Genomic DNA, 48,282 nt, shown 5'->3' with positions numbered 1-48,282 from the left:
CGAAGAGGATCTTCTCGCCCGTCTCCGGGTGGGTGCGCCCCGGCCCGGGTCGCGCCCGTGTACCCGTGCACGGGCCCGCCGGCAGAGCGCGCAGCGGGCCGGCCGGCTCACTCGTACATCACGTACTCCGGCTGCGGCCGCAGGGCCAGCACCTCCTTCGGCGTCATCAGGCGGCTGCCCTTCGCGTCCTCCTCGTAGAACAGCTTGAAACCGGTGTGGAGGCCGTCGGGCAGATCCTTGACCAGTTGGTGCCAGGTCCCGCGCTTCAGGCCCGGCGAGCCGATGCCGTCGGCGCTCTTGATGAGCGCCACGCCGGGCTGGGGGCGCAGGGCGGACTGGTCGCCCACGACGGACGTGGCGACCTGGTGGAAGACCAGCGGCTTCTCCGGCAGGTCGTGCTCCCGCACCAGCCCGGACAGATAGCGGGCCACCTTGGTCAGCTCATGGCCGTCGGTGTGCCCGTAGGCATCCCCCGGCACCTCACCGGAGCCCATCTCCCACTCCGGGTCGAGCGCGATCCCCACATCGGGGTGGACGAGCCAGTCGCGCAGCGCCTTGACCTCGCCGAGCACCGAGGCACGGCCCGGCTGGATGTTCAGCAGCAGCAACGCCCGCCGGTCGCGTGCCAGGCGGTGGAAGCGGCGGATGGTGGCCGCGGGCGTCCGGGAGCGGTAGGCGCCGTCCGGGCCGGCCGTGGAGTTGGCCACCGTCGCCAGAAGTTCGAGCACGGGGAGTGGTTCGCGCCCCGCGGCGTACTCGTGCGCCACCTTCTCCGCCTGGGCGGCCCGCTGCTCCGGGTCACCGGTCCCCAGCCGGCCGAGCGCCGCCGCCCCGGGCAGGCCACAGAACCCGACCAGCCGGTAGCGCGGGAACAACTCCCGTCCACCACGGGGAAGTTCGGCGCGGCGCCGCTTCGTCGGGCGGGCCGACGGGGGCGCCGTCGCGGAACCGGACGGGCCCGGGGTGGCGCCGGCGGACGGGGAGGCCGGCGAGCCGCCGGGGGGCGACGCCTTGGGCGCGGAGTCCGCACGGGAAGACTGCCCGCACGCCGTGAGCAGCCCCAGCCCCGCCGCTGCCGTGGCCGCGAGCAGGTGACGCCGGCTGGCATCCGGCGCTGGAGAGGGCATTGCGGGGCGGCGGCCGGCCACCCCTGCCCCGCGTATCCCGGCGTCCTCTCGCCCTGACACCTCGTCCGCCACACTGCCTCCGTCCCCCGGCACCCGGTCGAAGACCCGGCACCGGCTGTCCTTCGGACCGGTCCTGTCCGTCGGTCCTGTCCGTCGGTCCTGTCCGTCCGGCTCTGTGGGACCGGTCCCTTCCGACCGGTCCTGTCCGTGCAGTGCGCATCTCCAGACCACTCGCGGCAAAACCCGTAGGGGAAACGATCAAGCCACGTCAGACCGGCCGTCCCGTCCATTCACCTGCACTTCACCGCGTCGCGGCGCCGGCGCTACGGAGGGACGGCTCGGCGGCCCGGGCCCTGGCAGCCGGGCACCGCCGGCCCCGCCGGAGCCCGCTGTCCCGGCGGGAGGCGGTGGAGCCTGCCGGAGGCGTTGGACCTGCGGGCCCGCCGCGGACCCCGCCGGACGCCGCCGTGGCGGTCCGGGCCGCGTAGCGTGAGGACGTGATCAGGCCCCAACGCCTCGAAGCCCTGGACCACTCCCCCGAAACCGTGCGCCGCCTCACCCCCGTCCGCCGCCTCTGGTACGCCGCATACGGCTCCAACATGCACGCCGAGCGGCTGGCCTGCTATCTGGCCGGTGGGCGACCCCCTGGCGGGCTGCGCACCCACCCGGGCTGCCGGGACCCCCGCCCGCCCGCGCGCACGACACCGGTCATGCTGCCCGGCCTGCTGTACTTCGCCACGGAATCGCGGGTGTGGACCGGCGGCAGGGCCTTCTACGACCCCGGGCCTGGCACCGGGCCCGAGCCCGAACCCGGCCCGGGCCCGGACGCGGACCTGGACTCGGACCTGGACCTGGATCGCGCACCTGGCGGAGGCGCAGCCGGCCGGCGGTCCGGTGGACCAACCGGCCGGGGACACGGTGACGGTGACGCAGCCGGCCGATTGCGCCCCGGGCGCACCGAACTCCCCGCCCAGAGCTATTTCCTGACGCTGCCTCAGTTCTCCGATATCGCCGCTCAGGAGATGTACCGGGAGCCCGGCCGGGATCTCGACCTGACGGAAGTCCTGACCCGCGGCCGGGCGCGGACGGGTCCCGGCCGGTACGAAACCCTGGTGTGTGCCGGACTGCTGGACGGTTACCCGGTGCTGACCTTCACCTCCCCTTGGAGCAGCCAGGACATCGCCCTGAACCCGCCCTCGGCGGCCTACCTGCGGCACATCGCGGCCGGCATCGTCGCCTCCCACGGATGGAGCGCGCACCGGACCGCCGAGTACCTTGCCGGCTGTCCGGGAGCCGAGGGGCACTGGACGGCCGCGGAGATCGCGGTACTGCTCGGCGACCCGCGGTGATGACGGTGCCCGCCCTCCCGGCGCGCCGGCGCAGCGCACACGGCGCAGCCGGGTGGCGACCTGGTGCTCAGTGGCGCCGGTCTCGCCGCGGCATTCATGGCGCACGATCTGATCGACGAGTACCACGTCTACGTCCATCCGGTCCTCATCGGCCGGGGCAAGCCCCTCTTCCGGACCGCGGACGCCATGGCCCCGACCTTTCTGCGGCTCGCCGGGACCCGGTCCTTCGGCAACGACGGCGGCCGGCCGGGGCGTATCCTCCTCCACTACCGGCGCGCCGAGGACCCGGCCACGGGATGACCGCCCGTGACCGCGCCGGTCCACCGGTTCACCGGCCCGACCCGCCAGGCGAGCGCACCGTCACGGCACGCGCCACACCCGCACCATCCCCCCGCACCGTCACGCCAGGCCCAGCAGACCGGGCAGCTCGGCGAAGGAAGCGAGCACATGGTCAGGCGTGCCGCCGGCCGCACGGTGCGTCTCCGGCAGGTACTTGCCGGTCTTGACCAGCACACCGGTGATCCCGCAGCGCTGAGCCGCCAGCACATCGGACTCGATGTCGTCGCCCACCATCAGCGCCTCCGCGGCCGGGGCACCGACGTGCGCCAAGGCGGTGGCGAAGAAGGCCTCGGCCGGTTTGCCGGTGACCGTTGCCTCGACCCCCGCCGCCCGTTCCAGCCCCGCCAGGAAGGCTCCGGTGTCCAGATCGAGCCCGTCCGCCGTACGCCAGTACAGATTGCGGTGCATGGCGACCAGCCGGGCACCGCGCTGCAGCTGCCGGAAGGCGCTGTTGAGAGCCGGGTAGCTGAACTCCTCACCCGCGCCGCCGAACACGATCACCTCCGGTGCCTCCCGGCCCTCGACACCGTCCTCCTCCCCCACGAGCGTCACACCGGCCAGATCCGCCCGGACCTCACCACTGCTGATCAGCCGGCAGCGTGCGTGCGGATGATGGGCGCGCAGGTAGGCCGCCGTGGCGGCGGGCGCGGTCAGGATGTCGTCGGCACCGACGGGGAATCCCTCTTCGGCCAGCCGCCCGGCGACCGCGGCACGGGTCCGCGAGGTGGTGTTGGTGACCAGCACCAGCGGGAGTCCCGCGGCGCGCAGCCGCTCCATGGCCGCCACGGCGCCGGGCAGCGCCTTCCAGGACACGGTGAGCACGCCGTCGATATCGATCAGGACCGCTCCGATTCCCTTCATACGCCGACGGTAACCACCATCCGGCCCGGCCGGGCAATGAGCGGGCACCACCGCGGCCCGACTTGCGAAGCCCCCGCGGATGGGGTTATTTCGAAGTGAGGTGTGAACGCAGCTACCGTCTCCCCTGGCTAGGGGGTGCACACCGTGCTGTTCACTGACCGTGCGGAGGCGGGGCACCGCCTCGCCGAATCGCTGGGGCACCTGCGGGGGGAAGAGCCCGTCGTGCTGGGCCTGCCGCGTGGCGGGGTCCCGGTGGCCTTCGAAGTGGCCCGGGCGCTCGGCGCGCCGCTCGATGTGATCGTGGTCCGCAAGCTGGGGGTCCCCTACCAGCGCGAGCTGGGTTTCGGCGCCATCGGCGAGGGCGGCGTACGGGTGATCAGCGACGACATCGTCCGCCGCGGCCGCCTCGACCAGGCGGACCTGGCATCCGTGGAGCACGCCGAGGCGGCGGAGCTCACCCGCCAGGCGGAGCGCTTCCGCGCCGGGCGGCGACGGCTCGACCTCACCGGCCGTACGGCGATCGTCGTGGACGACGGGATCGCCACCGGCGCCACCGCGGCCGCCGCATGCCAGGTGGTACGTGCGCAGGGCGCGGCCCGGGTGGTGCTCGCGGTACCCGTGGCGCCTCCGGACGCGGCCGAGCGGCTGCGCGGCGCGACCGATGAATTCGTCTGCCTCTCCACCCCGTTCGCCTTCTCCGCCGTCGGCGAGTGGTACCAGGACTTCTCCCAGACCCCGGACGACGAGGTCGTCTCCTTGCTGGCACAGGCGTCGACGGCACAGGCCTCGACGGCAGGGGCCTCGGCGGAGGAAACGGTTGTGGGGAAGGAAACGGATGTGGCGGAGGAGGTGGCGATCGACGCCGCCGGGGTCCGGCTCACCGGCGACCTCACCGTACCGGCGGGGGCCCTGGCAGTGGTGATGTTCGCCCATGGCTCGGGCAGCAGCCGGCACAGCCCGCGTAACCGGCTGGTTGCCGCGGCCCTGAACGAAGCGGGCCTGGGCACCCTGCTCTTCGACCTGCTCACACCGGCGGAGGAAGCCCACCGGTCGAACGTCTTCGACACCGAAACCCTCGCCGAGCGGCTGGCGGACGCGACCGGGTGGCTGCGCGGCCGCTTCAGGGGCCCGATCGGCTACTTCGGTGCCAGCACCGGAGCCGCGGCGGCACTACGGGCCGCCGCGACCCCCGACACGGACGTCGGTGCCGTGGTCTCCCGCGGCGGCCGCCCCGACCTCGCCGGACCGCTGCTCCCCGCCGTACGGGCGCCGACGCTGCTCATCGTGGGCGGCAACGACCCCCTGGTCATCGACCTCAACCGGGAGGCCGAGGCGGCGCTGCGCGCGGAGACCCGCCTGGAGATCATTCCCGGCGCCACCCACCTCTTCGAGGAACACGGGGCCCTCCAGCAGGTCGCCGACCTCGCCCGCGACTGGTTCATCAGCCACTTGGTGACAACGGCCCGGCCCTAGCAGGCGGGGGCCTTCCCGTCGAGTGCGGTGCCCCGGGTGGCCGCCGCTGACGATGGTGCATGCCGGGCGGGCGTGCGGGCCCGGGCCACGGACACGGACCGTGGCGGGTGCCCCGGAGCGGCCTCAGTCGATGGTGATCTCGCCCATCGCGCTCCAGCCGTTCGCACCCTCGATGGTGGTGCTCACGATCTCCGGAGTACGACGCAGCAGCGGGCGCATCGTCTCGATCCCGGCGCGGAAGTGGTCGGAGTTGACATGCGCTTCGGCGGCGTCGTCCTTGAATGCCTCGACCAGGACATAGGTGTTCGGGTCCTCGATGCTGCGGGACCATTCGAACCACAGGTTTCCGGGCTCGGCGCGGGTGGCGCCGGTGAAGGAGGCGACGCGCTGCGGCCACTCCTCGGCGTACTCGGGTTTCACGGGGAACTTGACGACAATGAAGATCATCCACCGAGTCTAAGAGCGCGGCCGTGAACTTGTCAGCCCGAGGTGGTCCGTGCAGGCTCGGCGAAGAGCGCCCGCCCCTTTGCCGCGATGAGTCCGGGCCGCGCCGCGAGTCTGTTCCGGTGAGCGTCGCAGGACGCCTACGACGCCGCCCGGCACGAGACACCACGGAGGACACCATGACGACCACGCCCGGCAACGCGAGCAGCGACCTCCCCGGCAAGCCGCCGGTCGTCGACCTGGCCACCTGGCAGGCGAGGCGCGAGGCGCTGCTGGTCCGCGAGAAGGCGCACACCCACGAGGGCGACGCGATCGCCGCGGCCCGGCGGCGGCTGCCGATGGTCGAGCTCGACGGCACCGTCGAGGTCCCCGGCGCCGACGGGCCGGTCCCGTTCCTCGACCTGTTCCAGGGGCGCGACGAGCTCGTGGTCTACCAGCACATGTGGTACGACGGCGCCCCGCACCAGGGGCAGTGCGAGGGCTGCACCACGACGGCCTGGCACATGAAGGACGCCGTCTACCTCAACGCCCGGGGCGTCTCGTTCGCCGTCCTGACCTCGGGCCCGTGGGACGAGGTGGCTCCCTACGTCGCGTTCATGGGATACACCCAGCCCTGGTACTCGGTGCGGGGCGTGGCGGCGCCCATCGGCGGGCAAATGGGCCACCTCGTCTGCTTCCTGCGCGACGGCGACCGGGTGTTCCTCACCTACTCCACGACGGGCCGCGGCAACGAGCCGGTCAACGGGTCCCTCGGCCTGCTCGACATGACGCCCTACGGCCGCGGCGAGGCGTGGGAGGACAATCCCGAGGGCCGTCCCGTGATCGGCGATGTCCGCGAGGGGTACCCGTCCGAGGGCCGGCAGGCCTGCTGGTACTGGCGCTCGGACGCCGACGGCGTCGCCACCTGGGGCCCGACCAGCCGGCCCGTACCCCAGTGGACGCGCCCCGGCGCGACCCCCGTGGAGACGCTCGGCCGGCAGGGGCCCCACCACTGACGCGCCTTCGTCGGCGCCGGCTCCCTCAGCCGGTCACGGCCGGCCAGGGCATTCCTGCCGCCGTCAGGCGTGACCGTTCATATCGGGCTCGGCCGGCGAGGGGCGGTTCAACGATGTGACCCAGCAGCACTCCCACCACGATCAGCATCGTGCCGAGCCATACCGGCCCTGCGCCGAAGGCGAGCACCAGGATGCCCACCGGGGTCAGATAGCCGGCCGGCGGCGTCCCGAGGCCGCTCAGGGGCAGCTCAGGGGCGGATCAGGGAGATCCCTGAAGGCAGTGCGCTCGGCGCACGGAAAGCTGTCCGGCATGAGCCCTTCTTCCTTCACGAGCCGTTCCTCCTTGACCCGCAGGGTGGTTGTGGGAGCCGCGCTCTCCGGTGCGGTGGCCGCCGCGACGGCGGGGCCCGCGCGGGCCTCCGCCCGTCCGCCCGGGCCCCGCTCGCCGGACGGTCCGCCGCCTCGGACCGGCCCGGTGCCCGTGCCCGTTCCTCCGCTGAATGTGCCGGCGTTGCGGGCCGCCGTCGGGGACCTCGCGCATCCGCAGCTGACCGGCTGCCAACTACGGGTGAGCGGCGCTGCCGGGCGGTGGTACGGCACCGCCGGGGTCGCCGAGCGGGACACCGGCCGGGAAATCCATGAGCGGGACACGTTCCGGATCGGCAGTATCACCAAGGTGTTCGTGGCGACGGTGGTCCTGCAGCTCGCGGCCGAACACCGGCTCCCGCTGGAGACACCGGTCCAGCGGTGTCTCCCGGGCCTGCTGCCGGCGCATTTCCCGCCGGTCACGGTGTTCCAGCTGCTGCAGCACACCAGCGGGCTGCCCGACGAGCAGGCCCCGCCCCATGACCTGTCCACCCCGGAGTCGATTGCCCGGCACCGCTACGACCGGTGGACGCCCCACCAGCTCGTGGCGCTGGTTTCGCACGGTCCCATGAAGTTCACCCCGGGCACCAAGCAGGAGTACCGGGGCATCAATTACGTCCTTCTGGCACTGCTGATCGAGGAGCTGACGGGGCGGCTGTACGGCGAGGTGATCGCCCGTCGCATTCTGCGCCCGCTGGGCCTGCGGCACACCTCCGTACCCGGCAACGACCCGCGCCTTCACGGGCCCCATGTGCACGGCTATATGAAGATGACGGACGGGTCCTTGCTGGACATCACCGCGTTCGACCAGTCGCCCGCCTGGGGTGAGGGCGAGATGATCTCCCACACCGGTGACCTGGACCGCTTCCTGACCGCCCTGTTTTCCGGCGAGCTTCTGCCGCCTCGTCAACTGGAGCGGATGTTCACCCTGCGACCGACGAGGTGCGCATGCTGGACGGCAGCCCCGCGCACTACTCCGCCGGCCTGCAGACCGTCACGGTCAACGGCATCACGCTGTGGGGCAAGACCGGTGAACGGTACGGCTATTGCTCCGCCCTGTTCGCCACCCGCGACCAACAGCGGCGCGTGGCGCTCTCGTTCAACCCGACCCGTCGCGACGCCACCCAGGCGCAGGCCACCCAGCACATGGCCGAGGCCCTGACCAGGCCCTGACCGGGCCAGGGTGCGGTGACCACTGTGGGCCCCTCGCGTCCGCCGGAACGGAGGCGAGGAGCCCACAGAAACCCCCGCGGGGAGGTCCCTCAGGTCACCGTCCTTGATTCAGGACTGCGGCCGCTTGCCGTGGTTGGCACCGTTCTTGCGACGGGCCTTCTTCTTGCGACGGCGCTTCGATGACATGGCGTCTCCCTTCCTCGGAGTTTCAGCGATGCTTTTCGCCGAATTTCTACCACTTCACAACGGTATCTCGCCCGGCGATCACGTGGCCGCGTACCCGGCCCGCCGGGGACCCACCCCACTCAGGGATGTGAATCACCCCACGGACGTGCGGTTTCGGGAGCGCCGGTCACAACACTCACGACACTACAGATCCCGTTCCCGCCGGGGCACAGACCGGGCTCCAGATCCGCGTCGCCGCCGAGGTACGGCCCGCCGGGACTACAGATCCGCCTCCTCGCCGAGGTACAGCCCGGCGAACGCCTTCGCCGCGGACGGGGACCCCAGCAGCCGCCGCAGCCGCGCGGTGGCGGTGCCCGCCCGCATGCGGTCGCCGGACGAGGCACCGTGCAGCACGTAGGAGAGCCACTGCGAGAACTCCAGGTACTGCCAGACCCGCCGCAGACAGGCCTGCCCATAGCCTTCGAGGCCGCGGTCGTCGCCCTGGTAGTGCGCGATCAGCGCCTCGCCGAGCAGCAGGGCGTCGTGGAGCGCCAGGTTCATGCCCTTGGCGGCGATCGGTGCCACCAGGTGTGCCGAGTCACCCGCCAGGTAGAGGCGGCCGTACGTCATCGGCTCCACCACGTAGTCGTGCATGTCCAGGACCGCCTTCTCGATCAGCGGCCCTTCGGTCAGCGGCGGGGCACCGGCGGCGGCGAGCCGGGTGTGCAGCTCGTCCCACACCCGGCGGTGCGACCAGTTCCCGGCGTCCGCACCCGGCTCGACCTGGAGGTAGTAGCGGGTCACCTGGGGGCTACGGGCCATATGGGCACCAAATCCGCGCTCGTGGATGCCGAAGACCACACCGTCGGCGGACGGCGGCGCCTCGGCGAGGAGCGCGAGCCAGGCGACGCCGTGGTCGTGGCGGGTGAGGACCGCACGGCCGGCGGGTATGGCCGCCCGGCTCACCCCACGCGCACCGTCGCAGCCCGCGATGAAGTCGCACGCGATGCGGTGCCGGGCCCCGGTCACCGGGTCGGTGTAGGAGACGGCCGGCCGGTCGCCGTCGATGTCGTGCAACTCCACCTCGCGCACGCCGAAGCGCACCTCACCGCCCGCCGTGTCCACATACGACGCCACCAGGTCGGTGACCAGCAGCGGCTGTGGATAGACGTAGTGGTGCCGCCCCGACAGCTGTGCCGTCGGCACGAGGTGCCGCTCGCCGTCGAAGCGGAACTCGAACTCCCCCTGGGTTTCCGCGCGTTCGAGCAGCCGGTCGGCCAGCCCGTGCCGGGCCAGCGCATGCACCGCCCACTCCTCCATGAACCCGGCGCGCGGCCGCTGCTCGATGAATTCCCTGCTCTCCGCCTCCAGCACCACACAGTCGACGCCGGCGGCGCGCAGCAGATTCGCCACGGTGAGCCCGGCGGGGCCGGCGCCGACGATGACGACACGGGTGCGCGTGAGGGGCAGGGAGGGGGTGGAGGACACGTCGCGGGGTTCCCTTCGGGACGAGCAGAAAGATCGCACGCAGTATGGCGGTTGCCCACCACGGACGATCCGGCGGCCCGGCCTCCCGTAAAGGGCACCGGGCCGTCGGCCCGTTCTCAGGGGTTCGGCTTACGCACTGCCCGTGAGGCTGGCGAACACCACCACGTTGTCGGGGTAGTAGTGCCGGCCCTGGTCGTACCGGCCACCGCAGGTGATCAGGCGGAGGCCGGCATGGTCGATGTTCTTGTACACCTCGACCGTGGGGAACTTGTTCTTCGGGTACTGGGCCACACGGTCCACCGTGAATTTCGCGGTCTTCCCGTCCTGCCGGGCGATCTCGATGGTGTCACCGGCCTTCATCGTCGACAGCTTCTCGAACACCGACGGCTTGCCGTTCCAGGAGACATGACCCGCGATCACGGCGGGTCCCTGGGAGCCCGGCGTCGGCCCCGGCCGGTACCAGCCCGCCTTGTCGGGATCGCGCGGAGTCTCCATGGCCCCGTTCTTGTGCTGTCCCAGCGTCTCCAGCGTGGAGGAGACCTGGAGCGACGGGATGGAGAGCCGTTGCGGAACGGACTTCGGCATGCTCGCGGCAGCCTGGCTCCCGGACCCTCCACCCGTCGCCCCGCCCTGGGACGCGTCCCCGCCCTGGGAGTCCCCGCCCCGGGAGTCCCCGCCCTGCGCCGGCGGCTTTCCCGCGGGAACCGGCGGAGGCGAGGCCGTTTCCTGCCCTCCACACCCGGCGACGAGCACACTCGCCAGTGCCGCGGCCATCGCGCAGCCGAGGACGCGGTGGCCCCGGCGCCGTACGGTCATCACGCTGTCCTCACTCCGGCGGCTCATGCGACGCTCCCGTTGTTCCCGGGCCGCCCGGCGGCGAGCACGGACTTCCGCCGCCGCATGACGGCCAGCACACCGGTCAACGCCACGAAGGCGGCACCTCCGGCCCCCAGCACCGCGAACGGCACCCCTTCCTCCTCGGAGGGCCCGGTTCCGGTCTCGACCCCGCCGACCGGGATGGACCCCACCGCAGCACCTTTGACCTCACCGCAGTTGGTCGGAGCGGTGGCCTCCTGGGGGAGCTTGGGATCGAGTTCGCTCTTGCCCGCACCGTCGAAGTCGTACTTCTGGTTGTTGTTGCGGTCGATACCGTGCTGCACGATGTGCAGATCCTTGATGTGGTCGACCACGGCCTGGGAGACGGTGAGCGTGCGCTGGTAGGAGAGCTTGCCCTGCGCGTCCGCCACGGGCATGCGGTCGACGGCGAGACCGCTCATCATGTCCGTGGGTCCCTTGGTGGTGAGGGAGATGTTGATGTTGCCGTAGTCAACCGTGGCTTCGGTGTTGTCGATGACTCCGTCGCCGTTCGTGTCGGCGCTCGCATCCGGGCAGTGGAAGTCATGGCCGTCGGTGGAACCGTGCAGGTGCTGGGCATGGGGCTGTCCGGGTACCAGCCCTTCGGACTCGATCTTCACCGTCAGCCGGTTGCCCTGGAGGCTGAGCATCGCCGTGCCCTTGGAACCGGAGTCGTTCAGCTGCGCCAGATTGATCTGGAACGCTCCGGTGCCCTCGGCGGCGGCCTGGGACGAGGCGCCCACGGTGAGGGCCATGGCGGCGGGCAGAGCGACGAGTGCGGCGAGGCGGCTGGTGCGCTTGGCTATCACGTTCGATCCTTTTCCGGCGGCCTCCACGGGGAAGGAGGAGACCGCATGTCGTCCGGGTCCGAGACCGACACCTCGGCGAGGTGTCTGCCGTGATTCGGAACCGCAACGCCCATGGATTGGTGGAGCGTGGAAAAACTTTTGACGGCCCTCTCCACGGCCCCCACCTCGGAACTCTGCGCCGGAGATCCGGCGACGGATATCGGAGCCGCGTGGCTCCTCCTCCCCGCAGGATCGGTTGCACGCTTCTGCGACGCGTATGCGGAGGCGGACGCGGACGCGTAGGCGGACGCCGCGATGATCCGGCGTGCCCGCGGCAGGGCTGTCCAGGCAAGGACGGCTCAGCCGTCCCGCCCTCGGGCACGATCTCCCACCCGCCCCCCATCAGCCTGCCCGTTGCTCACGGGACAGGACTCAGGGGAAGCGGGCCGGACAGCACTTCGCGCGAGCTTCACCGACGCCCGGTGTGGTCAGCCCCGGCAACTAGCGCAACGTGTAACCGCCGTCCGGATAAATGGTCGAACCGGTCATGTAGCCGTTGGTGAAGAGAAACAGGACGCCATGAGCGATTTCGTCCTCGGTTGCGAGCCGGTGCAGCAGGGTGTCGTTGCGGTACTGCGTGAAGCCGGCGTCACGCTCCTCAGCCGGTCGCTGTGCCCAAAGATTGCCGTCGACGGTGCCCGGCGAGATCACGTTGACCCGTACAGGAGCGAGTTCGACCGCGAGCCCGCGTCCGAGTCCTTCGATGGCGGCATTGCAGGCGGCGTAGGCAGGAGCGGGCGCCGGGGGCCGCGCCCCCGCGGCGCCGGACATGAGGACGACGGAGCCGTCGGGCGGCAGCAGCGGTGCCGCGTATGTGGCCACGTGGTACTGGCCCCAGAATTTGGAGGTGAAGGGACTCGCCGCGTCGGCATCGTCCAGCTTCAGCATCGGCCCGACCCGATAGGACGCCGCGGTCGTAAAGACGTGATCGACCCGGTCGCGTTCGCCGAAGAACGATTCGACGGAACGAGGGTCGGTCACGTCCACCGTCTGCCAGGTCGCAGCCTCCCCCACCTCTCGTGCCGCGGCAGCCAGCTTCTCCGGTGTACGGCCCCCAGCACGACCTTCGCTCCTGCCTCGGCAGCCTGATGGGCAACACGCAGTCCGATCCCCGAACCACCGCCGATCAGAGCGACTACGCGGCCGGCTAACTCATGACGAAGAGAGGACGGACCTGTCGGGGAGGGCGTGGACAGCACGGACATCGGAAGCCTCATCAGGGAGAAAACGAGCTGGTCGACATCGGTAACGGACACCGCCATCCGCATATTCCCGCCGGGTACCCCTTCGGCGCCGGCCCTGTTGCCTTCGCGGAACGCCGCACCAACCGCGACAGCCCATACGCGCCGTCGCCGCCGAAAGCGGCGTCAATTCCCCTTGGGGTGTGGATTTCCGAGGTAGGGAAACTCGTTCAGAAGGTCGGTGTGCGGTGCGAGCCCGGTGGGAGGGATGTCGCCCTTCGAGAGGAAGGAGAGGCGGTAGTTGATGACGTCGTCGGTGAAGACGCGGCCGTTGGGGTATTGCGCGGGCTTCGAGGGATCAAACGCCAGCATGTCGGGCAGGATGCGGTCGGCGTCGATCGCCGCGATGGCCTCTTCGCGGGTGTAGTTGCCGGTGTGCCCCATGAGGTGGACGAAGAGGTCGGTCCAACGCTCACGGTCGTTCAGCGGTTCGCCGGCGTTGTACTCCTCCTTCGTCTCGTCGGTGTTGAAGAAACTGCTGACCGAAGGGTGGCCCGCCCGGTCGGCATGAACGAGCCGGCCGTCCTTCCGTACACTGCACCGGCCCCAGATACGGATCTCGGGGTCGGCGCGGAGCTCACTCGTCGGCAGTTCCATCACCGTCGAGAACACATTGGATTCCGCGTTCGAGTCCACACCGGTCCACGGTGACGTGCCGCCGAGATGAGGCGCGGTGAAGTTTCTGCCTCCGGTGGTGTCGAAGAGGTTCTTGATCCCGTCGTAGTCGAAGAAGAAGGCATCGCTTCGACTGCCGGCGAAGAACGTGTAGGGGCCGGAGGTGACGCGGTTCGCCCTGGTGCCGAACGACACCTCCGCGTCAGTGACGACTTTCTGCCCGACGGCTTCGGCCGAGCGGGCCTCCTCGCCTGTCGCCACGAAGACGCTGAAGGTCTGACGACCATCCTGTGGTGGGGAGAACACGTAGCTGATCGCCATGTCGGCGAGGCAGTCGCCGTCATTGTCGATGTTGAGGCGATAGATGGCATCAGGATGCAGCGCATCGGCATTCGGGTTCGCGTTGAGGATGAGCACCGTCCTCGCCGGGTCGGCGGGGGACTGAAACGCGTAGAGGTCGCAGAGGTCGAGCCTTTGGTCCCCGAGCGGTGGGCCAAGACTGAGGCCGGTGAAGTGATTCGACATCCTGCATGTCCTTTCGCCGGGATGGGCCTACCGCCGGGCGAGGGTAAGAGTTGGCGCTGAGGAACGCGCTGCCCTTTCCCTACGAAGGCGGACTGTCAGGCATGACCCGGATATTGGAGCATGAATGATGTCGAATCGATTGGATTCATGGCATTGGGCCGAGTTTTTTGAGTGGTCGCTGCCACCTTTACGCCCCACACCCCTATTGATGAACGGTCAGTCGAGATGCAGCAGGAGGAGGAGGCAGCCCAGGAGAGCGAGGGGGAGCCCCAGAGCGCGGAGGAAACCGGGCCGGGCGAATGGCACGGGCACGTAAGGCGTCTCGAGGCGCCCATTCGCCCAGAGCATTTCGCGGTGACGTTCGGCCGCCTTCTTCTGCACTCGCTCACATCTGCGGCGAATCAGACCGCCGACATCGAACAGCACCGTGGCTCCCACGGCTATGTACACCGCTGCAAGCAAGATTCCCATGGCAGGAGCCTATGACGCGATGACGGAACGTGAGGTCAGGCCTGACGCCCCCCGGTTCCTCCCCCTCTCGCGCTCGGCACGGCTGGTCTGCCGCCCGTGGTACGTGGCGATCACTGGCGCAAGGCGTCCGGCGGCTGCTTGCCCCTGACGTCACCGTACGATGACGCGGTGATCACATTCCCTTTGCCCGTTACCCGCGATGTGCTGATGCGCCCTCTGCAAGAAGGGGACGTCAGCGGGCTGTCCAGGGCCTATCTGCGAAATCGCGATCACCTGCGCCCATGGGATCCCCGCAGGAGTGAGGACTTCTTCACCGAGCAGGGGCAGGCCGACCGTGTGCGTGGCCAGTTGACGGAGCGAGACGCAGGGCGCCTGGTCCCGTGGGTGCTGACCCTTGGGCACGAGGTGGTCGGAGCAGTGACGCTGTCCAACGTTGTCCTCGGGCCCTTTCGCAGTGCGAATCTCGGCTATTGGGTTGATGCAGAGCAGGTAGGGCGTGGCCTCGCGACAGCGGCCGCCCGGGCGGCCTGCCAGGTGGCTGACGGGCAGCTCGGTCTGCACAGGATTGAGGCGGGTGCGGTGCTCGCCAATCCGGCCTCGCAACGGGTACTTGTGAAGTGCGGTTTCGATGTGATCGGTACCGCGCCCAAGTACCTGCATATCGACGGTGAGTGGCGTGACCATGTGCTGTTCCAAAAGATCCTCAATGGTCGCTCTCCCGGATAGTGCCCTTGCGCGTTCGCGACCTCAGCGGGGCGCGGTCACCGACGCATCCTCGCCCCCGCAACGTGCTGGAAAAGCGCACTCGGACAGCATTTTTGCGACCGCACCGAGGCCGCCTCAAAGAACCCGGCGTCGCCTCCATGGTGGGCGCGGGTACGTCAGAGCCCAGAACTGTGGTGCCCCACCACATACGCCACTGACCCGGGCATTCCTACGGTGTGGCGACACGGAGACGTGCCCGTCCAACGTCAGGAAGTGGTGTCGATGCCCGCAGCCGCTCCCCCGCCACCCGCCGGCCTCAAGCGCATCGTCGCGGCGAGTCTGATCGGCACCACCGTTGAGTGGTACGACTTCTTTCTCTACGGGTCTGCCGCGGCGCTGGTGTTCAACAAGCTGTTCTTTCCCGGTTCCGACCCTCTCGTCGGGACCCTGTTGTCGTTTTTGACCTACGCGGTGGGCTTTGCGGCGCGGCCGCTCGGAGCCTTGGTGTTCGGGCACTACGGGGACCGGCTGGGGCGTAAGAAGCTGCTGGTGCTGAGCCTGCTGATGATGGGCGGCGCGACCTTCGCGATCGGGTTGCTGCCGACGCACGCGACGGTCGGTAGCGCGGCGCCGGTGCTGCTGACCGTGCTGCGGCTGGTCCAGGGGTTCGCGCTGGGCGGTGAGTGGGGCGGCGCGGTGCTGCTGGTGTCGGAGCACGGTGACGCGCGGCGGCGCGGATTCTGGGCGTCCTGGCCGCAGACCGGCGCACCCGCGGGGCAGTTGCTGGCCACCGGTGTGCTGTCGGTGATGACGGCGGTGTTGTCGGATGCGGCGTTCGCGTCCTGGGGGTGGCGGGTGCCGTTCCTGCTCTCGGGCGTGCTGGTGGGCGTGGGGCTGTGGGTCCGGCTCTCGGTGGATGAATCGCCGGTGTTCAGGGCCGCGTTGGCGAGCGCCGAGGAACGGCGGGCGGCAGGTGCCGCGGTGGAGAAGCTGCCGCTGGTGGCGGTGCTCGTCCACCACTGGCGGGATGTGCTGATCGCGATGGGCGCACGGATGGCCGAGAACATCTCGTACTACGTGATCACGGCGTTCGTGCTCGTCTATGCGACCGCGCACACCGGGCTGTCACAGCAGACCGCCCTCAACGCCGTACTGATCGCTTCGGCGCTGCACTTCGCGGTCATCCCGGCCTGGGGCGCGCTCTCGGACCGGATCGGGCGCCGGCCGGTCTACCTCCTGGGCGCGGTCGGTGTCGCCGTCTGGGCGTTCCCGTTCTTCGCGCTGGTGGATTCCCACCGGTTCGGGCTGCTGCTGCTCGCGGTGAGCGTCGGGCTGGTCTTCCACGGTGCGATGTATGCGCCGCAGGCGGCCTTCTTCGCGGAGATGTTCGCGACCCGGATGCGGTATTCGGGCGCCTCGATCGGGGCCCAGTTCTCCTCGGTCGCGGCCGGCGCGCCCGCCCCGCTGATCGCGACCGCGCTGCTCGCCGACTTCGGCAGTCCGGCGCCGATCGCGCTGTATGTCATCGCCGCGGCCCTGCTGACCCTGCTCGCGGTGGGCGTGGCGCGCGAGACCCGCAGCCGGGATCTCGCTGCGGTGGAGGGCACGGCGAGGGCCGGTGCGCTTCGTGCGACGGCAGCGGGAGCGGCGCAAGGCGGGTCGTCGTCGGCCGTACCGTCCTGAGGGGGGCCGGCCGAGGGCCTGTCGTCACAGTCCCGTCGTTCGCCCGTGAGGCAGGCGGGACGTTGACGCCAGGCCCCAGGAGCCCCGGGGGCCCTGATGTTCGGCGGGGGCGTGGCGGGCCCGGGGACGCTCCGGGAGACGGGGCAGCAGGTCCGCCACGCCCCCGCCGGGCGTCAGGAGTGGTTCTTGCTCTTCAGGGAGTCCTTCATCCCCTGGATGTTCTCCTTGGCGTTGCCCATCGCGCCCTTGGCCTTGCCCTTGGCCTCGTCCGTACGGCCTTCGCTCTTCATGCGCTCGTCGCCCATGATCTTGCCGGCCTTCTGCTTGGCCTTGCCCTTCATCTTGTCCATGGCGCCTTTGTCACCCATGACGAACTCCTCTGTGCGGTGGGAAGGGGGAAAGCTTCGGCCCCCACGCTGCCGCAGGTCGCGGCGGCGCGCACCCGGAGGCGGCTATCGGTACGGACCGACCGCGGGCACGGCGCGGAGCACCGTCCGCGTCTACCCGCCGGTATCGCGCGCCACGGCGGAGGACAGCTGGTGCAGCCGCAGCGCCAGTTGGATTTCCAGCGCACGAGCCGGGGTCTGCCATTCGGGGCCCAGCAGCCGGCTCACCCGCTCCAGACGCTGGGCGACGGTGTTCACATGGACATGCAGGGCGTCCTTGGTACGGGCCGGGCTCATCCCGCAGGCGAAGTAGGCGTCGAGGGTGCGCAGCAGCTCCGTCCCGCGGCGGGCGTCGTAGTCGGCGACCGCGCCCAGGGTGCGGTGGACGAAGCCGTCCACATCGCGGGTGTCGGCGAGCAGCAGGCCGAGGAAGCCGAAGTCGGCAGCGGCCGCGCCCTGGCCCGCCCGGCCCAGTACGCGCAGCGCCTCCCGGCAGCGCCGGGCCTCGGCGTAGGCCGCCGCGACCGCCGCGGGGCGGGCGGCGGGGGCCGGGACCGGGGCCGAGGCGCCGACCGTGACGGGCTGGTGCAGCGCGGCTCCGAGCCGGGCGGCGATCTCGCGGGCGGTGTGCGCCGGATCCCCGTCGGGGCCGAGCGGCAGCAGCAGAACGGCGCCGCCGTCCCGTTCGGCGGCCAGTCCATGACAAGTGGCGGCGAGGTGGGAGGCCGCCGACCACAGGCGGCGGCGGTCGGCACCGTCGGGCGGGGAGGCCCCGTGGGGTGCGGAGGCGGCACCGGGCGAGGAGGAGGCGCCGGGCGGGGAAGCAGCCTTGGGCAGGGAGACGGCCCGGGGCGGGGAGGCGGCGTCGCGGTCGGCTATCGGCGTTCCGTGCAGCAGGGGCCCGCTGTCCCCGTGCGCCGGGAGTGCCCCCTCCCCGCGCCCCGGTGGTCCGCCATCGGTCCGGGCCGCCAGGACGACATGCGGCGCATCGAGGTCCGCGCCGACCCGGGCCGCGCGTTCGCCGAGCAGGCGGGGGTCGCGGTCGGCGGCGTCCAGCAGGTCGTCCAACAGCTCGCCGCGCACGCGCTGTTCGGCCTCGCCCGCGGTCCGCCGGGCGAGCAGGAGCAGCGAGGTGACCATGGCGGCCCGCTCCAGGGTGCGCTGGTCGACCGGGTCGAGGGCCGGGTGACCGCGCAGCACGAGGGCGCCCAGGACCTCACCGCCCGCTCCGACCGCCGCGACCCATTCGGTGCCCTCCCGTACAGCGTGGCCGTCGGCGCGCGAGCGGTCCAGTGCCCCGGCCGGGGCCCGGCCGGGCTCGGCGAACTCGACCTCGCCGTGCAGGACCTCCGCCACCGCGTCCGCCACGTCCACGACCCCGCCGCCGCGCAGCACCAGTTCGGTCAGCCGGTCGTGGATGTCCGCGGCGCGCTCGACGGCCGCACTGCGGTCGCGGATGATCTCGTTGGCGGTCTCCAGTTCGGTGAGTGTCTTACGGGTCCCGGCGAGGAGGTTGGCGGTGTCGATCGCGACGGCGGCATGCGCCGCATGGGCGGCGAGCAGGGCGATCTGCCCGTGTTCGAAGACCCGCTCGCGGCGGTCGGCGGCGAAGAGGACGCCGATCACACCGCTGCCGAGCATCAGCGGCACCCCGAGGATCGCCACCAGGCCCTCGTCGTGGACGCCCGAGTCGATGGTGCGGGTGTGCCGGAACCGCTCGTCGTGGAAGTAGCTGTCGGTGACGTACGGGCGGGCGGTCTGCGCGACCAGCCCGCCCAGGCCTTCGCCCATGCCGAGCCGCAGCTGCTGGAACCGCGCGGAGACCGAGCCGTCGGTGACCCGCATATAGGTGTCGCCGGCGGCGGTGTCGTGCAGGGTGAGGTAGGCGACCTCGGTGCCCAGCAGGGACCGGGCCCGGCGCACGATCGCACGCAGCACCGCGTCGAGGTCGCGCAGCCCGGCCAGGTCGTGCGCGGTGGCGTAGAGCGCGGACAGCTCGGCCTCGCGCCGTCGGCGGTCCTCCAGCTCGGCGCGTACCCGCAGCGCGAGGAGCTTGGCCCGCTCCAGTGCGGCGAGCCGGCCGGCCGACGCGCCGTCGGCCCGGGCGCGCAGCACCGGCCGCTCGTAGTCCTCGGCGGGGGCGCCGGTGGCCAGGAGTTCGAGGAAGGGGTTCTCGGCCGGGGCGGGGGCGGACGGGCCGGCCGGGGCGGAGGCGAACGGATCGGCCGCGGTGGGGCCTTGGCCGTAGAGGTCGAGCGGTTGCAGACCTCCGTCTACGGGGCCGGGCACCGCCGGAGGTGCCGGCGGGGGCGCGTCCACGGGCTCGGGGGGCTGCTCGGACGCAGGCTGATCGGTGGGCATGGTCACAGGGATACCTTCGGTGCGTCACGGTGCGCCAGCCTCCGCGGCCGGGAACCGGGAGCCCCGAGCTGCGCACCGGGAACCGTGAGCCGGAACCGCAAGTGGCGAGCCGGACACCGGCCCGGCGGGCCGCTCAATGCGCGGTCCAGCCGCCGTCCATCACCAGTGAGGTGCCCGTCATGAAGGAGGCCTGCGGGGTGCAGAGGTAGGCGACGGCCTCGGCGACCTCCTCCGGTTCGAGCAGCCGCTTGAGGGCGGAGTCGGCGAGCAGGAGGTCGGCCAGTACGCGTTCCTCGGGGATGCCGTGCGCCGCGGCCTGGTCGGCGAGCTGCCGCTCGACGAGGGGGGTGCGGACATAGCCGGGGTTGAGGCAGTTGCTGGTGACGCCGTGCGCGGCGCCCTCCAGGGCGGCGGTCTTCGACAGCCCTTCGAGGCCGTGTTTGGCCGCGACGTAAGCGGACTTGAAGGGCGACGCCCGCAGGCCGTGCACGGACGAGATGTTGACGACGCGGCCCCAGCCCTGCGCGTACATATGGGGCAGCGCGCCCCGCAGCAGCCGGAAGGGCGCCTCCAGCATGACGGTCAGCACCTGGTGGAAGACCTCGGGCGGGAACTCCTCGATGGGGCGGACGAGCTGGAGGCCCGCGTTGTTGACGAGCAGATCGGTGCCGGCCGCGGCCCGTTCGGCCGCGTCCAGATCGGTGAGGTCCAGCGGGCGGGGTTCGATGCCGCCGCGGGCGCCGGCCGGGTGGGCCGCCACGAGGCCGGCCAGGCCGTCGGCGTCCCGGTCGACCGCACGTACCGTGGCGCCGGCCGCCGCCAGCCGCAGGGCGCAGGCGCGTCCGATGCCACTGGCCGCGCCGGTGACGAGCGCGGTGCGGCCGTCGAGGTCGAGGGATACCGGGCCTGGGGTGCCGATCACGGTCATGTCCGCACCCTAGGCAGCGGACGGCCCCGCCTCCGATGTGCCCCGGCGCCATACTTCGCAGTCCCGAGGTGGCGTCGGCCCACGTCAGATGTGAGGCCCGCCCCCGCCCGCCCCCGCCCGCACCCGGTATGACGGGCCACGAGCCGCCGCTCCCCGCCCCCGCCCGCGTCACCCGATCGGTCGCCCCGGATCGCCGGGCCCCCGGGTGGGGCCCTAGCGTCGTACGACGCAGCGTGCCGTCTGCGCACCGCCGCCCCGAGGGAGGCCGACATGCGGAGGCTCATCGCCGTGCCGACGGTGCTGCTCGCCCTGGCCGCGGCGGGCTGCGGGGACGCGGAGAACGACCGGAGCCCGACGGCCGCGGCCTCGTCCGCCGCGGGCAACGGTCCGGCACCGGGCAGAACTCCGGACGAGGGCGCCGGGTCCGCCTCCCCCACCATCCCTGGGCAGCCGCTGGACTGCGGCGAGCTCCCCGACGCGCTGGGCAAGGCAGGGGACGTCGTCCTCTATGCGGACCCCGGGGCCGGCGGCACCGTGGGCTGCGACGAGGCCCGCCGGGTGATGTCCGAGTTCTTCGTGCGGGCGCCGCACGAGGCCCGGGACGACCGGGGCACCCTGGCCGTCCGGGGCTGGTTCTGCCAGTACGAGAGCGGCCCCACCGGCACCTGGATCACGGCCTGCCGCAAGGACAAACGGGAGATGCACACCGAGGAGCCGGCCGATCAGCCCTCCGCCCCGGGGTCGCCCCGGGAACCCGGCGGACCGGACGGCCCCGACGGATCCCAGCTGCCGTCGATTCCCGGCGAGCCCTCCGGTCCGATGGACGATCCGTCGACGGAGGAGCTGTAGGCCCCCTCGGGCCGCCGGAGCCGCTGTCGGGCCTCTCTCAGCCGGCGGGAGGAGGCCGGCCGGGTGAAGGAAGACAGGGGCCCCGGTATCCGAGGCGCCCCGGCCCCGGATACCTCAGCCCTGTGGCCCCTCCGGTTCGGCCGTCGTCTCCGTCTCCGGCTCCGCCTCCATCGTGTGGAACCACGTCGGCCCGGCCTCCAGCGCCCGCTTGATGCGGGTCAGTGCGTACTCCTCGAGCTCCGGCAGGGCGTCCACGGCGAACCAGCCCACCTCCAGCGACTCGTCGTCATTGACCTTCGCCTCGCCGCCGACCGCCCGGCAGCGCAGCGTCACGTCCATGAACTGGCAGACATCGCCATTGGGGTAGTGGGTGGGCGGCATGGTCTCCACGAGGACGACGCCCTCGGCCACGACCCGCACCGCGGTCTCTTCGTAGACCTCACGCATCGCCGTCTCGGCGGGCTGTTCGCCGGGCTCGGGGATGCCGCCGATCACCGACCAGCCACCGGTGTCGGCCCGCTTGCCCAGCAGGACGCGGCCCTGGTCGTCGAAGACGACCGCGCTCACCCCGGGCAGCCAGAGCAGCTGCCGGCCGATGGAGTTCCGGAGGGCGCGGATGAATTCGGGGGTTGCCATGCTCCGACCCTACGGGACAGGTCCCCGGCCCCACGGCCCACGTGCGGTTCCAGGGACAGGCCGCATGCATGCCGGACGGGGACGGGCCGCATGCCCGGCCCCCTCGGTGTTCAGGCGCCCGCCGGGGTCCCCTTGCGCGGCCGCAGCCGGCCCCGGATGGCCCGGACGGCGCCTTCCGCGTCATCGACGGTGACGGTGAAGTCACCTCCGTCGCCGAGTCGCACCACCACGCCCTCGCCGCGGCGGACGACCACCGCCGTGCCCTGCTCGGGGCGCCAGCGGTAGCCCCAGCCGCCCCAGTGGCGTGGAGTGACCTGGGGCGTGAAATCGGCGCCGACGACGGTGTCGAGGGGGATCCGGCGGCGTGGCACCCCTATATGGCCGCACCGCACCTCCAGCCAGTCCTCGTCGATGCGTACCGCGACATGGACGTAGGCGAGCGTGCCGAAGAGCACCAGCAGGCCGACCGCGACACAGCCGACCACCGACATCACCAGGGGCGCGAGGCCCGCGGTCCAGTTGCTCTCGACGGCGAGCTCGATGCCCAGCGCGAGGCAGCCCGCACCGACCGCGGCCAGCAGCCACTGGATGCGGTTGGTGGCACTGCCGTGCCAGACCTCGGGGATCTCCGCGTGGGAGCCGCCGGCGGGGCGCGCTCCGCTGTCGGCGCCCTCGGCCGTGCCGGAGTCGTCGGGGGCTGCTGCCCCCTCGTGGGGGTGGTCCCTCATGAGACGCAGCGTACGCGTCTTTGCACGCTACGGCAGCGCGTCGGACGGCCGTTCACGGCCCGGATTGCGGTGCCGCCGTCGTCATGGCCGGCGCCACGGCCGACGTCATGACGGCGTCAGCGGCGGGCGGCAGCGGCGACCCCGTCGGCGGCCGGGGCGCCCTCGTCCGGGGTTCCCGGGGCGAGGTCCGTACGGCCCTGGGCCAGCAGCCGGCCCTCGGCGAAGGTGAGCGCCTCGGCCGGCAGTCCGGCGGGGCGGCCGCTGAGGATCACGCTCAGGGCGCCGGTCGGGGCGGCCGCCGGTGCCGGCTCGGCGCCGATGCGGCGCAGCGCCTGGGCGGCGACCGCCTCGGCGGAGCCGTACAGGACGAGCACGGGGGCAGCGGGCTGCTGGAGCGCGGCGCGGATGCGTCCGGCGACCAGTTCGTAGTGGGTGCAGCCCAGGACGACGCTGCGCACATCGCGCGGGGTGTGCTGCGCGGCGGCCGCGATGGCGGCGTCGATCGCGGCCTCGTCGGCGGCCTGGACCGCGTCGGCGAGCCCGGGGCAGGGCACCCCGGTGACCTCCACGCCCTGCCCGAACCGCTCGATCAGATCCCGCTGGTAGGGGCTGCCGGTGGTCGCGGGGGTGGCCCAGATGGCGACCGGGCCGCCACCGGCTGCCGCGGGCTTGATGGCCGGGACGGTGCCGATCACCGGGACCTGGGGTTCCAGTTCGGCGCGGAGGGCCGGCAAGGCATGCACGGACGCGGTGTTGCAGGCGACGATCAGGGCGTCGGGGCGGTGGGCGGCCGCGGAGCGGGCCACGGCCAGTGCGTGTGCGGTGACGTCGTCGGGGGTGCGGGGGCCCCAGGGCATACCGTCGGGATCGGAGGAGAGGACCAGATCGGCGTCCGGCCGCAGTCGCCGCATGACGGCGGCCGCCGCGAGCAGCCCGGTCCCGGAGTCCATCAGCGCGATCTTCACCCGGACACTTTACTCAGTGGTGCGTCCGGCTTGTCATACCGGGCGCGGCACGGGCGGCCCGCCGCGGCCTCGGGCGGGCGAAGGCCCAGGCGGGCGGCGCCCCGCGGTCTCCGGCCCGGACCGGGTTCCGTGACACCGTCCCGATCACCGGTGCGCGCCGGCCGTGGTGCGGCAGACTGCGGCCGTGAGCGCGATGGAGTGGATCGGTGCCGGGTCGCTGTCGGCCTGGGTGTGGCTGCTGCTGGGGCAGGGCTTCTTCTGGCGGACGGACGTCCGGCTGCCGGAACGCCGGGATCCGGAGCGCTGGCCGTCGGTCGCGGTGGTGGTCCCGGCACGGGACGAGGCCGCGGTGCTGCCGGACAGCCTGCCGTCGCTGCTCGGGCAGAAGTACCCGGGCCGGGCGGAAGTCTTCCTGGTCGACGACGGCAGTACGGACGGGACCGGCGCACTGGCCCGGGAGCTGGCGGCCGCGCGCGGGGGGCTGCCGCTCACGGTGGCCTCGCCCAGCGAGCCCGGGCCCGGGTGGACGGGGAAGCTGTGGGCCGTCCGCCACGGGATCACGCTGGCGCGGCAGCGTGTCGCGCCGGAGTACCTGCTGCTGACCGATGCGGATATCGCGCACGAGCCGGACAGTCTGCGGGAGTTGGTGGCGGCGGCGCGGTCGGCGGACCTGGATGTGGTGTCGCAGATGGCGCGGCTGCGGGTGGTGACCTTCTGGGAGCGGCTGATCGTGCCCGCCTTCGTGTACTTCTTCGGGCAGCTCTACCCCTTCCGGTGGGTCAACCGCCCCGGGGCACGGACCGCGGCGGCGGCCGGGGGCTGTGTGCTGCTGCGGCGGGAGGCGGCGGAGCGGGCGGGCGTTCCGGAGGCGATCCGGCATGCGGTGATCGACGATGTGGCGCTGGCCCGTGCGGTGCGGCGCTCCGGCGGCACGGTATGGCTGGGACTTGCGGACCGGGTCGACAGCGTGCGGCCGTATCCACGGCCGCACGAGCTGTGGCGGATGGTCTCGCGCAGTGCCTACGCGCAACTGCGGCACCGGCCGCTGCTGCTGCTCGGCACGGTCCTCGGTCTTGCGCTGGTGTATCTGGCCCCGCCCGTCGCGCTGGTGGCCGGACTGGCCGACGGCGATACGACGGCCGCCGCGCTCGGCGGGGCGGCCTGGGCGGTGATGTGCGGGACGTACCTGCCGATGCTGCGCTACTACGGGCAGCGGCCGTGGTGGGCGCCGCTGCTGCCGTTCACCGCGCTGCTGTATCTGCTGATGACCGTGGACTCGGCGGTGCAGCACTACCGGGGGCGCGGTGCGGCCTGGAAGGGACGGACGTATCCAGCGCCCTGAGCGGGCCCCCGGTGCCGCCGTCATTTGCGGGCCGGTGACCAGTCCAGGCCCCAGCTGTAGGCGTGGTCGACGGTGCGCTGCGGGCTGACGCCGGGCTCGGGCACGAGGTAGCGGGCCTCGCGCTGGACGACGAGTTCGCCGCCGGTGTGGGTGATCAGGGCGAGCGCGCAGACGGTGGAGGGCACTGTGCAGGCGTCGAGCGAGAAGTCGACGGGGGCGCCGTGCTGGGGCTGGAGGGTGACCGTCGCGCTCAGGCCCTCGAAGCTGCGGGCGCCGGCGTAGACGGTGACGAAGATCAGGATGCGCTTGATGCGTGCCTGGTGGTCGAGGTTGATGGTCAGGTTCTCGCCGGCCGCGACGGCGCCGGTGCGGTCGTCGCCGTCGAGCTGGATGAACGGCGGCGCGTGCAGGGCGCCGAAGTTGTTGCCGAGCGGGTGGACCACACCGGCGGCGCCGTCGGTGAGTTCGTAGAGCGCGCACAGGTCGAGGTCGAGCTCGCCGGACGGGGGCAGCAGCGCGCCGCGGGCGCCCATGGCCTGCATCGCCTTGCGGCCGAGCGTCTTGCCGAGCCGCTTGCCCGCCGAGCCGCCGCTCCAGTTGAGGTTCACCCGCATCGCCCCGGAAGTGCCGCCCTGCTTCGTCAAGGAGACGGCGGGGGCATCCTTCGTGAGGGTGACCTTTGTCAGACGAACGGGAGGGGCCGGCGGCGCGGGAGCCGGGGTCGGGGCAGGGGCCTGGGCAGGGGCGGGCGGCGGGGGCGGCGCCGCCGGTTCCTCGACGCTGATGCCGAAGTCGGTGGCCAGTCCGGCGAGACCGGTGTCGTAGCCCTGCCCCACCGCGCGGAACTTCCAGGCGCCCTGGCGGCGGTAGAGCTCGCCGAGCACGAAGGCGGTCTCAGGGCCGGCGTCCCGGCTGTCGAAGCGGGCGATCTCGGCGCCGCTCGCCGCGTCCAGCACCCGGATGTGCAGCCCGGGGACGTTCCCGAAGGGGCCGCCGTCGGCGGAGGCGGCCAGCACCACCGTGTCGACGGCGGGTTCGACCGAGGCCAGGGCGACGGTGAGGGTGTCGGTCATCGCGCCGCCGGCCGCGCGCTTGCCTTCGTGGCGTACGGCGCCGGAGGCATGCGCGGCCTGGTTGTAGAAGACGAAGTCTGCGTCGTCGCGGACCTTTCCGGACACCAGGAGCAGGGCGGAGGCGTCCACGTCCGGTGTCCCCGGGGCGGCCTGCCAGCCCAGTTCCACCCGGACCTCCGGGGCCGGGACCGGAACATTGCCGCCCTTGAGCATCGTCATCGCCGCGCCTTCCTCTCGTCCGCCGCGCCCCCTCTCCGGTGGCCTCTCCAACCTACTTGGCCCGAACCGCTCCGAACGCCCCTTGTTCACCTGCGAGAAGCGGCGTCTTTACACGATCCCTACGGGCGATCGCGACCGATTTCCACAAGTTCGCTCCCATTAGCGCTCCAGAGCCGCTCCGAACACGCAAAACAACCCTCTTTCCAGGCTCCCCAATCGGCACATCGTGGGCTTAACTTATGAGGTATGACCTCCCCCCGCTCTACCTACGGCGGCTACTACGCTTCGCCCTCCTTCCCGGACACCCCGATCTACGACAGCCTCGTCGCCGAACGTGGTACGCCGCAGATCGCCCCGATCCGGGTGAACCCCTCCCCTTACGAGACGGGTTCGTCGTATTTGCCGGCACTCCCGTCGGCGCTGCCGGCCCTTCCGGCCGCGCCCTCCCACCCGTCGCCCGCGCAGGGCTATCCGGGTGCTGCCGCACAGCCGGTCGCCCCGCTGCAGCAGGCTCCGGCGCCGTACATCCCGCAGCAGGCGGGCAGTCGCGGCTATCCGTCCCCGCAACAGCAGCAGCCCCAGCGTCCGCCCATGGGCACGGGGTACGAGGCGATGCGGCCGGCCGCTCCGGTCGCGCCCCGGCCTGCCTCGCCGTACGACGACCCGTACGGCCGGCAGTATCCGCGCGGGTACTGACCCGGCCGGTCGGTCAGCCGTCCGAGGCCGCTGGCAGGATGGACGGCATGCCGAAGCCTGCACTCCAGTCGATCCATCTCTACCCGGTCAAAGCACTGGCGGGGCACGGTCCCGGCGAGGCGGTCGTGGAGCCGTGGGGGCTCGCCGGGGACCGACGCTGGATGCTGGTGGACACGGCAGGAAGGATGATCACCCAACGGCAGCAGCGGACGCTCGCGTTGGCGCACGCCGAGGCGCTTCCGGGCGGCGGCCTGCGGTGCACCGCGCCCGGAAGGGAGCCGCTGACGGTCGAGGTGCCCGCCTCCGGGGAGACGATCCCGGTCGAGGTCTGGAAGGACGAGGTCGAGGCGGTGCCCGCCGGGCCGGCGGCGGCCGCGTGGTTCGGCGGGTACCTCGGTGCCGAGTGCCGGCTGGTGTATCTGGACGCCCCGGAGAAGCGCCGGCCCCTCTCCCCGGACTGGGGAGCGCCCGGTGACACGGTCAGTTTCGCCGACGGCTTCCCGCTGCTGCTGACCACCACCTCGTCGCTGGACGCCCTCAACTCCCTTGTCGCGCAGGGTGATCACGCCGATGAGGGGCCGCTGCCCATGAACCGTTTCCGGCCCAATGTGGTGGTGGACGGCACCGCCCCCTGGGCGGAGGACGACTGGCGGCGGGTCCGCATCGGCACGGTGGACTTCGAGGCGGCCGAGCCCAGCGCCCGCTGCGTGGTCACCACCACCGACCAGTGCACCGCCGAGCGCGGCAAGGAGCCGCTGCGCACCCTCGCCCGGCATCGCCGCTTCGGCGACCGGCTGCTCTTCGGCCGCAATCTGATCCCCCGCGGCGCCGGCACGATCCGCGTCGGCGACCCGTTCGAGATCCTCGGCTGACCAGCCCGCGCAACCGTTCGCCGTCGTCGCGCCGGCCACGCCGGGGCGGGCCCCGGACACGTGTCATACGTCCGGTTGTCGCTCTTTGTACGGGGGGAAGTTGCTCGCTCTTCGCAGAACTCTCGCGTGGACCACCCCTGATGAGGTATCCACGGAGACGGAGAGGGGGCACGATGCGAGCGATGAGAGGCGTATGGCGCTGGCGGCGCAATCCGCTGCGGCGCCGGACCGATCGGATCGAGGCCTGGGTGGCGCTGGCCGCCGCCGTGCTGATCGTCTTCGGGGCGACCTCCGTGGGCTGGTTCGCCGGACGGACCGCACACGGCGCGCTGCTGACGACCGTACGGATACAGCACCAGCAGCGGCATCTGGAGTGGGTCACGGTCGACCGCCTGGTCTCCCGGACCCCGCTCGACCCCGATCCCGAGACCTCGTCGCAGCGCGATGCGCACCGCCGGGTCCTCGCCCGCTGGACGGCCCCGGACGGCACCGCGCACCTCGGGCAGCTCGCGGCTCCGCGCCCGGTGGAGACCGGTGAGCGGTTCCGGATCTGGACGGACGGCCGCGGCCGGGTGGTGCCGCGGCCGATGGACGCCGACACGGCGGCCACGCATGCGGTGCTGGCCGGTCTGGGCACCACGACCGGCGTCGGCATGATGATCGAGGGTGCCCGGCGGATGGTCGTCTGGCAGCTGATGGTGCGTCGTTTCCGCCGCTGGGACGAGGAGTGGGAACGGGCCGGACAGGACTGGGGCCGGGCCGGCGCGGGGAGTTGATCAGGCCGCCCGCCGGGGCGCCCGACCGTGTCAACTGCCGCCCGCCGAGCGCGCTACGGTGGTGGCGCCAGCCTCTCGGCTGGGGCCCCGCAGACCGGAAAGCGGACATCCGCGGACGAATGGTGCCGGGCCGACAACAGCCGCACGAGGTGGGGGCACGACAGCGCCATGGCACAGGGCTCGGTCCAGGTGACGCACTCCGGAACGTCGCGTTGGCGACGCCGCACGGGGGAGTACAGCTCGCTCGCCGCCGCCCTGGAGGCCGCCGGGGACGGTGATGTGCTGACGGTCCCGGCCGGCACCTACCGCGAGAATCTGGTGCTGGTGCGCGCGGTGACCCTGCGCGGCCCGGACGGAGCACGCGGGTCGGTGCGGATCGCCCCGGCCGACGGTGTGGCGCTGACGGTGCGCGCCTCGGCCACCGTCCACGATCTGCATCTGGAGGCGACGGACTCCGCCTCGCCCGCGCTGCTGGTGGAGGACGGCGCCCCGGAGCTGACCGGTCTGCGGGTGGTCACCCGCTCGGCGTCCGGGATCGAGGTCCGCGGGGGCGCCCGCCCGACGGTGCGGCGCTGCACGGTCGACAATGCGGGCGGCGTCGGCATCAGCGTCCTGGACGGCGCGGGCGGCGTCTTCGAGGAGTGCGAGGTGATGGCCGCCGGGCAGACCGGGGTGGCGGTGCGCGGCGGGGCCCATCCGCGGCTGGAGAACTGCCGGATCCACCATGCCTCGGGCGCCGGCCTGTCGGTCAACGGCGAGGGCAGCGCGGTCGAGGCGGTGGGCTGCGAGCTGTACGAGATCAAGGGCGCCGGGATCCAGGTGGCCTCGCGGGCCACCGGCCACCTCACCGACTGCACGGTGCACCGCACCTCCGCCGACGGCGTCACCCTGGACACCGATGCGGTGCTCACGCTCGCCGACTGCGACATCCACGACGTCCCGGAGAACGCGGTCGATCTGCGCTCGCGTTCGGTGCTGACGCTGACCCGCAGCACGGTCCGGCACTTCGGACGCAACGGCCTGTCCGTATGGGACCCGGGCACGCGGGTGGACGCCAACCAGTGCGAGATCCATGACAGTACGGGCGACTATCCGGCGGTATGGGTCAGTGACGGCGCCACCGCCCTGCTGGACTCGACGCGGGTGCACGATGTGCCGGACGCCCTGTTCGTGCTGGACCGGGGCTCCCGCGCCGATGTCGTGGACTGCGACCTCGCCCAGGTCCGCAACACCGCGGTGTCGGTCAGCGACGGGGCGACCGTTCAGCTCGACGACTGCCGGATCCGGGACGCGGCGACCGGGGCGTGGTTCCGCGACCACGGCAGCGGCGGCACGCTCGCCAACTGCACCATCGACGGGGCGCAGACCGGGGTGATCGTCACCAAGGGCGCGGACCCCACCATCGAGGGCTGCACGGTCAGTTCCCCGGCCGAGGCCGGTTTCTACGTCTCCGCCGAGGGCCGCGGCACCTTCCAGGGCTGCCGGGTCACCGGGAGTTCAGGGTTCGGCTTCCATGTGATCGACGGCTGCCGTACGGCGCTGACCCGGTGCCGTACGGAGCGGTGCGCGCGCGGCGGCTACGAGTTCGCCGAGGGCGGCGCCGGTCAGGGCGACGGGCCGACCGTCCAGGACTGCACCAGCGACGAGAGCCGCGCCGTGCAGACGCCGGCCGCCGGGGCGGTGGCGGCCCCCGCGGTGCAGCAGGCCACGCAGACGGCGGGGCTGCTGGGCAACGTCCCGGCGCAGGTCCCGCCGCCGGCCGCCCCGGCAGCCCCGGAACCGGCCGTCAGCAGCCGGCCCTCCGACGAGGTGCTGGGCGAGCTGGACACCCTGGTGGGGCTGGAGAGCGTCAAGCGTGAGGTGCGCAGCCTGATCAACATGATCGAGGTGGGGCGCCGGCGCCAGGAGGCGGGCCTGAAGGCCGCGTCCGTCCGCCGCCACCTGGTGTTCACCGGCTCCCCCGGCACCGGCAAGACCACCGTGGCGCGGCTGTACGGCGAGATCCTGGCGTCCCTGGCGGTGCTGGAACGCGGGCATCTGGTCGAGGTGTCCCGGGTGGACCTGGTCGGCGAGCACATCGGGTCGACGGCGATCCGCACCCAGGAGGCGTTCGACCGGGCGCGCGGCGGAGTGCTCTTCATCGACGAGGCCTACGCCCTCTCCCCCGAGGACTCCGGGCGGGACTTCGGGCGGGAGGCCATCGACACCCTGGTGAAGCTGATGGAGGACCACCGGGAGGCCGTGGTGGTCATCGTGGCGGGCTACACCGCCGAGATGGAGCGCTTCCTGGCGGTCAACCCCGGCGTGGCGTCCCGTTTCTCCCGCACCATCACCTTCGGCGACTACGCACCCGAGGAACTGCTGCGGATCGTCGAGCAGCAGGGCGAGGAGCACGAGTACCGCCTCGCCGAGGGGACCGGCGAGGCGCTGCTGAAGTACTTCACGGCACTGCCCAAGGGACCGTCGTTCGGCAACGGCCGCACCGCACGGCAGACCTTCGAAGCGATGGTCGAGCGGCACGCGGGGCGGGTGGCGGAGCTGGCCGCCCCGAGCACCGACGACCTCTCCCTGCTCTACCCGGACGATCTGCCCGAACTCCCCTGAGCGGGACGGCCGTCGGCACTGCCGTCGGTGGAGTCGTCGGCGGGGCCCTCGGCAGCGTGACGGCCCGTGCGGTCGTCGATGGCGCCGCGTCCCGTGCGGTCGTCGGTGCCGCCGCGTCCCGTGCAGTCGTCGGCGGGCCGCTGTCCCGGCAGGCCCGGACCGAGCCGGGCGATCAGCTCGGCGCGGACCCGGCCGAAGACCGGGTCCGCCTGGTAGTCGCCGTGGCCCAGGATCTGGGCGGGCAGCGGGTTCTGCAGGGACCGGCCGAAGGCCAGCGGGTCGCGCAGCGGGCCCTCGTCGATCCGGCGGCCGTCGTCGCAGGTGAGCCGGATCGGACCGCCGATGGGGTCGGTGAAGCGCCACAGGTTGCGCCAGTCGTCCATCTGGCGGTGCAGGCCGGTCAGCGCGGGCGGCCCGAAGAAGGCGGGGAACCAGCGTCCGTAGAGCCGTTCCAGGGGGCTGCCGTACGTCAGCAGCGCGACCCGGCTGCGGGTGACCAGGTCGAGCTGCCAGACGGCGGCGGCCGCCAGCACACTCCCCTGGGAATGCCCGGAGAGCACCAGCCGGCCGTCGAACCGCTCGGTCCAGGTGGCCATCCGCCAGGTGAGGTCGGGGACGGCGCGCTCGGCGTAGCAGGGCGGCGCGAAGGGGTGGGCGGCGCGCGGCCAGAACGTGCCGACGTCCCAGAGGATGCCGATGGTACGGCGGGCGGAGTGGTCACGGTAGGCGCGCCGGCCCATGGTGATCAGCAGTATGACGCCGGCGCTCATCAGCCACGAGCCCAGGGATTCCGCGGTCTCGGCGGCGGCGTGCACGACCGGCGGCGCGCCTTCGGTGGCGCGGCCCGGCGCCCGGTCGCTGAGCCAGGCGCCGGCCACCGCGCCGGCGCCGAGGACGAGGGTGACCGCGGCGATGGCCGCGACCAGGACCGGTGCGGAGTCGGTGAGTCCGGCGCCGGCGATGGTGCCCGCGATCCGCTTCGTACGGCGCTCGTCGGGATGCTCCCGCGGGTCGTAGAGCCCGGGCACGTCCTTGGCCACCCGGCCGCCGACGATCACCACGCGGACGGCGGCGAGCACGGTCACGATCGCGACGACGACCAGCAGGACGGGGATGACCGACGCCTGCCAGGACAGCAGCACCGGCGGTCCGGGGATGGGGGCGTGGTCCTGGCCCGGGGTCGCCCCGCCGTCCAGCCAGTCCGCGAAGCGCTGGGCCACTCCCCCGGACAGCACCCCGCCGACCGCGCAGGCCAGCAGGGCGACGGCGGGCCCGCCCATGCCGCGCAGGGCGCTGCGCGTGTCGTCGCGGGCGGCGCGCTGCAGGACCCAGGCGGTCAGTGCCAGCGCGAGGACCAACAGGCCCTGGAAGACGGCGATACCGCCGAAGGCGGCGGCGCCGGGCAGCGCGCCGTGGCTGTGCGAGCCGGGGCGCGCCCAGCCGGTGTGCACCACGATCAGCGCCAGCGCACCGAGGGAGGCGAACGGCAGCGCCCGCACGACCAGATGGTCGGACTCGTCGTCCGGCACGGCCTCGCTGCGGGCGGTGCGCCACACGACCACGACGGTGGCGGCCGCGAGCACGATGACCAGGGCGGTCAGGGCCCGGCCGGTGACCGCGAGGGCGGTGTCGCCGCCCGCCTGCCCGTCGGCCTGTGCGCCGGCGGCGCGGAGGACGGCAGCGACGGTCAGCACGCCGGCCGTGGTGTGGGCGGCGCGCAGCCGGGCGACCAGCCGGCGGCCGTACCAGAAGCCGTCGAGGCTGAGCGGGGTGCGTTCGGCGACCGGGGTGTCACGGGAGGTGCCGGGCCTCCGGGGCGGCGGCGAGGCGGATTCGTAGGCGCTCCAGGTGCGGCGCGAGAGCCACCACAGGAAGCCGATGACGAGCAGCGGCACCACGGAGGCGAGTGCGAGGCGGCGGCCCGGGGCGCTCCACCAGCCGGAGTTGTCGGGGCTGAGGAAGCCCATCCAGGATTTGCCGGCGGCACACACGGTGGTGCCGGCGCACTGCCAGGCCGTGAGGTCGAGGGCGACCTCGCAGGCCGCGGCGGCGAGCAGGACGGTGAGGGTGAGGGCCAGGATGCGCACCAGCAGGTCGTAGAGCCGCTGGGCCGGGTGCTCGGACGGGGCGGCCGGGCGCATCCAGTGGGCGAGGTTGGCGACCATGAAGGGCACCAGGAGCAGCCACAGGGCACGGGCTCCGTTGCCCGAGGTGAGGTTGGACCAGCAGTACGCCTCACGGACCGGCTCACCGCGGTAGTCGTCGGGCCGCCGCTCGGCGTCCGCGTCGTCCGTGCGGCGGTAGCAGGCGGCGGTGTCGTCGCCGGTGATCAGCTGGACGCGCGGGTCGCCGAGCATCTCCTGTGCGGTGGTGCCGCCGACGCCGTGCACCAGCAGTTCCAGGGAGAGGTGCGGTGGCGCGGCGGGCGGTGGTCCGTCTGCGGTGCTCTCACGGTCCGTTGGACGGGCGTGCGGTGTCGGGTCCGCGGTCTCCACTGTTGTCCCCCGTAGTCGTGCCCGGACGTCGCGCTCGGCTGTCGCGCGCGGACGTCGTGCTCTGAGATCGTGCTCCGAGGTCGTACCCCGTATATCGGTGCGGTGCGGTACGGCGCCGTGCGGTGCGGCGGAGCGGTGTGCCGTGCGGTGCCGTGCGGCGGTGTGCCGTGCGGCGCGGCGCCGGATTCACGCTCCCCGATTGTGTCTTCCCCCGCGCGGCACATCCAGCACCCACTCCGGCCACCGGCCCTCGCTTCCCCCGTCATCGGCATCACTGTCAGTGCCTCGTGCGAGGATGAGGGCACCAGTGATCGCAGGCGGCAGCCAGCGCGTACGACCCGACGCAACGAGCCGGGGCGGAAGGGACGGGCCGGGGTGAGCGACAACCAGAACCTCCTCGCGGAGCAGCGGCGGGCCCTGATTCTCGACGAGATCAGGCGGCGCGGAGGGGTGCGGGTCAATGAACTCACCCGCAAGCTGAACGTCTCGGACATGACGGTCCGCCGTGATCTGGACGCACTGGCCCGCCAGGGCATGGTCGAGAAGGTGCACGGCGGCGCGGTACCGGTCAGCGAGCCGAGCGCGCACGAGCCCGGTTTCGAGGTGAAGTCGGCGCTGGAGCTGAGCGCCAAGGAGGACATCGCCAAGGCGGCGGCCGAAATGGCGGCACCGGGCAGCGCGATCGCGCTGGCGGGCGGCACGACCGCGTTCGCGCTGGCACAGCAGTTGCTGGACGTGCCGGATCTGACGGTGGTGACGAATTCGGTGCGGGTGGCCGATGTGTTCTACGGCGCGCAGCGGGCGGCGGCCGGCGGCGGCGCGGGCCCCCGCGCGGGCGCCGCGACGGTGGTGCTGACCGGCGGGGTGCGTACGCCGTCGGACACCCTGGTGGGCCCGGTGGCGGATGCCGCGATCCGGTCCCTGCACTTCGATGTGCTCTTCCTCGGGGTGCACGGCATATCGGTGGAGGCGGGGCTGTCGACGCCGAATCTGGCGGAGGCGGAGACCAACCGGCATTTCGTGCGGTCCGCGCGCCGGGTGGTGGTGATCGCCGATCACACCAAGTGGGGCACGGTCGGCCTGAGTTCGTTCGCCACGCTGGATCAGGTGGAAGTGCTGGTGACGGATGCCGGGCTGTCCGCCGAGGCGCGCGCGGAGTTCGCCGAGCTGCCGCCGGAGCTGGTGGTGGCGGGCGAACCGTTGACCGGCACAGACATGTGACGCCCTGTCAGCTATGGTGAGCGACGCAGGCCCGCCGACCGTCCCGTAGGGGGTGCTCGTCCCATGGCACGCCGACTCCGCCCCGTCGAGCTGGACTTCACCGCATCCGCCCCGCTGCGGCTGGTGTTCACCGCGGAGGTCACCGCGCCGCCGGAGGCGGTGTATGCGGCACTGGCGGACGATGTGGCGGGCTGGTCGCGCTGGTTCACGGGTGTGGCACGGTCGGCGCCGACGCACGGCGGTAAGCGCCGGGAGGTGTGGCTGACCGGCGGCACCCGCTTCACGGAGACGGTCCTGGCGGCCGAGCCCGCCGCGCATTACGCCTACCGGGTCGACACCACCAACGCCCCTGGCCTGCGGGCCCTGTTGGAGGACTGGCGGCTGACGCCCGCGGACGGCGGCACCCGGCTGCGGTGGATGTTCGCGGCGGACGGCCCGGCGCCGTTCCGCTTTCTGCTGACACTGGCCAGGCCCGGCCTGGGTCGCGCCTTCAGGGAGTCGGCGCGGGCCCTGGACCGCAGGCTCGCCGGAACCTGACTTCAGACGGGCCAGGAACCGGTGGCCAGGAACGTGTCGAGAGTGCGTGCGTAGGGCGTGATGTCCAGCCCCTGGGAGGCCAGCCAGTCGTCGGAGTAGTACTTGTCGAGGTAGCGGTCACCGGGGTCGCACAGCAGGGTGACGACCGACCCCCGTTGGCCCTCGGCGACCATCTCCGCGACGATCTTCAGGGCGCTCCACAGCCCCGTGCCGGTCGAGCCGCCCGCCTTGCGGCCGATCGCGGTCTCCAGGGCGCGTACGGCGGCGATGCTGGCCGCGTCCGGCACCTTCATCATCCGGTCTATCGCGCCGGGCACGAAGCTCGGTTCCATACGGGGCCGCCCGATGCCCTCGATACGGGAGGCGGTGGCGCAGTCGGTCTGCGCGTCGCCGGTGAGCCAGCCGTCGAAGAAACAGGAGTTCTCCGGGTCGGGGACGCAGACGCGGGTGTCGTACTGCATGTAGTGGACATAGCGGGCGATGGTCGCGGAGGTGCCGCCGGTGCCCGCGGTCGCCACGATCCAGGCGGGCTCGGGATAGCGTTCGAGCCGCAGCTGCTGGTAGATCGACTCGGCGATGTTGTTGTTGCCGCGCCAGTCCGTGGCCCGTTCCGCGTAGGTGAACTGGTCCATGTAATGCCCGCCGGACTCCGCGGCGAGCCGGGCGGAGACCTCGTACACGGTCCGCGGATCCTGCACCAGGTGGCAGGTGCCGCCGTGGAACTCGATCAGCCGGGTCTTCTCACGGCTGGTGGTGGCCGGCATCACCGCGATGAACGGCACCCCGATGAGCGAGGCGAAGTACGCCTCGGACACGGCCGTGGAACCGCTGGAGGACTCGATGACGGGCTTCCCCGGTCGGATCCAGCCGTTGCACAGCCCGTAGAGGAACAGCGAGCGGGCCAGTCGGTGCTTGAGGCTTCCGGTGGGGTGTGTCGACTCGTCCTTGAGGTAGAGGTCGATGCCCCACTCCTCCGGCAGCGGGAAGCGCAGGAGGTGGGTGTCGGCGGTGCGGTTGGCGTCCGCCTGGACCTTGCGGACGGCTTCTTTGAGCCAGCTCCGGTAGGCCGGATCCGTGCGGTCGCCGTCCACGGTCGGCATCGGAGTACCGGCGACGGGCTCGGTGGACGCCGGGGAACCGGCCACGGCCCCGGCCGGCATCGGGGTACCGGCCACGGCCTCCTGGCCGGGCCGGCTCTGCGGCTGCTGTGCGGTGCTCACCGGCGCGCTCCTCTGCGGATCGAAGGCCCGCGCACAACGGCGGGCGGACTACGACTATAACCACCGCCCACACCCTTCTCACCTGCATAAACATCACTTTGGGATACCCCAAGGCGGTCGTGGGGCGGGGTCGTCGCGCGCCGTGCGCGCCAGGGGCACTGGTGCGACGGGCGCCGCACCGGCAGACTTCCCCTCAAGGGGCGGTGGAGGGCGACTGCCCGTCTCACCGAGGAGGTGCCGGCATGGCGGAACCCGAGTTCAACGCGACCGGCGTACGGATCGAGCGATGGCTGCGGTCCTTGACCCGCGCCGGACAGGTCGTCATCTCGGACGGCAGGCTGGTGCTGCTGACCAGCTACGGCACCGAGATCGACAGCGCCCCGCTGCAGGCCGTACAGGCCCACAAACCGCTGTTCGCGGCGCGGGACCGGGCGCTCGCCACCCTCAACGGCCACCGCTATTCGCTCACCCTGGGCACCCCGGAACTGTTTTTCAAGGCCCTGGAGGCGGCGCGTCCGCAACGCACCTGACGGGGCCCTCCGGACGTGGAGGTGCGGTTGCGGGAGCGCACCGGCTGACCGACCCTGGACTCGTATCACTGAGGGTTCACCAGCGGTGACGCTGTGGCGCAGCTGTGGTGCGGCAGGCATCGCTGGATCCGATCTTCGCCCCTGCCCGGTGAGAGGGGCGCCCGGCCTCATCAGGGAGTCGCGGTCGTGATCAGGCAGCCCAGCAGGCACTGCACGGTGGAGCTCCAAGCCGTTCCGGCTCGCATCGGACATGTGCGCAGAATCGTCTCCGCGCAGCTGCGGTACTGGCATCTCGACGCCTTGATAGACCCGGCGGCACTCGGAGTGACCGAACTCCTCGCCAATGTCCACCGGCACGCCCGCCCCAGCAAACAGTGCACCGTGGAACTGCGCGTTCTTCTGGATCAGTTGACGGTCTCGGTGCATGACGAGGATCCCCGGCTGCCGCGGATCCGGGTCGCGGAGAGCTGGGAGACCTGTGGTCGCGGCCTGGCGCTGATCGCGGCGCTCAGCGAGAGCTGGGGAACGCGTCCGGACGGCGGCGGCAAAGTCGTGTGGTTCACTCTTCCGGCCCTGACCGCCGCCCCCGAAGAGGCCCTTACGGTCCGCGGCTATCCGGCCCCCCTGCCGCTGGAGGGCACCGGCACGGCGGCCGGTGCGGCGACGGGTCCGTGCCCGCGGGTACGGGGCACGAAGGTCGGCTGACGGGGCGGGCCCGTGGCGGGCGCGCCCACGGTCATGCCGTGCCTCCCTTGGGGCCGGCGCCGAAGTGCTCCTCCACGACGGAGAGCCGGCGCCAGTACTCCTCCTCGCCGATCTCACCCGAGGTGAAGCCTGCCGAGCACGGCGACGGGCGAGGGCACGTCGGCGGAGACGGAGGCGCCGGAACCCCGGCGCCGGGGAAGACCGGGGTTCCGGTCTCCTTCGAGCCTCTCCCTCAGGAGCCGCCGGTCGCCGTACGGCCAGCGGCTCCTTCCGTACGACGCGGGGAGTACGCGAGGCGCCCTGCCCCCGCTCCGGCCGTACCGCTCGCGCCCGCCGCTCGGCCGTGCGCCCCGCTCCGGGCGCGACCTTCGTTGTCTCTGTAACTACTGGTATGTACAGTGTCTCCATGAGCACTCAGGACCCGCCCGGCGCGCAGGCATCACCCGGCACCCAGGAGCTGCCCGGCACCCAGCGCACCCCCAGCACCCCCGCCGCCCCCAGTGCTCAGGAACGCCTCGTGCGGAGCGCCCAGGAGCTGCTGTGGGAGCGCGGGTACGTCGGCACCAGCCCCAAGGCGATCCTGGAGCGCGCAGGCGTCGGCCAGGGCAGCATGTACCACCACTTCACCGGCAAGTCCGGCCTCGCGCTGGCGGCGATCCGCCGCACCGCAGAGGGCATGAAGGCGGCCGCCGAGGAGTGTCTGAGCACCCCCGGCACGGCGTACGACCGGGTCGCGGGCTATCTGCTGCGCGAGCGGGAGGTGCTGCGCGGCTGCCCGGTCGGCCGGATGACGCAGGACCGCGATGTGGTGCGCAGCGCCGAGCTGCGGCAGCCGCTGGACGAGATGTTCGGCTGGCTCCGGGGCCGGATCGGCGAAGTCCTCACCGAGGGGCAGCAGCGCGGTGAACTGGCCCCCGGCCTGGACCCGTCGGCCACTGCGGCGACCGTCGCGGCCGTCGTCCAGGGCGGCTACGTCCTGGCCCGCGCTGCCGATGACCCCGCGCCGTTCGACGCGGCCGTACGGGGCGTGCTCTCCCTGCTTGCCACACAGGTCACACCCGGCACGGGCGCCACCCGCTGAGCGCCCCTCCCCCGCACCGTACGGAGCCCGTCATGCACGCCATGCAGTATGCGATCACCCTGCCCGCCGACTACGACATGCAGATCATCCGGCACCGGGTGAAGTCCAGGGGCCATCTTCTGGACGACTTCGCCGGACTCGGCCTCAAGGCGTACGGAGTACGGGAGCGCGGGGTCGACGGCTCACCGGTCAATCAGTACGCGCCGTTCTACCTCTGGGCCGATCCGGAGGCCATGAACCGCTTCCTCCTCGGTGACGGATTCCGCGGGGTGGTCCGCGACTTCGGACGGCCGGTCGTCCAGCACTGGCAGGGCCTCTACCACCGCCCCGGCCCGGCCGCCGACGCCCCGCCCCGCACCTACACCCGGCGGACGGAGACGCTCGCCGAGGACGCCGACGCCGCCACCGTCATCACCCGCGCGGTGGCCGGACACGAGGAGCTGGCCACGACGGACGGAGTGCACACCACCGCACTGGCCCTGGACCCACGGCACTGGGAGCTGGTCCACTTCACCCTCTGGGCGCACGCCTCCCCCGGGGCCGTCGGGGACCGTTACGAGGTGCTGCATCTGTCCGCCCCGGGCACCGGCCGGCTCGGCACGGGACGGCAGTGGTGAACGGGACCCTGCCGGGCACACCGGGTACACCGGGTACACCAGACACGCCGGACACACCGGCCGCCTCCAACGCCCAGACGGCCCCCGGCGACACCGCGCCCGCCGTTCCTGCGCCCCTCGGCGACACCGCCCCCACCATCCGTACGGTCCTGGGCGACATCACCCCCGCCGGTCTCGGCGTCTGTGACGCACACGATCATCTCTTCCTGCGCAGCCCGCAGTTGCCGGGCCAGGAACTGGACGACCCCGGGGCCGCGGCCGCCGAGCTGCGCGCCTTCCGCGCGGCCGGCGGTTCGGCGGTGATCCAGTGGACGCCGTACGGCATGGGCCGGGGTGCCACCGAACTTCCCCGGCTGGCACGGGAGTCGGGAGTGCACATCGTCGCCGCCACCGGGCTGCACCAGGCGGCCCACTACGCACCCGAGGTGCTGGAGCGGCTTCGCGACGGGCCGGCCGAGCTGTTCGTCGCCGAACTGACCGAAGGAATCGGCGGCACCGGCCCGCGCGCCGGGATGATCAAGGTGGCCGGAGGCTTCCACGGTCTGGACGCGCACGCCCGGCACACCATGGCAGCGGCCGCCGAGGCCCAGCGGGCGACCGGGGCGGTCATCGGTGTCCATCTGGAGCTGGGCACCGGTGCGTCGGCCGTACTCGACCTGCTCTGCGGCGAGTTGGCGGTCCCCCCGGACCGAGTGGTCCTCGGCCACCTCAACCGCTCGCCGGACCTCGTCGCCCACCGGACAGCCGCGGAGGCCGGGGCATACCTGGCGTTCGACGGTCCCTCGCGGGCCCATCACGCGACCGACTGGCGCCTCCCCGACGCACTGGCCTCGCTCGCCGAGGCGGGCTTCGGCGACCGGATCCTGCTGGGCGGCGACACCACGACGGCCGGCGCCCGGTCGGTGAACGGCGGCCCCGGCATGCCCCATCTGCTGCGCCACCACCGGGAACGTCTCGAAATCGCCCTGGGAAAGGACCTGGTGACACAGTTCCTGACGACGAACCCGGCCCGCGCCTTCGCCGCCGACTGGGCGCGGGCCCCGGGGAAACCGCACCGAAGCCGGGAGGCGCGGCGGGCGCCTACAGCGTGACCGAGATCCCCACATGCGGGCGCTTTCCGCCGCGTACCAGCGCACCGATGCCGTCCATCAGCCGGAAGCGCAGCCCGTATTTGCCCGCCATCGCCCGGCGCACCCGGTCGAGTTCGCCCTTCCCCTCCAGGAGCCGGCCGGTGCCCTCGACGGTCTGCGCACCCTCGGCGATCCGGCCCCGGACATCGCACGGGGTGACGGTCACCCGGCCGTCGTGACGCAGCCGCTTCACCTTCCAGCTGTCGTCCCGCGTCCACACCAGTAGCTCCTCCCCGTCGGCCACCGCCCACACCGGGGTGGCCACCGGCGTTCCGCTCTTGCGGTACGTAACGAGGCTGACGTAAGGACTGCGCGCGACCGCTTCGGGAATCATGGCCACAGCCTAGGACGGCGGCGGGACGTCGGCCGGGCACTGCACCTTGAGGAGCAGGAGCGCAGACAGCCCGCCCCCGAACCCCGCCCGTATGCCGCGGCCCCCCGTTGCCCCGTTACCTCGTTACCGCTCGAGGACGACCAACGGATCGTCCAGAACCGGCTGCCAGGCCAACTCCGCCGCGCCGACCAGGCTGTTGTGGTCGAGGGTGCAGGGCAGGATCGGCACCCCGCCGCTGCGGCCCCACAGGCTGCGGTCGGCGACCACCGCGCGCAGCCGCTCCGGATCGGCCTCCAGCAGGGCGCGGTGCAGTCCGCCGAGGACGATGAGGTCGGGGTTGAGGATGTTGACGAGTCCGGCCAGGCCGAGCCCGAGGCGGTCGATGAGGAGATCGGCGGCCGAGCGGACGCCCGGATCGGCGTACTCGTCCCGCAGCAGGTCGGCGGCCTGCTGGAGCAGGGAGACCTCGGGGCCCGGTTCGCGGCCCGCCGCGCCGAGGAAGGCGAGCGGGTCCGCCTCGACGTCCAGGCAGCCGCGGCTGCCGCAGTGGCAGGGCGCCCCCTCGGGGTTGACCGTCAGATGCCCGACCTCCAGCGCCAGGCCCGAACTGCCGCTGTGCAGGCGGCCGTCGAGCACCAGCGCCCCGCCGACGCCCCGGTGGCCGGACGCCACACAGAGCAGATCACGGGCGCCCCGGCCGACGCCGTGCCGGTGTTCGGCGAGCGCCATGAGGTTGACGTCGTTGCCGGTGAAGCCGATCTCCGTGGTGACTCCGGGGATGCCGGCGTCGGCCAGCGCGCGCAGGAAGAGTGCCCGCACGGGGGCGCCGGAAGGCCAGGCGAGGTGGAGCGGCGCAAGGGCCTCACCGTCCGGTTCGGCGACCGCGGAGGGCACCGCGAGGCCGGCGCCGAGGCAGCGCCTCCCGGTCTCGCGCAGCAGGTCCGAGCCGGCCGCGACCACATCGGCGAGGACATGCGCCGGGTCGGCGGGGATGGTGCCGCAGCCGGTCGAGGTCGCCACGATGCGGCCCCCCAGGCCCACCAGCGCGACCCGGAAGCCGTCGGCGTGGATCTGCGCGGCGAGCACGACCGGTCCCCTCTCGGCGACGAACAGCCGGTGGGAGGGGCGCCCCTGGGAGCCGGCCGAGGCGGTCGGCCGGGAGTCGACGGTGATCAGGCCGAGCGCTTCGAGCTCGGCGGCCACCGCCCCCGCGGTCGCGCGGGTCACGCCGAGTTCGGAGGTCAGGACGGCGCGGGTGGGTGCGCGTCCGGTGTGTACGAGCTCCAGTGCGGGTCCGAGGGCGCCACGGCCCCGCTCCAGCCTGGTTGTCCGAGTCTGGGTCACCCCTCTATTCTGGCTTTGTGCCGACACTAAACAAAATACGGGCGGCCCTGACGAAGGACCCGGGCCGCACTCCTCCCGCCGATCCGCACCTGACCCGCCTCCGCATCGCCCTCACGGCCTTCTTCGCCATGGACGGCTTCCTCTTCGCCGGCTGGGTGGTCCGGATCCCCGCGATCAAGGCACAGACCGGCGCCGGTGCGGGCGCCCTGGGACTCGCGCTGCTCGGCGTGTCGGCCGGCGCGGTCGCCTTCATGATGCTCACCGGCAGGCTGTGCCGGCGGTTCGGCAGCCACGCCGTGACGACCGCCTCAGCGGCCGCCCTCGCGCTGAGCATCGTGCTGCCGCCGCTCACTCACTCGGCGACCGCGCTGGGACTGGTCCTGCTGGTCTTCGGCGCCGCGTACGGCTCGCTCAACGTCGCGATGAACAGCGCCGCGGTCGACCTCATCAGCGCGCTGCGGCGTCCCGTGATGCCCGGCTTCCACGCCGCCTTCAGCCTCGGCGGCATGCTCGGCGCGGGCCTCGGCGGGCTGATCGCGGGCAGTCTCTCCCCCACCGTTCACCTGCTGCTGCTCGCCGCGATCGGCCTGCTGGTGACGGCCGTTGCGGGGAACTCGCTGCGCGCACACCCGGCCCCGGCCGTCCCCGAGCGGCTGCCGGCGGCGCAGGAGAGCGGACCGCGGCACGGCCGGGCGGGCCGCGGCCGCGGTCTGGTGCTGGTCTTCGGGCTGATCGCGCTGTGCACCGCGTACGGCGAGGGGGCCATGGCCGACTGGGGTGCGCTGCACCTCTCCCAGGACCTGGACGCCGGACCGGGTACGGCCGCCGCCGGATATGCCGTGTTCGCGCTGGCGATGACCCTGGGGAGGCTGTCCGGGACGGCGCTCGTGCAGCGCTTCGGCGCGGCGCGGGCACTGATCGCGGGCGGGACGACGGCGACCGCCGGCATGCTGCTGGGCGCGCTCGCCCCCTCGGCCGGGGCGGCCTGCGCCGGCTTCGCCGTGGCGGGCCTGGGGCTCGCCAACATCTTCCCGATCGCCATTGCCCGGGCCGGCGAGAGCGGCGGCCCGGACGGGGTCGCCGTGGCCTCCACGGTCGGCTACGGCGGCATGCTGCTCGGACCGCCCGCCATCGGCTTCCTCGCCGAAGCGGCCGGGCTGCCGACGGCCCTGACGACGGTGGCGTTGCTGGCCGCGGTCGCCGCGGTCATCGCGTACGCCACCCGCGGGGCGCACCGCGCCGGGCGGGCGTGAACCGGCCGGCGCGCCCCCACGAGCAGGCACGCCGTCCGCCCGCTCCCCTGCGTGTGGGCAACCGCCGCCCGGACCCGCGCGGGTTTGTTGTCAGTGGCGGCTGGCACACTTCTGACCATGGAGATCACTGAGTTCGTCGAATCGCTGCGACTGGACGGAAGCCTGCTCGCCGACGCCGCCGAGGAGGCGGGGCCGGATGCCCGTATTCCGGCCTGTCCCGAGTGGCAGATGCGGGATCTGGTCACCCACATCGGCCGGGTCCACCGCTGGGCGACGGAGTTCGTGACGCAAGGCGTGCAGCAGCCCAGCCGTCCCCCCGAGGCCCCGGAGCTGTCCGACGACGAGCTGGTGGCCTGGCTGCGCGAAGGCCATCACCACCTCGTCCTGGCGCTGCACTCCGCCCCGCAGGACCTGGCGGCCTGGACCTTCCTCCCCGCACCCTCCCCGCTGGCGTTCTGGGCCCGCCGGCAGGCGCACGAGACCTCCGTGCACCGCGTGGACGCACAGCAGGCGCTCGGCGCCTCCCTCACCCCGCTCCCGTCCGCCTTCGCGGCCGACGGAATTGATGAACTCCTGACGGGCTTTCACGGCCGTGACCGCAGCCGGCTGCGGACGGACGTCCCCCGGACGTTGCGGCTGCGCGCGACGAACGCACCCGGCGCCGACTGGACCGTCCGGCTCTCCGACGCGCCGCCGCACACGGTGCGTACCGCCACGGAGGACGGCGGCGACGGACCGGACACCGACAAGCCGGCGGACTGCACGATCGAGGGCCCGGCCGAGGAGCTGTACCTCGCACTGTGGAACCGTCTGCCGTGGGACGCGATGACGATCACCGGCGATGAGACCCTGCCCCAGCTGTGGCGGGAGCGCGCCGGGCTCTGAGAGCTGTGCTCACGGGTTTTACGGGCTCTTGATGCACGGCAGCCCCAACCGGCAGACAGCCAGGACGCGTTCCTCCGGAGACGGGCCGGAGTCCGGTGCCCCCTGGGAGACTGTCGGTATGTCACCCAGCCGTACGCAGGCCGAGCGCGACGCGGTCACCGTCGAGATCATGTTTGCCCTGGTCAGCGGCGCCTTCATGGGTGCCGCAGGTTTCGGGGTGCTGGGCAGCGCGGCCCTGTGGGGCCCGGTGCCGGCCTCGTGGCGCGGACCGTGGCTCGCGGTGAGCGCCGCTCTCGGCGGGGTGCTGTTCTGCGTCCAGGTGGTGCGCGTACTACGGCGTCTGCCGCACCGGCCGGGGGCCGGTCCGTCCCCGCAGGACGTCGTCTGGATTCAGCCCGGCCAGCCGGGCCGCACCAGCCCCGACTCATAGGTCGTGCCCGGCGAAGCCGGAGCCGGCCGGCACGAAGACCGTGACGGCGAGCGTCGAGAGCCATGGCAGCCGCGTGCCGGACCAGCGCCGGGGTTCCCCGGCCGGGGGCACCGGCCACCCCTCGGGGCCGAGGCCGCGCCGCGCCCACGGCGGCCATGCGTTCTCCATGACCGTCACGCCAGACCGGGGCGGAGGCCTGCGGCGTCAGCCCGGGGCGGTGATCCGCCGTACTCCCGGGGGAGTACGGCGGGACGTGGGCCGGGGGGGACGGACACGTCGCCCGGCCCACGGGAGACGTCGCCGGGCCCGCGGGAGGCGAAGGGGGCCGATACCCTCCGCGCCCCTCCCGCCATCGCCTGCGTGCGGCCGGGGCCGCGCCTCACCCGTGCCTCACGGCTCACCCCCGGTTCATCGCCTCCAGCGCCCGGCGCGCCATCGAATGGGTGCGCACGATCTCGGCCAGCGTGGTCGTCCCGCGGGTGATCTTCGCAAAGGCCTGCCAGGCCGGGCGGAAGCCGGTGACCGCGGCGTGCATCAGACCGGGGCGGCGCGTGAAGACCTTGAGCATCTGGCGCCCCACCCCCATCTCCACACCGAGGCCCGCCTTGATGGCGAAGGCGTAATTGAGCGCCTGGCGACGGGCGTCCACCGCGTCATGGGCCTCGGAGACGCGCACCGCCCACTCCCCCGCGAGCCGCCCCGACCGCAGCGCGAAGGAGATGCCCTCTCGCGTCCAGGGCTCCAGCAGCCCAGCCGCGTCACCGCACACCAGCACCCGGCCGCGGGACAACGGGGAGTCCTCGGCGCGGCAGCGCGTCAGGTGCCCGGAGGAAATGCTGGGCTCGAAACCGGCGAGGCCCAGCCGGCCGATGAAGTCCTCCAGATAGCGCTTGGTCGCGGCCCCCTCGCCCCGCGCGGAGATGACACCGACGGTCAGCGTGTCGCCCTTGGGGAAGACCCAGCCGTAGCTGCCGGGGATCGGACCCCAGTCGATGAGCACCCGGCCCGCCCAGTCCTCGGCGACCGGCGCCGGTACCGGAATCTCCGCCTCCAGGCCGAGGTCGACCTGGTCGACCTTGACCCCGACATGGGCTCCTATCCGTCCGGCGCTGCCGTCCGCACCCACCACGGCGCGGGCCAGCACCACCTCGCCGTCGCCCAGCACCACCGCGACGGTCCGCCGGTCCGGCACCTCGGCGCCGTGCTGCTCCACCCGCGAGACCGTGACACCCGTGCGGACCGTCGCGCCCGCGTCCTTGGCCGACTCGACCAGCCGCGCATCGAAGTCCGGGCGGTTGATCAGCCCGAACAGCATGTTCCGGGAACGGCGGGTGCGGGTCAGCCGGCCGTTCAACGAGAACGTCACCGCATGCACCCGGTCACGCAGCGGCAGCTCGAAACCGGGCGGCAGCGCGTCCCGCGAGGGCCCGATGATGCCGCCGCCACAGGTTTTGTAGCGCGGGAGCTCCGCTTTCTCCAGGAGCAGCACCCGGCGTCCTGTACAGGCCGCGGCATGCGCGGCCGAGGCGCCCGCGGGCCCCGCACCCACCACCACGACGTCCCACACCTGCTGGTTGTCCTCGGCTGCGTGCTCGCTGCTCACCTGTGCTTCTGCTCCCGTTCGATGCCTGGCTGCGCGTACCGCCCGCATCCTACGGGCCGCTGTTGAGCCAGAGGCCTGTGGGAAGATCGGGGGCACTGATGCCCGTACGTCCGGCCTGTCCGGCTCACGAGGCCGGACGGCCCGTACGCACAACGCCGCGCCCACAAGGAGCGTTCCATGTCTGACAGCCCGCTCGCACGTACCGTCGCCGCACTGCAGCCCCGCGCCAGGACCGAGCTGGCCGAGCTGGTGGCCTTCAAGTCGGTGGCGGATCCGGCCCAGTTCCCCAAGAGCGAGTGCGAGGCGGCCGCCGACTGGGTGGCCGGGGCGCTGCGGGCGGACGGCTTCCAGGACGTGGCGCTGCTGGACACCCCGGACGGCACCCGGTCCGTGTACGGCTTCCTGCCCGGCCCTGACGGTGCCCCGACGGTGCTGCTGTATGCGCACTACGACGTGCAGCCGCCGCTGGACGAGTCCGCCTGGATCTCCCCGCCGTTCGAGCTGACCGAGCGTGACGGCCGCTGGTACGGGCGCGGCGCGGCCGACTGCAAGGGCGGCCTGATCATGCATCTGACGGCGCTGCGTGCCCTGAAGGAGCACGGCGGGGTACCGGTCAACGTCAAGGTGATCGTGGAGGGTTCGGAGGAACAGGGCACCGGCGGCCTGGAACGCTACGCCGAGGCACACCCCGAGCTGCTGGCCGCCGACGCCATCGTCATCGGCGACACCGGCAACTTCCGGGTCGGGCTGCCGACGGTGACCGCGACGCTGCGCGGGATGACGCTCGTACGGGTCCAGGTCGACACCCTGGCGGGCAACCTCCACTCCGGCCAGTTCGGCGGCGCGGCCCCCGACGCACTGGCCGCGCTGATCCGGATCCTGGACTCGCTGCGTGCCGAGGACGGTTCCACCACCGTCAACGGACTGGCCGCGGACGCCTCCTGGCAGGGCCTCCAGTACGCCGAGGAGGACTTCCGCAAGGACGCCAAGGTGCTCGACGGTGTCGGGCTGGTGGGCAGCGGTTCGGTCGCGGACCGGATCTGGGCCCGTCCGGCCGTCACGGTGCTCGGCATCGACTGCCCGCCGGTGGTCGGCGCCACCCCCTCCGTCCAGGCCGGTGCGCGGGCGCTGGTCAGCCTGCGGGTGCCGCCGGGCACGGACGCGGCCGAGGCGACGAAGCTGCTGACCGCGCATCTGGAGAGCGCCGCCCCCTGGGGCGCGCGGGTCGCGGTCGAGCAAGTCGGCCAGGGCCAGCCGTTCCGCGCCGACACCAGCAGCCCGGCGTACACCTCGATGGCCGCGGCACTGCGCGAGGCGTACGACGGCGAGGAGATGCAGACCTCCGGCATGGGCGGCTCGATCCCGCTGTGCAACACGTTGGCCGCGCTCTATCCCGACGCCGAGATCCTGCTGATCGGCCTGAGCGAGCCGGAGGCCCAGATCCACGCGGTCAACGAAAGCGTTTCTCCGCAGGAGCTGGAGCGGCTTTCGCTGGCGGAGGCGTTGTTCCTCCGTCGGTACGCGGAGTGATTCCTGCGCGTTTTCGGCTTTCCCGCCGTGGGGGTCTCTCTTCGTTTCGCCTGCGGCGGGCCGGTTCGCTGCGCTTTGCCTCGGTCCGTTTTTTGCTTTCCCACCGTGGCGCCTGCGGCGGGCGGGTCCGCTGCGCGGGGCTGTGGGTGCGGTGACGGGCCTCCGGGGCCTGGTGTGTGGACTGCTTCGCTTTACGTCCACACACCAGG

At 72.6% G+C, this 48,282-nt stretch carries 46 protein-coding genes and 2 pseudogenes; 24 read left to right on the top strand and 24 right to left on the bottom strand.

What is annotated here, in order from left to right:
• Positions 1–107 precede the first annotated feature (107 nt).
• On the bottom strand, positions 108–1,127 hold the full coding sequence (locus ABZ851_RS36455) for a hypothetical protein (protein ID WP_361136872.1): 1,020 nt from the start codon (positions 1,125–1,127) through the stop codon (positions 108–110).
• 497 nt (positions 1,128–1,624) lie between these two features.
• Between ABZ851_RS36455 and ABZ851_RS36450 the strand changes: the two genes are divergently transcribed.
• Positions 1,625–2,476: a histone deacetylase gene (locus tag ABZ851_RS36450; RefSeq protein WP_361136870.1), complete on the top strand. Its 852-nt coding sequence runs from the start codon at positions 1,625–1,627 to the stop codon at positions 2,474–2,476.
• 45 nt (positions 2,477–2,521) lie between these two features.
• Positions 2,522–2,776 (top strand): annotated as a pseudogene (locus ABZ851_RS36445) (dihydrofolate reductase family protein); the annotation flags it as partial.
• A gap of 99 nt (positions 2,777–2,875) precedes the next feature.
• On the opposite strand, the gene ABZ851_RS36440 reads toward ABZ851_RS36445, so the two are convergent.
• Positions 2,876–3,676, bottom strand: coding sequence for an HAD-IIA family hydrolase (locus tag ABZ851_RS36440; protein ID WP_361136868.1), 801 nt, complete (start codon positions 3,674–3,676; stop codon positions 2,876–2,878).
• A gap of 144 nt (positions 3,677–3,820) precedes the next feature.
• Here ABZ851_RS36440 and ABZ851_RS36435 point away from each other — a divergent pair, with 144 nt between their 5' ends.
• Positions 3,821–5,149, top strand: a complete 1,329-nt coding sequence (locus ABZ851_RS36435; RefSeq protein WP_361136866.1) for a phosphoribosyltransferase family protein — start codon at positions 3,821–3,823, stop codon at positions 5,147–5,149.
• 123 nt (positions 5,150–5,272) lie between these two features.
• Here ABZ851_RS36435 and ABZ851_RS36430 read toward each other — a convergent pair whose 3' ends face one another.
• Positions 5,273–5,596: a putative quinol monooxygenase gene (locus ABZ851_RS36430; protein ID WP_361136864.1), complete on the bottom strand. Its 324-nt coding sequence runs from the start codon at positions 5,594–5,596 to the stop codon at positions 5,273–5,275.
• A 176-nt stretch (positions 5,597–5,772) separates the two neighbouring features.
• Between ABZ851_RS36430 and ABZ851_RS36425 the strand changes: the two genes are divergently transcribed.
• On the top strand, positions 5,773–6,588 hold the full coding sequence (locus ABZ851_RS36425) for a DUF899 family protein (protein ID WP_361136862.1): 816 nt from the start codon (positions 5,773–5,775) through the stop codon (positions 6,586–6,588).
• Positions 6,589–6,613: 25 nt separating this feature from the next.
• On the opposite strand, the gene ABZ851_RS36420 is transcribed toward ABZ851_RS36425, so the two are convergent.
• Positions 6,614–6,787, bottom strand: a complete 174-nt coding sequence (locus ABZ851_RS36420) for a hypothetical protein (RefSeq protein WP_361136860.1) — start codon at positions 6,785–6,787, stop codon at positions 6,614–6,616.
• 282 nt (positions 6,788–7,069) lie between these two features.
• Here ABZ851_RS36420 and ABZ851_RS36415 point away from each other — a divergent pair, with 282 nt between their 5' ends.
• The gene (locus ABZ851_RS36415; protein WP_361136858.1) at positions 7,070–8,116 is read left to right on the top strand and encodes a serine hydrolase domain-containing protein; all 1,047 of its coding nucleotides are present in this window, start codon (positions 7,070–7,072) and stop codon (positions 8,114–8,116) included.
• Positions 8,117–8,571: 455 nt separating this feature from the next.
• Here the strand turns inward: ABZ851_RS36415 and ABZ851_RS36410 are convergent, their stop codons facing one another.
• From ABZ851_RS36410 to ABZ851_RS36385, 6 genes are all read right to left on the bottom strand, one after another.
• A complete protein-coding gene (locus ABZ851_RS36410) occupies positions 8,572–9,780 on the bottom strand; it encodes a 4-hydroxybenzoate 3-monooxygenase (RefSeq protein ID WP_361136856.1) in 1,209 nt (402 codons plus the stop codon).
• Positions 9,781–9,909: 129 nt separating this feature from the next.
• Positions 9,910–10,623 (bottom strand): class F sortase, encoded by a 714-nt coding sequence (locus ABZ851_RS36405; RefSeq protein WP_361136854.1) that lies wholly within the window; start codon positions 10,621–10,623, stop codon positions 9,910–9,912.
• Positions 10,620–11,444 (bottom strand): hypothetical protein, encoded by an 825-nt coding sequence (locus ABZ851_RS36400; RefSeq protein WP_361136852.1) that lies wholly within the window; start codon positions 11,442–11,444, stop codon positions 10,620–10,622. Before ABZ851_RS36400 ends, ABZ851_RS36405 begins: the two co-directional genes overlap by 4 nt.
• A gap of 480 nt (positions 11,445–11,924) precedes the next feature.
• Positions 11,925–12,497 (bottom strand): SDR family oxidoreductase, encoded by a 573-nt coding sequence (locus ABZ851_RS36395; protein ID WP_361136850.1) that lies wholly within the window; start codon positions 12,495–12,497, stop codon positions 11,925–11,927.
• Between the two features lie 353 nt (positions 12,498–12,850).
• Positions 12,851–13,864 (bottom strand): DUF4331 family protein, encoded by a 1,014-nt coding sequence (locus ABZ851_RS36390; protein WP_361136848.1) that lies wholly within the window; start codon positions 13,862–13,864, stop codon positions 12,851–12,853.
• Between the two features lie 216 nt (positions 13,865–14,080).
• Complete coding sequence (locus ABZ851_RS36385; RefSeq protein ID WP_361136846.1) at positions 14,081–14,335, bottom strand: hypothetical protein; 255 nt, start codon at positions 14,333–14,335, stop codon at positions 14,081–14,083.
• A 207-nt stretch (positions 14,336–14,542) separates the two neighbouring features.
• Here ABZ851_RS36385 and ABZ851_RS36380 point away from each other — a divergent pair, with 207 nt between their 5' ends.
• Both ABZ851_RS36380 and ABZ851_RS36375 read left to right on the top strand, forming a co-directional pair.
• Complete coding sequence (locus tag ABZ851_RS36380) at positions 14,543–15,061, top strand: GNAT family N-acetyltransferase (RefSeq protein ID WP_361136882.1); 519 nt, start codon at positions 14,543–14,545, stop codon at positions 15,059–15,061.
• Between the two features lie 255 nt (positions 15,062–15,316).
• Complete coding sequence (locus ABZ851_RS36375) at positions 15,317–16,723, top strand: MFS transporter (protein ID WP_361136880.1); 1,407 nt, start codon at positions 15,317–15,319, stop codon at positions 16,721–16,723.
• A 173-nt stretch (positions 16,724–16,896) separates the two neighbouring features.
• Here ABZ851_RS36375 and ABZ851_RS36370 read toward each other — a convergent pair whose 3' ends face one another.
• From ABZ851_RS36370 to ABZ851_RS36360, 3 genes are all read right to left on the bottom strand, one after another.
• Entirely contained in the window at positions 16,897–17,091 is a 195-nt protein-coding gene (locus ABZ851_RS36370; RefSeq protein WP_088796599.1) for a CsbD family protein, read from the bottom strand.
• A 132-nt stretch (positions 17,092–17,223) separates the two neighbouring features.
• The gene (locus tag ABZ851_RS36365) at positions 17,224–19,470 is read right to left on the bottom strand and encodes a helix-turn-helix domain-containing protein (protein ID WP_361136844.1); all 2,247 of its coding nucleotides are present in this window, start codon (positions 19,468–19,470) and stop codon (positions 17,224–17,226) included.
• A gap of 133 nt (positions 19,471–19,603) precedes the next feature.
• A complete protein-coding gene (locus ABZ851_RS36360; RefSeq protein ID WP_361136842.1) occupies positions 19,604–20,398 on the bottom strand; it encodes a 3-hydroxybutyrate dehydrogenase in 795 nt (264 codons plus the stop codon).
• A 270-nt stretch (positions 20,399–20,668) separates the two neighbouring features.
• On the opposite strand from ABZ851_RS36360, the gene ABZ851_RS36355 reads away from it, so the two are divergent.
• The gene (locus ABZ851_RS36355; RefSeq protein ID WP_361136840.1) at positions 20,669–21,247 is read left to right on the top strand and encodes a hypothetical protein; all 579 of its coding nucleotides are present in this window, start codon (positions 20,669–20,671) and stop codon (positions 21,245–21,247) included.
• Positions 21,248–21,361: 114 nt separating this feature from the next.
• Here the strand turns inward: ABZ851_RS36355 and ABZ851_RS36350 are convergent, their stop codons facing one another.
• The 3 genes from ABZ851_RS36350 to ABZ851_RS36340 form a co-directional block, all read right to left on the bottom strand.
• Entirely contained in the window at positions 21,362–21,883 is a 522-nt protein-coding gene (locus ABZ851_RS36350) for an NUDIX domain-containing protein (RefSeq protein ID WP_361136838.1), read from the bottom strand.
• 110 nt (positions 21,884–21,993) lie between these two features.
• A complete protein-coding gene (locus ABZ851_RS36345; RefSeq protein WP_361136836.1) occupies positions 21,994–22,611 on the bottom strand; it encodes a hypothetical protein in 618 nt (205 codons plus the stop codon).
• A 116-nt stretch (positions 22,612–22,727) separates the two neighbouring features.
• Positions 22,728–23,576 (bottom strand): aspartate/glutamate racemase family protein, encoded by an 849-nt coding sequence (locus ABZ851_RS36340; protein WP_361136834.1) that lies wholly within the window; start codon positions 23,574–23,576, stop codon positions 22,728–22,730.
• Positions 23,577–23,769: 193 nt separating this feature from the next.
• Between ABZ851_RS36340 and ABZ851_RS36335 the strand changes: the two genes are divergently transcribed.
• Entirely contained in the window at positions 23,770–24,918 is a 1,149-nt protein-coding gene (locus ABZ851_RS36335) for a glycosyltransferase (protein ID WP_361136878.1), read from the top strand.
• Between the two features lie 20 nt (positions 24,919–24,938).
• Here the strand turns inward: ABZ851_RS36335 and ABZ851_RS36330 are convergent, their stop codons facing one another.
• Entirely contained in the window at positions 24,939–26,210 is a 1,272-nt protein-coding gene (locus tag ABZ851_RS36330; protein ID WP_361136832.1) for a TerD family protein, read from the bottom strand.
• 246 nt (positions 26,211–26,456) lie between these two features.
• Between ABZ851_RS36330 and ABZ851_RS36325 the strand changes: the two genes are divergently transcribed.
• From ABZ851_RS36325 to ABZ851_RS36310, 4 genes are all read left to right on the top strand, one after another.
• Positions 26,457–26,906, top strand: a complete 450-nt coding sequence (locus tag ABZ851_RS36325; protein WP_311627171.1) for a DUF6643 family protein — start codon at positions 26,457–26,459, stop codon at positions 26,904–26,906.
• Between the two features lie 47 nt (positions 26,907–26,953).
• On the top strand, positions 26,954–27,778 hold the full coding sequence (locus ABZ851_RS36320) for an MOSC N-terminal beta barrel domain-containing protein (protein WP_361136830.1): 825 nt from the start codon (positions 26,954–26,956) through the stop codon (positions 27,776–27,778).
• A gap of 182 nt (positions 27,779–27,960) precedes the next feature.
• Positions 27,961–28,554, top strand: a complete 594-nt coding sequence (locus tag ABZ851_RS36315) for a hypothetical protein (protein WP_361136828.1) — start codon at positions 27,961–27,963, stop codon at positions 28,552–28,554.
• 168 nt (positions 28,555–28,722) lie between these two features.
• Entirely contained in the window at positions 28,723–31,158 is a 2,436-nt protein-coding gene (locus ABZ851_RS36310; protein ID WP_361136826.1) for a right-handed parallel beta-helix repeat-containing protein, read from the top strand.
• Here the strand turns inward: ABZ851_RS36310 and ABZ851_RS36305 are convergent.
• A complete protein-coding gene (locus ABZ851_RS36305; protein ID WP_361136876.1) occupies positions 31,128–33,515 on the bottom strand; it encodes a hypothetical protein in 2,388 nt (795 codons plus the stop codon). The genes ABZ851_RS36310 and ABZ851_RS36305 overlap by 31 nt on opposite strands.
• Before the next feature lie 513 nt (positions 33,516–34,028).
• Between ABZ851_RS36305 and ABZ851_RS36300 the strand changes: the two genes are divergently transcribed.
• Together ABZ851_RS36300 and ABZ851_RS36295 are read left to right on the top strand one after the other, a co-directional pair.
• Entirely contained in the window at positions 34,029–34,874 is an 846-nt protein-coding gene (locus tag ABZ851_RS36300; RefSeq protein ID WP_361136824.1) for a DeoR/GlpR family DNA-binding transcription regulator, read from the top strand.
• Between the two features lie 63 nt (positions 34,875–34,937).
• The gene (locus ABZ851_RS36295) at positions 34,938–35,411 is read left to right on the top strand and encodes an SRPBCC family protein (RefSeq protein WP_361136822.1); all 474 of its coding nucleotides are present in this window, start codon (positions 34,938–34,940) and stop codon (positions 35,409–35,411) included.
• Positions 35,412–35,413: 2 nt separating this feature from the next.
• On the opposite strand, the gene ABZ851_RS36290 is transcribed toward ABZ851_RS36295, so the two are convergent.
• Complete coding sequence (locus ABZ851_RS36290) at positions 35,414–36,511, bottom strand: PLP-dependent cysteine synthase family protein (protein WP_088801909.1); 1,098 nt, start codon at positions 36,509–36,511, stop codon at positions 35,414–35,416.
• A gap of 362 nt (positions 36,512–36,873) precedes the next feature.
• Between ABZ851_RS36290 and ABZ851_RS36285 the strand changes: the two genes are divergently transcribed.
• Positions 36,874–37,161 carry a hypothetical protein gene (locus tag ABZ851_RS36285; RefSeq protein ID WP_088796612.1) on the top strand — a complete coding sequence of 96 codons (288 nt, stop codon included), beginning with the start codon at positions 36,874–36,876 and terminating at the stop codon, positions 37,159–37,161.
• A 186-nt stretch (positions 37,162–37,347) separates the two neighbouring features.
• Positions 37,348–37,866: an ATP-binding protein gene (locus tag ABZ851_RS36280; RefSeq protein ID WP_361136820.1), complete on the top strand. Its 519-nt coding sequence runs from the start codon at positions 37,348–37,350 to the stop codon at positions 37,864–37,866.
• 31 nt (positions 37,867–37,897) lie between these two features.
• Here the strand turns inward: ABZ851_RS36280 and ABZ851_RS36275 are convergent.
• A pseudogene (locus ABZ851_RS36275) lies at positions 37,898–38,018 on the bottom strand (SHOCT domain-containing protein); the annotation flags it as partial.
• A 254-nt stretch (positions 38,019–38,272) separates the two neighbouring features.
• Here ABZ851_RS36275 and ABZ851_RS36270 point away from each other — a divergent pair.
• The 3 genes from ABZ851_RS36270 (at position 38,273) to ABZ851_RS36260 (ending at position 40,655) form a co-directional block, all read left to right on the top strand.
• A complete protein-coding gene (locus tag ABZ851_RS36270; RefSeq protein WP_361136818.1) occupies positions 38,273–38,947 on the top strand; it encodes a TetR/AcrR family transcriptional regulator in 675 nt (224 codons plus the stop codon).
• A 32-nt stretch (positions 38,948–38,979) separates the two neighbouring features.
• A complete protein-coding gene (locus ABZ851_RS36265) occupies positions 38,980–39,564 on the top strand; it encodes a DUF4865 family protein (protein WP_361136816.1) in 585 nt (194 codons plus the stop codon).
• Positions 39,565–39,701: 137 nt separating this feature from the next.
• Positions 39,702–40,655 carry a phosphotriesterase gene (locus ABZ851_RS36260; protein ID WP_361136874.1) on the top strand — a complete coding sequence of 318 codons (954 nt, stop codon included), beginning with the start codon at positions 39,702–39,704 and terminating at the stop codon, positions 40,653–40,655.
• Here ABZ851_RS36260 and ABZ851_RS36255 read toward each other — a convergent pair.
• Both ABZ851_RS36255 and ABZ851_RS36250 read right to left on the bottom strand, forming a co-directional pair.
• The gene (locus ABZ851_RS36255; protein WP_361136814.1) at positions 40,645–41,028 is read right to left on the bottom strand and encodes a PPOX class F420-dependent oxidoreductase; all 384 of its coding nucleotides are present in this window, start codon (positions 41,026–41,028) and stop codon (positions 40,645–40,647) included. The genes ABZ851_RS36260 and ABZ851_RS36255 overlap by 11 nt on opposite strands.
• A 123-nt stretch (positions 41,029–41,151) precedes the next feature.
• The gene (locus ABZ851_RS36250) at positions 41,152–42,372 is read right to left on the bottom strand and encodes an ROK family protein (RefSeq protein ID WP_336048884.1); all 1,221 of its coding nucleotides are present in this window, start codon (positions 42,370–42,372) and stop codon (positions 41,152–41,154) included.
• A 17-nt stretch (positions 42,373–42,389) separates the two neighbouring features.
• Between ABZ851_RS36250 and ABZ851_RS36245 the strand changes: the two genes are divergently transcribed.
• The 3 genes from ABZ851_RS36245 to ABZ851_RS36235 all read left to right on the top strand — a co-directional run bounded on the left by ABZ851_RS36245 (position 42,390) and on the right by ABZ851_RS36235 (position 44,940).
• Positions 42,390–43,625, top strand: a complete 1,236-nt coding sequence (locus ABZ851_RS36245) for an MFS transporter (RefSeq protein ID WP_361136812.1) — start codon at positions 42,390–42,392, stop codon at positions 43,623–43,625.
• Between the two features lie 117 nt (positions 43,626–43,742).
• Entirely contained in the window at positions 43,743–44,510 is a 768-nt protein-coding gene (locus ABZ851_RS36240) for a maleylpyruvate isomerase family mycothiol-dependent enzyme (protein ID WP_361136810.1), read from the top strand.
• A 118-nt stretch (positions 44,511–44,628) separates the two neighbouring features.
• The gene (locus ABZ851_RS36235) at positions 44,629–44,940 is read left to right on the top strand and encodes a DUF6332 family protein (RefSeq protein ID WP_361136808.1); all 312 of its coding nucleotides are present in this window, start codon (positions 44,629–44,631) and stop codon (positions 44,938–44,940) included.
• Here the strand turns inward: ABZ851_RS36235 and ABZ851_RS36230 are convergent.
• A complete protein-coding gene (locus ABZ851_RS36230) occupies positions 44,935–45,108 on the bottom strand; it encodes a hypothetical protein (protein ID WP_361136806.1) in 174 nt (57 codons plus the stop codon). The two genes, ABZ851_RS36235 and ABZ851_RS36230, sit on opposite strands and share 6 nt — an antisense overlap.
• A gap of 229 nt (positions 45,109–45,337) precedes the next feature.
• Complete coding sequence (locus ABZ851_RS36225) at positions 45,338–46,543, bottom strand: geranylgeranyl reductase family protein (RefSeq protein WP_088796621.1); 1,206 nt, start codon at positions 46,541–46,543, stop codon at positions 45,338–45,340.
• Positions 46,544–46,720: 177 nt separating this feature from the next.
• Here ABZ851_RS36225 and ABZ851_RS36220 point away from each other — a divergent pair, with 177 nt between their 5' ends.
• Entirely contained in the window at positions 46,721–48,073 is a 1,353-nt protein-coding gene (locus tag ABZ851_RS36220) for a dipeptidase (RefSeq protein ID WP_361136804.1), read from the top strand.
• Positions 48,074–48,282 lie beyond the last annotated feature (209 nt).

The organism is Streptomyces sp. NPDC047049 (assembly GCF_040643995.1).
In the GTDB taxonomy this organism is placed as follows: Bacteria; Actinomycetota; Actinomycetes; order Streptomycetales; family Streptomycetaceae; genus Streptomyces; species Streptomyces mooreae.
The sequence above is the reverse complement of the archived record's forward strand: the minus strand, read 5'-3'. Positions and strand labels throughout refer to the sequence as shown.

Bases quoted from the DNA above. Each gene is read 5' to 3' on its own strand.
- ABZ851_RS36440 (WP_361136868.1), bottom strand. From the start codon at position 3,676: ATGAAGGGAATCGGAGCGGTCCTGATCGATATCGACGGCGTGCTCACC.
- ABZ851_RS36295 (WP_361136822.1), top strand. From the start codon at position 34,938: ATGGCACGCCGACTCCGCCCCGTCGAGCTGGACTTCACCGCATCCGCC.
- ABZ851_RS36325 (WP_311627171.1), top strand. From the start codon at position 26,457: ATGACCTCCCCCCGCTCTACCTACGGCGGCTACTACGCTTCGCCCTCC.
- ABZ851_RS36350 (WP_361136838.1), bottom strand. From the start codon at position 21,883: ATGGCAACCCCCGAATTCATCCGCGCCCTCCGGAACTCCATCGGCCGG.
- ABZ851_RS36335 (WP_361136878.1), top strand. From the start codon at position 23,770: ATGGAGTGGATCGGTGCCGGGTCGCTGTCGGCCTGGGTGTGGCTGCTG.
- ABZ851_RS36390 (WP_361136848.1), bottom strand. From the start codon at position 13,864: ATGTCGAATCACTTCACCGGCCTCAGTCTTGGCCCACCGCTCGGGGAC.
- ABZ851_RS36315 (WP_361136828.1), top strand. From the start codon at position 27,961: ATGAGAGGCGTATGGCGCTGGCGGCGCAATCCGCTGCGGCGCCGGACC.
- ABZ851_RS36290 (WP_088801909.1), bottom strand. From the start codon at position 36,511: ATGCCGACCGTGGACGGCGACCGCACGGATCCGGCCTACCGGAGCTGG.
- ABZ851_RS36240 (WP_361136810.1), top strand. From the start codon at position 43,743: ATGGAGATCACTGAGTTCGTCGAATCGCTGCGACTGGACGGAAGCCTG.
- ABZ851_RS36265 (WP_361136816.1), top strand. From the start codon at position 38,980: ATGCACGCCATGCAGTATGCGATCACCCTGCCCGCCGACTACGACATG.
- ABZ851_RS36305 (WP_361136876.1), bottom strand. From the start codon at position 33,515: ATGCTCGGCGACCCGCGCGTCCAGCTGATCACCGGCGACGACACCGCC.
- ABZ851_RS36345 (WP_361136836.1), bottom strand. From the start codon at position 22,611: ATGAGGGACCACCCCCACGAGGGGGCAGCAGCCCCCGACGACTCCGGC.
- ABZ851_RS36430 (WP_361136864.1), bottom strand. From the start codon at position 5,596: ATGATCTTCATTGTCGTCAAGTTCCCCGTGAAACCCGAGTACGCCGAG.
- ABZ851_RS36360 (WP_361136842.1), bottom strand. From the start codon at position 20,398: ATGACCGTGATCGGCACCCCAGGCCCGGTATCCCTCGACCTCGACGGC.
- ABZ851_RS36425 (WP_361136862.1), top strand. From the start codon at position 5,773: ATGACGACCACGCCCGGCAACGCGAGCAGCGACCTCCCCGGCAAGCCG.
- ABZ851_RS36355 (WP_361136840.1), top strand. From the start codon at position 20,669: ATGCGGAGGCTCATCGCCGTGCCGACGGTGCTGCTCGCCCTGGCCGCG.
- ABZ851_RS36370 (WP_088796599.1), bottom strand. From the start codon at position 17,091: ATGGGTGACAAAGGCGCCATGGACAAGATGAAGGGCAAGGCCAAGCAG.
- ABZ851_RS36320 (WP_361136830.1), top strand. From the start codon at position 26,954: ATGCCGAAGCCTGCACTCCAGTCGATCCATCTCTACCCGGTCAAAGCA.
- ABZ851_RS36310 (WP_361136826.1), top strand. From the start codon at position 28,723: ATGGCACAGGGCTCGGTCCAGGTGACGCACTCCGGAACGTCGCGTTGG.
- ABZ851_RS36385 (WP_361136846.1), bottom strand. From the start codon at position 14,335: ATGGGAATCTTGCTTGCAGCGGTGTACATAGCCGTGGGAGCCACGGTG.
- ABZ851_RS36220 (WP_361136804.1), top strand. From the start codon at position 46,721: ATGTCTGACAGCCCGCTCGCACGTACCGTCGCCGCACTGCAGCCCCGC.
- ABZ851_RS36380 (WP_361136882.1), top strand. From the start codon at position 14,543: ATGCGCCCTCTGCAAGAAGGGGACGTCAGCGGGCTGTCCAGGGCCTAT.
- ABZ851_RS36285 (WP_088796612.1), top strand. From the start codon at position 36,874: ATGGCGGAACCCGAGTTCAACGCGACCGGCGTACGGATCGAGCGATGG.
- ABZ851_RS36270 (WP_361136818.1), top strand. From the start codon at position 38,273: ATGAGCACTCAGGACCCGCCCGGCGCGCAGGCATCACCCGGCACCCAG.
- ABZ851_RS36365 (WP_361136844.1), bottom strand. From the start codon at position 19,470: ATGCCCACCGATCAGCCTGCGTCCGAGCAGCCCCCCGAGCCCGTGGAC.
- ABZ851_RS36255 (WP_361136814.1), bottom strand. From the start codon at position 41,028: ATGATTCCCGAAGCGGTCGCGCGCAGTCCTTACGTCAGCCTCGTTACG.
- ABZ851_RS36235 (WP_361136808.1), top strand. From the start codon at position 44,629: ATGTCACCCAGCCGTACGCAGGCCGAGCGCGACGCGGTCACCGTCGAG.
- ABZ851_RS36230 (WP_361136806.1), bottom strand. From the start codon at position 45,108: ATGGAGAACGCATGGCCGCCGTGGGCGCGGCGCGGCCTCGGCCCCGAG.
- ABZ851_RS36330 (WP_361136832.1), bottom strand. From the start codon at position 26,210: ATGACGATGCTCAAGGGCGGCAATGTTCCGGTCCCGGCCCCGGAGGTC.
- ABZ851_RS36455 (WP_361136872.1), bottom strand. From the start codon at position 1,127: ATGCCCTCTCCAGCGCCGGATGCCAGCCGGCGTCACCTGCTCGCGGCC.
- ABZ851_RS36405 (WP_361136854.1), bottom strand. From the start codon at position 10,623: ATGAGCCGCCGGAGTGAGGACAGCGTGATGACCGTACGGCGCCGGGGC.